Here is a 56,631-nt window from a genome sequence, read left to right on the forward strand (position 1 = left end):
AAGCAGGGCGAGCTGCCCGCGCACCGGGTCGATCGGCGTCGCGCCGGTGGCGGCGGCCGGGGTGGTGCCGGTGTCGCGCAGCGCCTGGCCGATGGCGCGGCGCTCGCCGGATTCGAAGGAGCCGAAGGTGCGGCGCAGCAGGGGAAGGGTGGCGACGAACTGGTCCTCGCTGAGTTCGCGGAGCCACTCGTCGATGCGGCGCAACAACTCCCGGTCGTGGACCAGGAGCAGGCCGCGCCCGCCGAGGAAGCCGTCGATCCAGGCGGCCTTGGCGGCGGGGGTGTTGCCGACCGACAGCGCGGCGGCCAGGCGACGGGCCGAGTCGGCGTCGTCGATGCGTTCGGCGTCGCACAGCAGGCGCACCGCGCGGCCGCTGATCGCGCCGTGCACATCGTCGCGATCGGCGATGCGCTGCAGCGTGGCCAGCCATTCGCTGGTGGTGTGGTCGTCGTCGCGGGTGCTGATCGCGGTGTGCGCGGCATCGATCTGGGCGCGCAGCGCCTCGGCCGCGTCGGTGTCGAGACCGGTGACGGCGCCGGGCAGGCCGGCGCAGATCCGCACCAGCAGCCCGTCGGCCACGTGGGCCAGCGCCTTGGTGTCGGTGCCCCGGACATCGCCGTAGCGCAGCGTCCTGGTCAGCCCGGGGAGCGCGCCCAGCAGATGGGTGACGTCGTGGTCGAGCGCCGCGGCCGCTTCCAGCCGGGTGATCAGGCCGTCGGTGGCCCCGCCCAGATCGGCCAGCAGCGCCATCTCCAGCGCGTCGGCGAGATCGGCGACGGAGACGCCGTCCCGGCTCGCGGTGTCGAGGATCTTGGCTTCGGCGGCGGTGCGCAGCGTGGTGCCCCAGACCGCGGCCTCGACGATGCGGACCTCGAATTCCGGTTCCCAGCGCAGGGTCCAGGTCTCCCGGAAGGTGCCGGTGTTGCGGACCTCGCCGACCGTCGGGGTGCCCCAGTCGACGCCGAGCAGCCGCAGCCGGTGCAGCAGCTGCGAGCGCTCGACATCACGCTCCTTGCGCAGGTCCAGATCGACCGTGCGGGCCAGGGCTTCCTGCTTGAGCCGCAGGGTCTTGCTGCGTGCCCGCAGATCCGCCGCCAGCGGCACGGTCGGGGTGTCCGCGGGGACGCCGCCGAGCGTCTCACCGACCACGAGTTCGTCGATCACCAGCCGCAGCATGGTCTCGTCGCCGCCGCACATCACCGCGCGCACGGCCTCGGTGACCTCGGACAATCCGGCCAGCGGCCGCCCGCGCAGCGCGGCCAGGGTGTCGGCCAGCCGCACCGCTTCGATGATGTGCGCGCTCGACACCGGCAGATCGTGTGCCCGCAAGACCCCGGCGACCTTGGTCAGCCAGCGCGCCACCGGGCGCTCGGTCTCGGTGAACAGGTGGTGATACCAGCCCGGCGAGGTGACCCCGGCCCCGTACCCCGAGCCCGCCGCCAGCCGCGAATGCGTCCACGGCACCCAGGTCAGCGCGGTCTTGATCTGCGGCAATCCCTTGAGCAGCCGCGCGTCCGGCGCGGCCGGTCCGAGCGTCCCGGTCAGTGCGGGCGCGTGCCAGGCGCCGCACACCACGGCCAGCCGCTTCGCCCCGTCCTTGAGCGTCTGCCGCATCACCTGCCGCATGTACGCCTCGCGTCGCAGGGTGTGCTGGTCCACGACCAGCGGTGCGAGCGCGGGGTTCTCGGGATCGGCGGTCAGCGGAGAGCCCGATTCGGGTACGGCGAAGAGGTTCGGAGACGGCGAATCATCGCTGGGGAGCTCATCGCGGTGGGGAAGTGCCGTCTCGGTGGGGAGCGCGGCGAAGTCTGGTTCCGGTGTCGCCCGGTCGGGGTGCCCGGTCGGCGCGTGATGGATCGCGTCCTCGCGCAGGGCGGCCATCGCCTCGGCGATGGCGTCGAAAGCGGCACTGTCGGGGACGGATTCGACGACGGCGTCCCACCAGCGCTCGGCGTCGTCATAGCCCGCGGCCGAGGCGAGGGCGGCCAGCGGATCGGTGCGGTCGCCGCGTGACTCGTCGTCGGCGGCCAGGGTGTTCGCGGCGGGCAGATCGCAGAAGCGCACCGGCACGGCGTGGTCGACGCCGTAGCGCATGGCCTGCCACTCCGGGGAGAACACCGCGAACGGCCAGAAGGCGGCTCGGGCAGGGGTATCCGGGACGTACGCCAGCAGGGCGACCGGCGGATTCATGGTGTCGGCGGCGACGAAGCCGACCAGGGGGTCGGCGTCGGCGGGACCCTCGATGAGGATGGCGTCGGGGCGGAACTCCTCGAGCGCCTGCCGCAGCGATCGGGCCGAACCCGGCCCGTGGTGGCGGATGCCGAATACGTGCGTCACCGCGGCGTCACCCGGCTCGGCCCGGCGGCCCGCCTGGGTGTCGTGCGTGGTCGGCTCCGCGGTGACCTCGTTCGCGGTCTGATTCATCGAAAACCCCATGTGTGCGGTCTGTTCGTCCTCCCCGTCGGCCCCGGCGTCAGTGCGAGATCTCGCGGCAGGCGCGGTAGAAGTCGGCCCAGTCCGGGCGCTCGCGCACCACGGCCTCGAGGTATTCGGTCCAGATCACCGAGTCGGCGACCGGGTCCTTGATCACCGAACCGAGCACGGCGCCAGCGATATCGGATGCGCGCAGCACGCCGTCACCGAAGTGCGCCGACAGAGCCAGGCCGTTGGTGATCACCGAGATGGCCTCGGCCGTGGACAGCGTGCCCGAGGGCGACTTGAGCTTGGTGCGGCCGTCGGCGGTGATCCCGGAGCGCAGTTCGCGGAACACCCGCACCACCCGGCGGACCTCCTCGGCCGCGGCGGGCACGGTCGGCAATTCCAGTGCGGCGCCGAGCTGTTCGACGCGCCTGCTGACGATGGCGACCTCGGAATCCTCGTCGGCGGGCAGCGGCAGCACCACGGTGTTGAAGCGGCGGCGCAGCGCCGAGGACAGATCGTTCACGCCGCGATCGCGATCGTTGGCGGTGGCGATCACGTTGAAACCCTTGGCCGCCTGCACTTCCGCGCCCAGCTCGGGCACCGGCAGGGTCTTCTCGGACAGGATGGTGATCAGCGCGTCCTGCACATCCGACGGGATGCGGGTCAGCTCCTCGATGCGAGCGATGGCTCCGGTCCGCATGGCCGTCATCACCGGCGAGGCCACCAGTGCGGCATCGCTCGGGCCCTCGGCCAGCAGCCGGGCGTAGTTCCAGCCGTAGCGGATCGCCTCCTCGGCGGTGCCCGAGGTGCCCTGCACCAGCAGCGTCGACTCCCCGCTGATGGCGGCCGAGAGATGTTCCGACACCCAGGTCTTCGCGGTGCCGGGCACGCCGAGCAGCAGCAGCGCGCGATCGGTGGCCAGGGTCGCGACGGCTACCTCCATCAGCCGCCGCGGCCCGACGTACTTCGGGGTGATGACCGTGCCGTCGGCGAGCGTGCCACCGAGCACATAGGTGACCACCGCCCACGGCGAGAGCCGCCAGGACGGCGGCCGGGGCCGGTCGTCGACGCGGCCCAGCGCGGCCAGCTCGTCGGCGAAGGCCTGTTCGGCGTGCGGACGCAACAGGGTGGTTGCCGGTTCGGTGGTGGTCATCGCAGCTCCTCGAGCATGGTCGCGCGGTCGGTGAGGTCGTGGGCGAGGCGGTGGAAGGCCTGTTGCCAGGCGGGGTCGTCGGTGCTGTCGGCGAGCGCGGTGACGCGCGCGGCCAGGTCGACGGGCAGATGGACGCCCGCCGCGGTGATCAGGGCCCGGTCGGCGTACACGCCGGCGTTCGCGTGGGCCTGCCGGGAGGTCGTGCGGGCGCGTGTACCGAGCAGTCGCACCACGTGCTCGGCGACCGGTCGCGGCCACGGGTGGTCGAGGCCGGGCAGGATCGCGTGCAGTTCGGTGAGCTGGTGTGCGTCGAGGTCGAGCACGTGCTCGATCCGGTCTGCGGCATCGAGCAGAGTGAACAGCTCGCGGCGACGCAGGACGGCCTGCTCGGTCGGGGTCGCGTGCGCGAACAGCGCACGGGCCCAGGAGGTGTCGCGCTGGGTGAGAGCGGCGTCGACCCAGCCGTCGACGATCGCCTTGGCGTAGCGCGGCGGCAGGGTCAGGGTCAGGGCGGCGGTCGCGGTGGCCGATCCGGTGGCGCCGACGAGCTGATCCCACGCGGTCAGCGGGGTCGCCGCGATCGCCTGGTGCAGCGTCTTGAGCGTCGAGTCCGGGGTGTCCCAGCGCAGGGTGGCCTGGTCGGTGCCGTCGGTGATGCCGTCGCGCCTGGCCTGCGCGTCGACCGCGGCGGGCACGGCGACTTCGACCGTGCCGTCGGCGGCGACGCGCAGCCACGACGACACCAGCGCCGCCATCCGCTGCCCCAGCGCCGAACCGGGCAGCCGGGCCAGCAGGCCCGCCGCGGTGCGCCGCACATCGCCGCGGCGATCGTCGAGGGCGCGCTCGAGCAGGGCTTCGTCGTCGAGACTCAGCCCGTCGACGAGCAGCGCGAGCAGCTCGGCCTTGATCGGACCCGATTCCTTGGCCCACGCGGTACCCAGCACCTCGAGCGCGGCGGCGGGATCGGTACGACGCAGCCGCGCCAGCCAGTCCTTGCGCTCACCCGGTGCGCCGAACAACCAGACATCCGCCGCGCCAGGTGATCCGCCGGCATTCTCGGGTACGGAGGGAGCGGCGACCCGGTCCACCGGGAACGAATCGAGCAGACCCGACCACGCCGGGTTCCGCGCCGCCAGCCACCGGCCGCGCCGCCCGGCCAGCCGCAGCAGCGGCCCGCGCAACTGGGCGTCGGCGGCCGCGGTGAGCGCGTGCACGCACAGCACATCCGGCAGCCGGTAGTCGAACGGTGCCGCGGCGGCGAACCATTCGGGCAGGAACGCCGACTTCTCGGTCAGCAGGCGGCGAAGTCGGTCGGCGGCCTGGCGGGGCAGCAGCGGGCGCGGGTCGTCCGGCGCAGGCTCTGGCTTCGGCGCGGTACCCGGCATCCGTCCGCCGCGCAGGTAGAGATCTTGCAGGGCGGCCGCGTCGAGCAGGCGGACCGCCGGTTCGCCCGCGCGCTGCGGTACCGCCGCCGTGACGGCGGCGTCGAGCCGGACCCCGTCGGCGCTGCGCCGCGCGGTGCCGAGCAGCGCGACCGAGACCAGTTCGGCCAGTTCGGGAGTCGGCGCCGAGTGAGTGGGGAACTCGGTCTCCAGATCGGTGACCTCACCCGCGCTCAACACCGAGATCGGATCGAATCCGTCGGCGCGCCACTCGCCGGTGACCGTCACCGGATGACCACCGGCGACCGCGAACAGCCGCCACGGCCGCACCCCGGCGGGCAGCGGCAGGGCCGCGCCGTCGGCATCGACGAGTTGCCACCCGTGCTCGTCGAGCACCGGCACCACATCGGCCAGCAGGGCGGGCCAGGCGCGCAGCCACGGATCGGCGCCCAGCGCCGAGGCGTAGGCGTCGAGCGCGTCGGCGATGCTGACACCGCCGATCGCGGGCACGGTGGTGAACGGCTCGGGGACGCCGTGGCGGGCGCCCCATTGCACACGCAGCGGCGCGGCACCGGGGTAGTAGTGCAGATCGGCATCGACCGCGTGGCCGGGCGCGGGCACCTCGCCGGTGAAATTCGGTGTGCCGAAGGAATGTTCGATCAGGACGGCCCAGCGTCCACTGCTCCGGCCGCGCAACCAGGTGCGCCGGGTGTGCAGCCGCTCCTCCTCGCTGACCCGCATGCCGAGCACCAGCCAGCGATCACGCACCGCGGGCTCGGCGAGCACCGTCTCGGCCTGCGTCGGATAGCCGATGTGGGTGCGGATACCCGCCTGCAACGGCTCGGGAACGGCGTCGATGGTGCGATGGGCCAGCACCAGCAGATGCAGCCGGGCGTATTCACACAGCAGCAGCTCGGGCCAGTGCTCGGTGGTCAGCACGGCGCCGGGCAGCCGGCGCAGGGTCGCCGCGACGCCGGGCGCCTGGGCGTCGACCATGCGGGCCGCGATCGACTCGTAGGCGGCGAACGAGCGGTCGGTCTGGGCCAGGCCGGTCCGGATCTGGTCGGTGAGCCACACCTCCAGCTCGGTCAGTCCCGCCGATACCCTGGCCCGGCGTTGCTCGACAGTAGCCTGCGACGGCGTGGACGTGGCCTTGGTCTTGGGCGGGGCCGCCGCCTTGGCCGCCCGGCCCGCGAGCCACTCCGCCGCGAAATCGGCGGGCGCCTCCTGGGCCGCCACCGCGCCGCCGGACCAGCTCAGCAGCAGCGACAGCGCGTGCTTGCACGGAAACTTGCGGCTCGGGCAGGAGCACTTGTACGCGGGCCCGGCCAGGTCGACGATCGTCTGATACGGCTTGGCGCCGCTGCCCTGGCACAGCCCCCACACCGCGCTCCCCGCGGCTCCGGTCTCGCGCCAGCGACCGGCCAGCTTGCGTGCGGCAGCCAGTGAGCTCGCGTCCGGCGCGAGTGCACGGACCTGGTCCTCGGTCCACGGCGCCTGTCGGTCGGTCATCGCCTTCCCCCGTTCTCTGTCGCCGAAATATGTACCGCAGGGGACCGACAACTGCCGTTCACGTCGGCGAATCTCCTGGAAAACACTGCCGCGGTGGCAGATTCACGCCGTTGGACTTGCCGACTGACGCAAAGTCTGGCATTCTGACCTGTTCGGCTCGCCCGGACCGCCCACGTCGCTCACCGCAGCGTAGCGCGGGTGTGAACACCTCATCGAGCTGCCCGCCGGGGTGGGCGAGGGGTGGACATCGAGGGGCCCGCCGGGGCGCCACGATGGCCATTCCACTCCCGCGGGCAGATTCGCTGGGGCACTGCGCATCCCCTGGGCGAACGCTCCGCGATCAGGTAGCGTTTGCCGAGGAGGATCTCGTGGGCCGGGCAGATCGGCCGCCGCGGTGCGTGCGGCCGCGAAGGGGGAAGTCGCAGAAGTGTGCTCGGATCGCATCGCCGAGGTGGTCGCGCGTGAGCTCGCCGCCGACCCCGCCGTGGAGGGGCGGGTCGCCGAGTGCGTGCTGGCAGCCCTCGTCGAGGCCGACGGTGATCGAGCCGCACCGGATTCCGGGGATACCGGGGTCTTCCTGCGCTCGATCACCGTGCACGGCTTCCGCGGCATCGGGCCGACGGCCACGCTCCGCCTGAACCCCGGGCCCGGGCTGACCCTGGTCGTCGGGCGCAATGGCAGCGGCAAGTCCAGCTTCGCCGAGGCCGCGGAGTTCGCGCTGACCGGCGGCAACCGGCGCTGGGACGGCCGCTCGACCGCGTGGCGCGAAGGCTGGCGCAACCTGCACGAACCCGACCTGGCCCGGATCGAGGTCGACCTGCTCACCGCGGGCGAGAACGCCGAGCTCACGGTCGCCACGCACTGGGCGCCCGGCGGCGAACTCGGCGAGGCGCAGTGGACCGAGCGCCGCGGCACGGAGCGCACCGTCGCGATCGACCCGCGCAGCAGGCGCGGCCGGCTCGACCTGTACCGCCCGTTCCTGTCCTACAGCGAACTCGGCGCCCTGGTCGACGGCAAACCGAGCGACCTGTTCGACGCGCTGCACCGCCTGCTCGGTCTCGACGAACTGGCCGCCGCCGCCGAGCACATCCGCCTGCGCAAGCTGGAACTCGAACGCGCCGTGAAGGATTCGCGGCAGTCCCGCACCGACCTGCTCGCCGAACTCGCCGACGCCGACGACGATCGCGCCCGCCATGTCGCCGACCTGCTGCGCGTGCCCGAGCCCGATCTCGACGCGGTGGCCGCCGCGGTCGCCGGGTCGGTGCTCGGCCCCGACGGTCCCGAGGGCCTCCGGGCGATCCTGCGCCTGTCCCTGCCCGATCCGGCGCAGGTGGCCGCGGTCGTGGATCGCCTGGCCGAGGTCTCGGCCGCGCTGTCGCGCCACGCCACCACCGACGCCGAAGCCGATCTGCGCGTCCTCGAATTGCTCACCCGCGCCCGCGAACACCTCACCGCAGGCGGCACCTGCCCCTGCCCGGTCTGCGGCCGCGGCGACCTCGACATCGCCTGGCTCGCCGCCGCCGATGCCGAAATAGGCCAGCGCGAAACCCAGCTCGCCGCCCTGCGCACGGCCCGCGCGGAGTTCGAAACGGCGATGGCCGCCGCCCGCTCGCTCACCTCGCGCCTTCCCACCGAACTCGGCACCGCGCCTCCGGTCGGCGATACACCGAGCAGCAATGCCGCGCCTGGTGACAGCGCCGCGCTGGGCGGCAAGACCGCGCCGGGTGCTGGTGTCACGTTGGGCGGCAAGGCCTCGACGGGCGGCGGAGCGGCGCTGGGTGATGGTGCCGCGCTGGACGGCAAGGCCGCGTCCGGCGACGGGCAGGTGGCCGGTGACGAGGTGCCGCTCAGGCGGCGGGTGTCGGCGGTGCGCGCGCTCTGGTCGGTGTGGGCCGAGCTCGGTGAGGCCGACCACGATGACGGGTTCCCGGAGCGGCTGCGTGACACCTATGCCGCGTTGGCCACCGAACTCACTGCCCTGCAACGCGATACCCGTGCCGAACTCGAGCGCCTCGACGCCGTGTGGTCCCCGCTCGTCCCGCGCATCCTCGCCTGGCTCGACCCCGCCCGCGCGGTCTCCGCCGACGCGGCCGAACTGCGGGTGGTGAAGAAGGCGGCGGATTGGCTCAAATCGGCGACCGCGACCATCCGTGGCGAACGGATGCGCCCGCTGGAGAGCACCGCGCGCTGGGTGTGGAGCACGCTGCGGCAGCAGAGCAATGTGGAGCTCGGCGCGATCCGGTTGCAGGGCAGCGCGGGCACCGCGCGGCGGGTCCTGCTGGATGTGACCGTCGACGAGGTGGACGGTGCCGCGCTCGGCGTGATGAGCCAGGGCGAGCTGCACGCGCTCGGGCTGTCGCTGTTCCTGCCGCGAGCCACCATGTCGCACAGCCCGTTCCGCTTCGTGATGATCGACGACCCGGTGCAAGCGATGGACCCGGCGAAGGTCGACGGCCTGGCCAGGGTGCTGGCCGAGGTGGCCACCACGCGCCAGGTGGTGGTGTTCACCCACGACGAGCGCCTCGCCGAAGCGGTGCGCCGGATGCAGCTCGACGCCACCGTGCTCGAGGTGCAGCGCCGGGAACGTTCCGTGGTCGAGGTGCGGGTGACCGGTGACCCGGTGCGCCGCTATCTCGACGACGCCCGCTCGCTGCTGCGCACCCCGCAGCTGCCGCCCGCCATCGCCGACGAGCTCGTCGCCACCTGCTGCCGCTCCGCGATCGAGGCAGCGGGGCTGGCCAAGGCCCGCCAGGAACTGCTCGCCGCCGGGCTCGAGCACGGCGAAGTGGAACGGCGGGTGCGCAACGCGCACACCACTCGCGCCATGATCACCCTGGCGATCATGGGTCCCGGGGCCCGGGTCGACGATCTCAACAAGCATCTGAGCGCGGTCGGCGGCCGCTGGCTGGTCGGTGTCCTGCGCGACGCCACCGCGGGTGCGCACGTGCCGATCGACCGTCCGATGCGGGAATTGATCAGCGACACCGAACGATTCATCTCCTGGCTGCGCGCGCACGAGCCCGCCGCGGTGCGCACGTGAGCGGGGGCGGGCCGCTCGGCGACCCCGGTGGCGCATCGATGGTGTGCCGGTGAATCGCCGGGGCAGGCCGCGGCGCGCGAAGTACACCCCGCGCCCGTCGGTGGCCGAACGGCTGGAGGCCGCCGAGAACCTGCTGTCCGGCGACGTCTCCGACGCCGGTGGGGTGTGGTCGCGGGCGGTCGCGTGGATTCTGCGCCTCGCCCTCGAGCAGGCCGTCGACGAACTGTGGGCCCAGATCGCCCCCGAGCTCATGCGCTGTCCGATGCGGGCTCAGCTGCTGGCCCTGCGCGTGTACGCGGGCCCGGAGACGGCAGGGCAGGTCGGGGCGCTGTGGGCGGCGCTGTCCCGGGCCGCCCACCACCTCGACTACGAGATGGCTCCCAGTGTGACCGACCTGCGGCGCTGGCGCGATCAGACCGGCGACCTCGCGCGGACCCTGGAACTGGTCCCGCTCGCGCACCAGCCGTTCGGCTGATCCCGCGTGGCCGCCACCGGTCGCGACCCGGCAGGATGACCGGCATGGGTGAAGCGAAACCGTGTCCGTGCCGCCGCGGCGAATCGTTCGACGACTGCTGCGGACCGATCCTGGCGGGCATCCGGCCCGCGCCTACCGCCGAGACCCTGATGCGCTCGCGCTACACCGCCTACGTCGTCGGCGACGTCGACTATCTGCTGCGTTCCTGGCATCCGAACACCCGGCCCGCCGAGCTCGAACTCGACCCCGCCCAGCGGTGGCTGTTCCTGGAAATCGTCGGCACGCAGCGCGGTGGCCCGTTCGACGACAACGGCACCGTCGAGTTCATCGCCCACTACAGGGTGGACGGCGCACGCGACACGATGCACGAGAACAGCACCTTCGTCCGCGTCGACGGCGCGTGGGTCTACCTCGACGGCACGTTCCACGCCTGAAACACCGCTGGGGAATACTGGCCCCGTGCCCAGGATCGCGATCGAGTACTGCACCCAATGCCGCTGGCTGCTGCGCGCGAGCTGGATGGCTCAGGAACTGCTGACCACCTTCGCCACCGAACTCGGCGAGGTCGCGCTGGTCCCCGGGCAGGGCGGCATCTTCCGGATCACCCTCGACGGCGAGCAGCTGTGGGAACGCAAGGCCGACGGCGGCTTTCCCGACATCGCCGTCCTCAAGCAGCGGGTCCGCGACCGCATCGCCCCCGACCGCGACCTGGGCCACTCCGACCGCCGCGACTGAGTCACGCGGCGTACCAGCGATGTTCAGTGCGCCGGTCAGCAGCAGCCGCCGCCGCCACAGCAGCCGCCACCGGCCGGCCTCGGCGCGGGTACCGGGGCGGGGGCGCCTGCACGACCGACGGTTCCGAAGGTGGTCAGCAGTTTGACCGTGTCGTCGTGGCCCGCCGGGCAGGCGGCCGGGTCCGAGGCCTGCGCCATCGGCCGGTTCACCTCGAACGTGTCGCCGCAGGAGCGGCACCGGAAGCTGTAGTTCGGCATCGGCCCAGTCTAGGCGGGCGTGTATGTCGAGGGTCTTCGACGGTGCGGAGGTCGGGTGGGCTTGCTCACCGTCGACAGTTCCGCCGGTGACCGTGGGCACGGCAGACGATTCCAGCGTATTCGCAGCAAATGATGCGAGGCGTCGGTCCACCTCGGCGTAGCTGGGGCGGGAGCGGGCGCCAGACGTGGCCGAATGTGCATCGTGACGGTCGGTTGGCGCGCTGAAAGGCGGTTCGGGCGTGTTCCGGGAAGTAACTGTTACCTGCGGGAATGGTGCGTTGGGAGGCTGACCCGGCCGCGCGGACGTACTCTCGTAAGGAGTCACCAGGTGCTGCGGCCCGCGGGAGCAAATACACAGGCACCCGTGGGTCGCGCCGGCTAGGAGGTGTGCGATGAGCATTCAGTCCGATCTCGACGCCGACGTGCGGACGCACGAAGCCGAACCACTGGCCCGCACGGAGTACGGCGTCGTCAGCGGGACCTGGGACGGGCCGATCGCGGTATGGCGCAGCGTCCCGTATGCCGCCGCGCCCGCCGGACCGGACCGGTTCTCGCTGCCGCGGCCTCCGCAGCCCTGGGACGGAGTGCGCGACTGCGTCGTGTTCGGCGACATCGCCCCGCAGGCCATGGGCGCGATGGTCCCGGTCGACTCCGATCTGGCGATGGGCGAGGACTGTCTGTGGGTCAACGTCTGGTCCCCGCGCCCCGAACCCAGCGACGACGAGCCGCGCCCGGTGCTGGTCTGGCTGCACGGCGGCGCCTACTGCCTCGGCACCGCGGCGCAGACCATCTACGACGGGCGCAAGCTGGCCGAGGCGGGCGACGTGGTCGTCGTCTCGGTGAACTACCGGCTCGGCGTGCTCGGCTTCCTCGATCTGTCCGCGTTCGGCGAGCCGTTCACCCCGAATCTCGGCCTGCACGATCAGCTGGCGGCGCTGGCCTGGGTGCGCGACAACATCGCGGCGTTCGGCGGCGACCCGGGCAATGTCACGGTCTTCGGTGAGTCCTCGGGCGCGGGCTGTGTGACGGCGCTGCTCACCTCGCCGTCGGCGGCGGGGTTGTTCCACAAGGCGATCGCCCAGAGTCCGCCCGCCACCACGGTATTCGGCCAGGAGCGCGCGGCCGTCGTCGCGCAGCGCTACCTGGAACTGCTCGAACTCGGTCCGGGCGAGGCGGATCGGCTGCTGGAGCTGCCGATCGAGCAGCTCGTCGAGGTGGGCGCGGTGCTGCTCGACGAGGTGCCGATCAAGGAGCCGGGCAGGCTGGCCGCGGCGCCGGTGGTCGACGGTGAGCTGTTGCCGGGCTACCCGATCGACCGCTTCCAGCAGGGGCGTTCGCATCGGGTGCCGCTGCTGATCGGGACCAACCGGGACGAGGCCTCGCTGTTCCGGGTACTGCGCTCGCCGATCATGCCGGTGACGCCCGACGCGGTGAACGCGATGCTGCGCGATGTCGCGGCCTCGCATCCGGAGATGTCACCCGAGCGGATCGCCGAGATCACCTCCGCCTACCCCGATCTGGCGAAAACCCGAGGGGCGCTGGCCATGTCGACCGACGCGGCCTTCCGAATGCCCGCGGCGTGGGTCGCCGAGGCGCACGCCCAGCATTCGCCGACCTGGATGTACCGCTTCGACTACGCGACCCCGATGTTGAAGGCCGCGCGCGTCGGCGCCGGACACGCCACCGAATTGCCGTACGTGTTCGGCAATTTCGGCACACTCAACCACGACCCGACCTTCTGGCTCGGCGGCCGCAAGGCCTCGGTCGCGGTCTCGGGCCGCATGCAGCGCCGCTGGCTGGCCTTCGCCGAACACGGCGTGCCCGCGGCCCTGGACGGCTCCAAGCACTGGCCCCACTACCGGCCCTCGGACCGCACCACCCTGCTCATCGACACCATCGATCGCGTCGTCGACAACCCCGACGCCGACCTGCACACCGCCTGGGGCGACCAGGCGGTCGGCTTCAGCTAGGCGAGCGGGCGTTCCGGGTCGGCCGCGCGGTGGATGGATCAGACGTCGGTGGAGAAGCGGATGCCGCCGTCGGGGATCTCCACGCCGGGCCACACCCGCGCACCGCGCAGGAGTTCGCAGCGCGCGCCGACATTGGCGCCGTCGCCGATGACGCCGTCGCGGACCAGTGCGCGCGGACCGATCCGGGCGCCGAAGCCGACGATGGAACGTTCGACGGTGGCGCCCGCTTCCACGATCGCGCCGTCGAAGATGACCGCGCCGTCCAGGCGGGCACCGGCGCCGATCTCGGCGCCGCGGCCGACCACGGTGCCGCCGATGAGCAGCGCGCCCGGGGCGACACCCGCACCGGGATGCACCAGCGACTCACCCCGCTGACCCGGCAGCGCGGGCGAGGGGGCGATGCCGCGGACCAGGTCGGCCGAGCCGCGCACGAAGTCCTCCGGGGTGCCCATATCGCGCCAGTAGGAGGCGTCGACGTGGCCCTGCACCCGCGCGCCCTCGGCCAGCAGCGCGGGGAAGACCTCGCGCTCGACCGAGACCGGACGCCCGGTCGGGATCTTCTCGATGTACTCGCGGCGGAACACGTAGCAACCCGCGTTGATCTGGTCGGTCGGCGGGTCCTGGGTCTTCTCCAGGAACGCGGTGACCCGGCCGTCGGCGTCGGTCGGCACGCAGCCGAAGGCGCGGGGGTCGCTGACCCGGACCAGGTGCAGGGTGACGTCGGCGTTGGTCGACTCGTGGGTGTCGAGGATCGCGCCCAGGTCGGTGCCGCCCAGGACGTCGCCGTTGAACACCATCACGTTGTCCGCGCGCAGCTTGGGCAGCACGTTGCGGATACCGCCACCGGTGCCCAGCGGCTCGGTCTCGGTGACGTACTCGAGCTCGAGCCCCAGGTCGGAGCCGTCACCGAAGTGCTCTTCGAACACCTCGGCCTTGAACGAGGTGCCCAGCACCACGTGGGTGATCCCGGCCTCGGCGATGCGGGCCAGCAGGTGGGTCAGGAACGGCAGCCCGGCCGTCGGCAGCATCGGCTTGGGCGCCGAGAGGGTGAGCGGACGCAGCCGCGTGCCCTGTCCGCCGACGAGGATGACCGCGTCGGTGCCTGAGTTGCCTGCCATCGAGTTTCCCCTGTTCACAGTGGACCGGCGCCTGCTCAGGCGCCGGTGTCCGATTTTGCCTGCCCCGGCGCCCTACGTGGTTACGCGGGCTGCCGCCTCCTGGCGCTGACGGTTCAGGCGGAACGCGCTTTCTCGCGCAGCGCCGATCGAACCGCAATCCGGGAGCGAACCGCAAGTCCGGCGCGCAGCGCGCCCCGCAACGGCGCCTGCCACCAGTGTGGATGCCGGTCGGCCTGGAAGCGGTAGGCGCTGGCGTGGTGGGCGGGCAGCATCAGCTCGGGATGCTTGCCCGCGGCGTGGCCCTTGGCATGGGTCACCTCGGCGTCGGGGACGAACACATTGTGCCAGCCCGCCTTGCCCATGCGGTCACCGAAGTCCACGTCCTCCATGTACATGAAGTAGCGCGAGTCGAAGCCGTCGATGGTGTCGAACGCGGCCCGGCGCACCAGCAGGCAGGACCCCGACAGCCAGCCGACCACCCGCTCGGAGATCTCCTCGTTCTCCTGTCGATAGCGCACCGACCAGGGGTTCTTCGGCCAGATGGTGCCCAGGATGGCGTGGCCCGCGCCGTCGGCCAGGCCGGGGACCCGGCGCGCGGACGGGTAGACGCTGCCGTCGGGCTCCCGGACCATCGGCCCGAACGCGCCCGCGCGCGGCCAGCGCTGGGCGGCCTCGAGCATCTTGTCGATGGAATCGACGCCCCACCGGATGTCCGGGTTGGCCAGGATCACGAACTCGATCGACGGGTCGATCTCGGCAACGGCCCGGTTGATGGCACCGCCGTAGCCGATGTTGCCGCCGGTCCGCAGCAGTCGCACGTGCGAGTTGGCCTCGGCGACGAGCTCGGGCACGCCGTCGGTCGAGCCGTTGTCGGCCAGGATCACCTGCGGCTTCTCGCTGGTGGCGTCGGCCAGGGTGGTGATGAAGTGCTCGAGATGCTCGCCCGGTGAATAAGTCACCGTGACGACGGCAAGGCCCGCAGGGGCCGCGGAATCGGCTGCGTTCACGACTGGGCAGCCTAGTCGGACACGCGCCGGAGTGCGTCGGCTAGTGCGGAACGCCAAGGCCGCAGCGGGGTGAGACCGGCCGCGTCCCACGCCGCCGAGGACAGCACCGAATAGGGCGGTCGCGGTGCGGGTCTGGGGAAGGCGCTCGAATCGCACGCCAGCACCCGCGCCGGATCCGCCCCGACCTCGGTGAAGACGGCGACGGCGAGATCGAACCAGGTGGCGGTGCCGGAATTGGTGGCGTGCAGCACTCGCGGGGCGTCGGGCCGGGTACTCAGTTCGAGCAGTGCGGCCGCGAGATCGGCGGCGCTGGTGGGGGAGCCGAGCTGGTCGTCGACCACGGTGACGGTGTCGCGTTCGCGTTCCAGCCTGCGCATGGTGGCGACGAAATCCCCCTCGACACCGGAGTACACCCAGGCGGTGCGCACGACCTGCGCGTCCGGGCTCAGTTCCAGGACCGCCCGCTCGCCCGCCAGCTTCGACTGGCCGTAGACCGTCGCCGGTCCGGTGGGGTCGCCGGGTTCGTAGGGCGTACTCGCGGTGCCGGGGAAGACGTAGTCGGTGGACACGTGGATCAGCCGGGCCCCGGCCGCGGCGCAGGCGGCGGCCAGTACGGCGGGACCGGTGGCGTTGGCCGCGAAGGCGGCGTCGCGGTCGGTCTCGGCGGCGTCGACCGCGGTGTAGGCGGCGCAGTTGAGCACCACCGCGCCCGGGCGCAACACGGCGTCGACGGCGGCGCGGTCGGTGATGTCGAGTTCGGCTCTGCCGTAGCCCGCGGAATCGGGCGCGAGCCGCAGGATCTCTCGCCCCAGCAGGCCGCGCGCTCCGGTTACGATCAGCCGGGAGGGGACGGGGAAATCGGGGTTCACGCGGCCAGTCTGGCACGCCGGAACACCTGCGGTTCGGCGCGACTGTGGTAACTGTTGGTTAGCCTGTGATGGCCGGTGTCGGTGGACGAGCCCAGGCACACGAGATGGCGGGGTTTGCCGGGGGAGATACGGAGCCGGGCGCGGAGTTCGTCGAGAGGATCACGAGTGCGAGAGTCGACACGACCACCCACGGTCGCCACGCAGCCCGGTGCCATCGGCCCGGTGAAGGTGATGGTGGCGATCTCGGCGGTGCTGGTGCTCGCCCTCACCGGATTCGCGTGGCGCAGTGTCGACAATCTGATCGCCAATATCGATCGCATCGGCGGCCTCGGTCTCGGCGGCGGCCGCGACGGCGCGGTCGACATCCTGCTCGTCGGTGTCGACAGCCGCACCGACGCGCACGGCAACCCGCTGACCTCCGCCGAGCGCGCGATGCTGCACGCGGGCGACGAGGTGGGCACCAATACCGACACCATCGTGCTGGTCCGGGTGCCCAACGACGGCCGCTCGGCCACCGCGATCTCGATCCCGCGCGACTCCTACGTCGACGTTCCCGGCCAGGGCAAGGCCAAGATCAACTCCGCCTACGGCTCCACCAAGGAGACCGAACGCGCCGAGCTGCTGGCCGAAGGCAGCTCCGAGGCCGACGCCGAACGCGAGTCGACCAAGTCGGGCAGGCAGGCGCTGATCAAGTCGGTGGCCTCGCTCACCGGCATCACGGTCGACCACTACGCCGAGGTCAGCCTGCTGGGCTTCGTGCTGCTCACCGATGCCGTGGGCGGGGTCGAGGTGTGCCTGAACAACGCGGTGGACGAATGGATGTCGGGCGCGGACTTCCCGGCCGGGCAGCAGCGCCTCGACGGGCAGCAGGCGCTGAGCTTCGTGCGTCAGCGGCACGGGCTGCCGCGCGGTGACATCGATCGCATCGTGCGTCAGCAGGTATTCATGGCCCAGCTGGTCGGCCAGCTGCTCAACGCCAAGATCCTGGCGAATCCGAACAAGCTCAGCGAGATCAGCGAGGCGGTCGGGCGCACGGTGGTGCTCGACGAGGACTGGGACGTGCTGGCCTTCCTGCAGCAGCTCAAGGATCTCTCCGGCGGCAAGGTGGAATTCGAGACCATCCCGGTCGCCGACCTCAACAGCATGACCTCGGCGGGTGAATCGGTGGTCCGGGTCGAGCCCAAGGCGGTGCAGGCCTATGTCGCCGGGCTCGTCGGCGAGGAGAAGAAGGGTGAGGACAAGCCGAAGCTCGACCCGTCGACGGTGACGGTGAGCGTGTTCAACGCCGGCGGCAAGGCGGGGCTGGCGGCCAAGGTGTCGACGGCATTGACCGGCAAGGGTTTCCGCGAGGGCCTGGTGGGCAATTACTCCGGAGGCAGCGTGAGTTCGAGCCGGGTGCTCGCCGTGGACGCCGAGGATCCGAAGGCCGCGGCGGTGGCCGAGGCGCTCGGTGGTCTCACCGTGGTCGCGGATCCGTCACTGTCGGCGGATACCGTGAGCGTGGTGCTGGCGAGCGACTATTCTGGTCCGGGCTCGGCCGCGGCAGGCATGTTCGATTTCGATGGAACATCCTCGGCGACCGCGACGCCAGTACCGCCAGCCCCGCCGATCGACGCAGGCCAGAACGGACCGAAATGCGTGAACTGACCCATGCGTGAGCCGAACTCGACGCTCACCGACGTCCTCCTCGACCCGATTCTCGAACGCGACCCGGCCGGTCCGCGCGTCACCTGGTACGACGACGCCACCGGCGCCCGCATCGAGCTGTCGGGCCTGACGCTGGCCAACTGGGCCGCCAAGACCGCCAATCTGCTGCGCGACGAGTTCGCGCTCAGTCCCGGCGCCCGGGTCGCGGTGCTGCTGCCCGCGCACTGGCAGACCGCGGCGGTGCTGCTCGGCTGCTGGTGGGCGGGCACGGAGGTGGTGCTCACCCCCGATCCCGACGCCGACCTCGCGCTGGTCACCCCCGACCGGCTCGACGACGCCGACGGCGTCGACGAAGTGGCGGTGCTGTCGCTGGACGCGATGGGCACTCCGGTGCGCGACCTGCCGGTCGGCGTCACCGATTTCGCCACGGCGGTGCGTGTGCACGGCGACCAGTTCCTGCCCGGCGGCTTCCGGGCCGCGCTCGACGGCCTCTCGGTCGGCGAGGTGCTCGCCGAGGCCAGGAAGTCGGCGGCGCTGCAAGGGATCTCCGCCGGCGACCGGGTGCTGTCGAGCGCGCCGTGGGAGACCGTGGCCGAGCTGATCGACGGCTACATCGCGGTGCTGTACGCCGGCGCCTCGCTGGTCCAGGTGGTCAATCCCGATCCGGCGGCCGTGGAGCATCGGGCCGCCACCGAGCGGGTGACGGTCCGGCGCTGACCGCCGTCGCGTCTCCTACCCAGGTATAGGTCGATCTCCGACTGGAACACGTTCCGCGTCGTGCCCGAAGTCCGTACGGTGGAGTCATCCATTCGGCAGAGCGGCAGGGGTGGCGATGAACGCGCGGTACTGGTTGCGATGGTCGGCCGAGCACGGAGCGCCACGGGCGGTCCTGCGCTGGCAGGTGCGCAAGGGCGACCCGTTCGCCGTCCTGCTCAGCGGACAGCGCGGCCTGCACGATCCCTACCCGCTGATCGACGAACTGCGCGCGCCCGGCGGACTGCTGCGGACCCCGCTGTCCTACGCGGCCTTCGACCACGCCCAGGTCCGGGCCATTCTGCGGGATACCCGATTCGGTGTGCGGCAGGCGCTCGGCGGTGACCTGCCGGGTCCGTGGCGCAAGCTGGCCGAGCGGGTCACGGTCCCGCCCAACCCGGTCGAGCCGCCGTCGATGCTGGTCCTGGACCCGCCCGAGCACACCAGGATGCGCAAGCCGGTGGCCTCGGCGTTCACCCCGCGCGCCATCGCCCGGCTGCGGGACCGGGTGGAGGTGGTCACCGCCGAGCTGCTCGACGCGATGCCCGCGCACGGCTCGGTCGACCTGATCACCGATTTCGCCGCCAGGGTGCCGATCGCGATCATCGCCGACATGCTCGGCTTCCCCGCCGCCGACCGCGACCTGTTCCTGCGCTGGGGCGACCGGGTCACGCCGCTGCTCGACATCGGCACCTCGTGGCGCACCTACCGGGGCGCGATGGCGGCGATCGAATCCATGGACGACTACCTGGCCGCGCACATCGCCCAGCTGCGCCGCGACCCCGGCGAGGACATCCTCTCGACGCTGGTCAGTTCCGGCGACCTGGACCTGCGCGAACTCCAGGCGGGCGCCAGTCTGCTGATGGGCGCCGGTTTCGAGACCACCGTGAATCTGATCGGCAACGCGATCGCGGCGCTGTCGGCCAACCCCGACCAGCTCGCGCTGGCCCAGGACGACCCCGACCGCTGGCCCGCCGTGGTGGAGGAGACACTGCGCTTCGATCCGCCGGTGCAGACCACCGCGCGGCAGGCGCTCGAGGACGTCGAGATCGACGGCGTCACCGTGCGGGAGGGCAGCACCGTCATCCTGTCGCTGGCGGGCGCCAACCGTGACCCCGCCGTCTTCGCCGACCCGCACCGCTTCGACATCGACCGCCCCAACCTGCGCGAACACGTCGCCTTCAGCAGCGGTATCCACGCCTGCCTCGGCGCGAGCCTGGCCCGGATGGAGGCCGTGCACGCCCTGCGCGCGCTCTACACCCGCTATCCGAACCTGCGGCTACGCGGGGAACCGGTGCGGCGGAACCTGTTCACCCTGCACGGTTTCGAGCACATGCCGGTCGAGCTGGGTCCGGTGGCGCGCACCCCGTCGCCCGACGGCTTGGCCGGCGCCGCGAGCCTGTCCTGACTCCCGGCGCGGGCCCGCCCTAGGCGCCCGCGCGCCACCGATACCGAGTCTTGGGCCGACCCGCACGGCCGTAATCGGCGCGGCGCTCGGCCAGTCCGTCGTCGGCCAGCTTTTCCAGGTAGCGCCACGCGGTGATGCGCGAAACCCCCACGGCCGCAGCGGCATCGGTCGCGGTGATCCCCGACTCGGCCGAGCGCACCGCGCGCGAGACCTCCTCGAGAGTGTGCTGCACAACGCCTTTGGGCGCACCGGCACGCTGGTCGGCGGTGCGCAAGGCGCCCAGGGCGCGATCGATGTCGTACTGCGACAGCGCCGCCTCGCCCGCGGGGAGCGCGGTGTCGAAATCGCGGTAGCGCTCGAGCTTCTCGCGGAACGCGGCGAAGGTGAACGGCTTGAGCAGGTACAGCACCACGCCGTGGGCGACGGCATTGCGCACCATGGTCAGCTCGCGGGCGGAGGTGATCGCGATGACGTCCGGGCGCGGTTCCAGGCCGTTGAGGGCGGCGGCCACCTCGAGTCCGCTGATATCGGGCAGGCCGATGTCCATCAGCACCAGGTGGAACGGATTGCCCTCGGCGATCGCCTCGGCGGCCAGCGTGAGCGCGTCGCGACCGGTGTGCGCGACGCCGCCGGTGACGAACCCGTCCAGCCGCTCGAGATAGGCCCGGTGGGCCTGGGCGATCAACGGCTCGTCCTCGACGATCAGGACCCGGATCATTTCTTCTCCCTCAGCGGAATGCGAACGATGACCGCGCTGTGTGGTGCGGCCGTGGTGGTGATGGCGCCGCCGTGCCGATCGACGAGGCGGTGCACGAGTGCCAAGCCGAGTCCGGCGTGGTCGGTCTTGGTGGTGTAGCCGCGTTCGGCGGCGCGCGAGAACATCTGCGCCGACATGCCGGGCCCGCTGTCGGCGACCCGGACCACCAGCTCGCCGTCACGGTGATACACCGATACCTCGACTCGCTTGTCGACGGTGCCCGCCGCCGCGTCGATCGCGTTGTCGACCAGGTTGCCGACCAGCGTGACCGCCTCGTGCGCCGAGAGCGGATCGGCGGAGTCCAGGGCGGTGTCCTCGCTGATGGCCAGGCTCACCCCGCGCTCGGCGGCCTGGTCGACCTTGCCCAGCAGCAGCGCGGCCAGTGCCGCGTCGCCGACAGCGGACAGCAGCCGGTCGATCAGGACCTGCGAGAGCCGCAGTTCCGCGGTGGCGAAGGCGACCGCCTCCTCCGGGCGGCCCAGCTCGACCATGGTGACGACGGTGTGCAGCCGATTGGCGGCCTCGTGCGCCTGCGCGCGCAGCGACTCGGCGAACCCGCGGACGGAGTCGAGCTCGCCGAGCACCGCGCGCAGCTCGGTCTGGTCGCGGATGGTCAGCACGGTGCCGATCGGGCGGCCCTCCCAGCTGACGACGTCCTGGTTGACCAGCAGCACCCGGTCGGTGGTCACGTGCGTCTCGTCGCGCACCACGCCCCACCGCATCTGCTGCAGCGAGGTCGGCAGGTCGGTGCGATGCACCGGGCCGTCGGGCAGGTCGAGCAGCGTGCGCGCCTGATCGTTGACCACCTCGGCGGGCCCCGGCGCGGTCCCGAACACCACCAGGCCCTCGTGCACGGAATGCAGGACCGCGTCGTGGTGCTCGTAGAGCGCGCGCAACTCGTCGGGTGCCAGGCCGTGGGTCTGGCGCCGCAGCCTGCGGCTGATCAGGAACGACGAGCAGGCCGCCAGCGCGAGCCCGGCCGCGGAGACACCGAGGATCACCGGCACCTGGGAGGCGACCTGGGTGCCGATCCTGGCCCTGGTCACCCCGGCCGAGACCAGGGCGACCACCCGGCCGCCGTCGTAGACCGGGGTGACCGCGCGGATCGAGGGGCCGAGCGAGCCGGTGAAGGTCTCGGTCAGCGTCTGCCCGGCCAGCGCGGCGTCGATGCTGCCGGTGAACGGCTTGCCGATCAGCTCGGGATTGGTGTGGGTGTAGCGGGTGCGGTCCGGCGCCATCACCACGATGAAGTCCATGCCGGTGTCGGCGCGGATGCGTTCGGTGGTGGGCTGCAGCAGTCCGCTGGGGTAGGGCGAGTTCACCGCGGCCAGCGTCGACGGCGCGCGCGCCACGGTCACCGCCACGTCGCGGACCTGCAGTTCGGTGGCCACATCGTGGTCGTGGCGGGCGTCGAAGACCGCCAGCACGGTCCCGGTCCCGATCATCAGGGCCAGCACCACCAGCTGCCAGACGAAGGCCTGCCCGGCGAGCGACAACCGCACTCGTCGCATCTTGCCCTCCGACCTCGTCTTGAACGTTATGCACCAAATGTGATGGGAGTCACAGTGGTTCCGGATGATTGTGCGCCATGAGCACAACCGCCGCACCTTCGCGGAAACGCGACCATACCCATTGGCTGTACATCGCGGTGATCTTCGCGGTCCTCGCGGGCATCCTGGTCGGCCGGCTGGCGCCGGAATTCGGTCAGTCGCTGGCGCCGCTGGGCACCCTGTTCGTGAACCTGATCAAGATGATGATCGCACCCGTCATCTTCTGCACGATCGTCCTGGGCATCGGATCGGTGCGCGCGGCCGCCACCGTCGGCAAGGTCGGTGGCCTGGCCATCGCCTACTTCCTGGCGATGTCGACGGTCGCGCTCGGCATCGGTCTGGTCGTCGGGAACCTGATCGAGCCGGGCACCGGGCTGGGTGCGGGCAGCGCGGGCGCGGGCGCGAAATACGCCGAGCAGGCGCACGGTGCCGGCGGCACCTGGGACTTCATCCAGGCCATCGTGCCGACGACGCTGGTGTCCTCGCTGACCGCGGGCAGCGTGCTGCAGGCGCTGTTCGTCGCGCTGCTGGTCGGCTTCGCGGTCCAGGCGATGGGCGAGGCGGGCGCGCCGATCCTGCGCGCGGTCTCGCTCGGTCAGAAGCTGGTGTTCCGGATCCTGTCGATGATCCTGTGGCTGGCTCCGATCGGCGCGTTCGGCGCGATCGCCAATGTGGTGGGCCGCACCGGCTGGTCGGCGGTGGTCGAGCTGGCGACGCTGATGATCGCGTTCTACCTGACCTGCCTGGTGTTCGTCTTCGGCGTGCTCGGGGTGGTGCTGCGGCTGGTCTCGGGGGTGTCGATCCTGAAGCTGTGCCGGTACCTGGCACGCGAGTACCTGCTGATCGTGGCGACCTCGTCCTCGGAGTCGGCGCTGCCGCGTCTGGTGGCGAAGATGGAGCACGCGGGCGTGGAGCGCACGACGGTGGGCGTCGTCGTGCCGACCGGGTATTCGTTCAACCTCGACGGCACCGCGATCTACCTGACCATGGCGTCGATCTTCATCGCCGACGCGATGGGCAAGCCGTTGAGCCTGGGCGAGCAGATCGGCCTGCTGCTGTTCATGATCATCGCGTCCAAGGGCGCGGCGGGCGTGACCGGCGCCGGGCTGGCCACCCTCGCCGGTGGCCTGCAGAGTCACCGTCCCGAACTGCTCGACGGCGTCGGCCTGATCGTCGGCATCGACCGGTTCATGTCCGAAGCCCGTGCGCTGACCAACTTCTCGGGCAATGCCGTGGCCACCCTGCTCATCGGCACCTGGACCAAGACCGTCGACGCCGACCGCACTCGCCGTGTCCTCGATCGCGAACTGCCCTTCGACGAGGAGACGATGGTCGACGACCACCCGGTCGACGACGTCGCGGAACCCGAGCCGAAACCCGTTCCGGTGCGGTGACAGACGGGAAAGGCCCCGCAGGCGCTGCGGGGCCTTCACGGTGCCGAACCTCAGGCGCGCGCCCACTTCTCCGGGTTGAGGTGGTACTGCACCAAGGCGGTGGCGTGCCCGTGCCCGAGGCCGTGCTCGGTCTTGAGCCAGGTGACCAGCGCGGCGTGCTTGGTCTGTTCGGCGGCGCCGAGGATGGTCAGCCACTCGTCGACGGTGCGGCCGTACTTGGCCTCGATGGTGGGGAAGTAGGACGCGGGGCCGTGCGGTGCGTTCGCCATGGTGGTTCCTCCTCGGTCGTGTGCTCGTTGTGGGTGAAGACGGTGGGGGCGCGCGGAATTCATCGCCGCGTGACCGGCGTCACGCGGCGACGGCGACCCGCTGGTCGACGGTGGCCGTGACGGTGCGGTGTTCGCGCATCAGCAGCACGCCGGTCAGGGCGACGAGCGCGGCGGTGAAGCCGTGGATGCCGAAGGCGGCCGCGGCCGAGCCGTCCCAGCTCAGCACCGTGATCATGTCGCCGGTCGGGATCAGGGCCAGCACCAGCATCGTGATGCCGAGCGCGAAGCGCTGGCGGGCGGCCAGCAGCGCGATGATCAGCAGGCCGCACACGGTATCGCGCACGCCCTTGAGATTCAGGAAGGCCACCGCGTCGCCCTCGGGCCGGGTGGGCAGGCCGAAGCCGGTGGCGATGGTCTCCGGCGTGATCAGGTAGCTCAGGCCGATGTAGAGGATGAAGGCCGCGCCGAGGACGGAGAGGGCGGTGGCGATGCGCGAGACGGTCATGGTGTGCTCCTGACTCTGTATTGCAACGCTCTGAAATCTAGCGCTGCTAGGTGATAGGAGAACGATAACGCGAGTCTCGCTATCTTGTCTAGCGTTGCTAGAATTTCGAGCATGAGCACCCAGACCCGCAAGGAACGTGAACGCGCCCAACGCCAGCAGCAGATCGTCGACACCGCTCGCGAGCTGGCCGAAGCCGAGGGCTGGGACGCGGTCACCATCCGCAAACTGGCCGAGCGCATCGAGTACAGCCAGCCGGTGCTCTACAGCCACTTCGCGAACAAGGCCGCCATCGTCGGGGCCGTCGCGCTGCAAGGCTGTGTCGAGCTGGCCGAGGAGATGCGCCTGGCGCGGGAGAGCGCGACGACCCGCACCGAGGTGTTCGACAGGGTCGCCCGCGCCTACCTCGACTTCGCCACCGCCAACCCGGCCCGCTACGACGCGATCTTCGTGCTCACCACCGATCTGAACTTCGGCCTGGACGCGCCACAGCCGCTGCGCGCCGCCTTCGCCGGCCTCGAGGCCATGTTCAGCGCCGGCGCCGAGGGTGACGAACTCGGCGCGCGCACCGAGGTGGCCTGGGCCGGGCTGCACGGCCTCGCGACGCTGGAACGCAGCGACAGGCTGCGCCCGGAACTGCGCGAACGGCGGATCGCCCTGCTGGTCGAGAGCTGGGCCGCGTTCGGGTAACCGCACGGGCCCGGCCGGGTGACCGACGACTCGTCGGCGACGGTCCCCACGCCGCGTAGGTTGGAGACAACGACGCAGGTCGCCCGGGGCGACCGAAGGCGAAGGGACGACGGATGGCTGAGGTCGTAGTAGTCGGGTCGGGCCCGAACGGCTTGGCCGCGGCGGTGATCGCGGCGCGCGCCGGCCTCTCGGTGCGGGTGCTCGAGGCCCAGGATCAGCCGGGCGGCGGGTCACGCACCGCCGAACTCACCCTGCCCGGTTTCCACCACGACCTCTGCGCCGGCGCGCATCCGATGGCGTTGGCCTCGCCCTTCTTTCGCGCGTTCGATCTGCCCGCACACGGTGTCGAGCTGCTGACCCCGACGATCTCCTACGCGCATCCGCTCGACGGCGGCATCGCCGGATCGGCCTGGCGCAACCTCGAATCCACGGTCGCCGACCTCGGCCGCGACGGCCCCGCCTGGCGCGCGCTGTTCGGGCCGCTCGTCGAGCACTGGCCCGACGTGGTCGACCTGGCGATGTCGGATCTGCGGCACCCGCCGCTGCGAATTCCCACCGCCGTCCGCTTCGGCCTGCGGCTGCTCGAACAGGGATCACCCCTGTGGAACAACCGCTTCCACGACGAGGTCGCGCCCGCGCTGCTGACCGGCGTCGCCACCCACGCGATCACCCAGCCGCGCGCCCTGCCCGCGGTCGGCGCCGCCCTGCTGCTCGGCACCCTGGCGCACGCGGGCGGCTGGGTGATTCCGCGCGGCGGCAGCCAGGCCATCCCGAACGCGCTGATCGCCGAGCTGGAACGGCTCGGCGGCGAGGTCGTCACCGGGCACCGGGTCGACGACTTCGCCGAGCTGGCGCGGGCCCGCGCCGTCCTGTTCGACACCTCGCCCGCCGAACTCCTGCGCATCGCCGGTGACCGCCTGCCCGCGCGCTACCGCGAACGCCTGGGCCGATTCCGTTACGGCGGGGCCGCCTGCAAGGTCGACTTCGCGCTGTCGGGCCCGGTGCCGTGGACCGCGCCCGGCTGCGAGCTGGCAGGCACCCTGCATCTGGTGGGCACCCGCGACGAGGCGATGCGCGCCGAACGCCGGATCGCGGCGGGCGAATTCGCGGAGCGGCCCTATGTGCTGGCGATCCAGCCCGGGGTCGTCGACACGACCAGGGCCCCGGCGGGCAAGCACACCTTCTACACCTACGCCCACGTGCCCAACGGTTCCGACCGCGACATCAGCGAGGCGGTGATCGCCCAGGTCGAACGCTTCGCGCCCGGCTTCCGTGACCTGATCCTCGCGAAACACGTGACGCCGGCGGCCTTCATGCCCGCCCACAACGCCAACTACGTCGGCGGGGACATCTCGGCGGGCGCGATGACCGTGCGCCAGACCGCCTTCCGCCCCCTGGCCCGCTGGAACCCCTACGCCACCCCGATCCCCGGCACCTACCTGTGCTCGTCGTCGACCCCGCCCGGTCCCGGCGTACACGGCATGCCCGGCTTGCACGCCGCCGGGCATCTGTTGCGCACCCGCTTCGGCATCGTCACCGAGCCGCTGGAGCTGCTGCGCGGCGCGGCGCCCGCCTACCACTGAATCAGGGTGTGGCGCCCGCCGATTCGGTCTTGACGACGTCGGGTTCCAGGTAGACGGTGCAGGAGTGGGGCGCGGCCACGCGGATGCGGTAGTCGGCGGCGTCGATGGCCTCGCCGACCTGGCTGATGTCGAGCCCGGGTTGCATCGCGATCTTCGCGTTGACCAGCAGATCCTCTGGACCGAGGTACTGGGTCTGGATCCGGATGACCCGCACGATGCGAGGGTCGGCGAGCAGGGCCGCGCGAATCGCGGTGTCCTCCTTGGCCGTGGCGCCCTCCCCGATGAGCAGACTCTTGGTCTCGATGATCAGCACGATCGCGTTCACACCGAGCAGCAGCCCGATCAACAGGGTGCCGATGCCGTCCCACACCCCGTTGCCGGTGAGCACCGTCAGGCCCACCCCGGCCAGCGCGAACACCAGGCCGATCAGCGCGCCCATGTCCTCGAGCAGCACCACCGGCAGCTCGGGATTGCGGGTGGTGCGGATGAAATGCCACCAGCTGCGCTCGCCCTTCAACGGCGCGGACTGCTTGCGCGCGGTGCGGAAACTGAAGCCCTCGAGCACCATCGACACCAGCAGGATCACGATCGCGACCGACGGCGACTCGATCCCGTGCGGGGACGCGATCTTGTGGATCGCCTCGTTCACCGCGAACAGCGAGCCCATGGTGAACAGCACCAGCGCGACGACGAACGAATAGAAGTACCGGTTGCGCGAATACCCGAAGGGGTGCAGCGTGTCGGGAACCCGTCCGGCCCGATGCTGCCCGACCAGCAGCAATGCCTCGTTGGCGGTGTCGGCGACCGAGTGCACGGCCTCGGCGAGCATCGACGACGAGCCGGTGATGAACGCGCCGATGAACTTCGCGGTCATGATGCCCGCGTTCGCCGCCAGCGCGGCGATGATCGCGATCTTGCTCTCTCCACCTTCACCGGCCATGGCACCGAACGGTACCCGCACAGACCGGGACGGCCCGCCCTGTGCGGCCGCCGTGTCGGCCGACGCGAATCGCCGCCGACCCGGACGGGACGACGGCGATTCGGTGAGCCGGACGGATCAGACGGACTGGGTCCGGTACAGATCGGGCTCCAGGTAGATCAGCCGGGCGGTGGGCACCGCGGCCCGCACCCGCACCTCGGCCGCGTCGATGGCCTCGGCGATGTCGGCGATGTCGAGGTCCGGCGCGATCGCGACCTTGGCGGCGACCAGCATCTCCTCCGGGCCCAGGTACTCGCTCTTGAGGTGGATCACCGAGGTGATCTTCGCGCCGTCGACCAGGTTGGCGCGGATGGCGTCGTCCTGCTCCGGGGTCGCGCCCTCACCGATCAGCAGGCTCTTCATCTCCACGATCAGCACGACGGCGATGACGCCGAGCAGCACACCGATGGCCAGGGTGCCGATGCCGTCGAAGATCGGATCGTCGGTGACCATGGTCAGGCCGACCGCGCCGAAGGCGATCACCAGGCCGATGAGCGCGCCGGTGTCCTCGAGCAGCACCACCGGCAGCTCGGGGCTGCGCGAGTTGCGGATGAACCGCCACCAGCTCGCCTCGCCCTTGAGCGGCCGGGACTCGCGGACAGCGGTGATGAAACTGAAGGTCTCCAGACCGATCGCGATGCCGAGGATGACGATCGCGACGATCGGCTGGCTCAGCTCCTCCGGATGCTGGATCTTGTGGATGCCCTCGTAGATCGCGTACACCGAGCCGAGGGTGAACAGCACCAGGGCCACGACGAAGGAGTAGAAGTAGCGGTTGCGTCCGTAGCCGAACTGGTGCAACTCGTCGGCGTCCTTGGCGGCCGCGCGCTGACCGAACAGCAGCAGACCCTGGTTGGCCGTATCGGCGACCGAGTGCACCGCCTCGGCCATCATCGACGCCGATCCGGTGATCACGGCGCCGACGAACTTCGACACCGCGATTCCCGCGTTGGCCGTCAACGCGGCGACGATCGCCTTCTTGCCACCACCAGCCGACATACCCGGCCCGCCCTTCTCTCCGCTGTACACGCTCGTGCCCGCAACAGCCTAGAGGGAGGGGCGTGAAATGTACGCTTCGGCGTCAGTTCTCGGCGCCGACGCAGGCGCTGAACAGCTGCGCCGACCCACCGATCGCCCTGGCCTTGATCTCGGTGTCGGCCGCGGAGATCCACGCCGCGCTGCCGCAGGCGACGGTGAGCGTGCGCCCGTTCTGGGAGAGCTCGACGGTGCCCTCGGTGCACAGCACGATGCCTGGACCGGCGTCGGCGAGCGCGACCGGTTCGGCGTCGGCGGACAGATCGAACCGGCACAGCGCGAACTCCGGGGCGGGCGTGCGGTACCGCACGCCGCCGTCGGCAGCGGGCTCCGGTTCGATCACCGGCAGGTCGATCGGCTCGAAGTCGAGCACCCGCAACAGCTCCGGCACATCGACGTGCTTGGGGGTGAGGCCACCGCGCAACACGTTGTCGGAGTTGGCCATGATCTCCACGCCGACGCCACGCAGGTAGGCGTGCAGGTTGCCGGCGTCGAGGTAGAGGGCCTGGCCGGGCTCCAGCGTCAACCGGTTCAGCAGCAGCGCCGCCAGCACGCCCGCGTCACCGGGGTAGACCTCGGCCAGCTCCAGGGCGGTGCGCACCTCGGCGGTGAAGGCGCGATCGCCCTTGCCGGACAGGTAGCGCACGCAGCCCTCGAGCACCGCGGGCAGCAGCGCCGACAGCGCCGCGGCGGGCAGCGTGATCCAGGTGGTGAACAGCGTGCGCAGCCCGGCCGAATCGGGCTGGGCGGCAAGCAGTTCGGCGTAGACGTTGAGGCCGGGCACGTCGAGCGCGCGCAGCAGGTCGACGGTGCGGCGCGGGTCGCGGAAACCGGCCAGCGCCTCGAACCGGCCCAGCGCCACAACGAGTTCCGGCTTGTGGCTGTCGTCGCGGTAGTTGCGCATGGGCGAATCCAGCGGCACCCCGGTGCGGTTCTCCCGTTCGAAGCCCGCCCTGGCCTGCGCCGAACTGGGGTGCGCCTGCAGCGACAGCGGTTCCTCGGCGGCCAGGATCTTCAGCAGGAACGGCAGCCGGGTGCCGAAGGTGTCGGCGACGGCGCCGAGTTCGCGCGCCGGATCGGCGGCGACGACCTCGAGCAACGAGCGGGTGCCACCGGCGGCTTTCACATGGGCCGGGTCGGCGGGATGGGCGCCGAACCACAGTTCGGCCTCCGGATGCGCCGACGGCACCGGCCGACCGCACAGCTGAGCGAGCGCGGTGCGCGATCCCCAGGCGTAGGAACGCAGCGCACCAACGAGTTCCTGCACTAGTAGCGTCCCCCGTCGTGGTATGGGTCCGGGTCGGGCGCGGCCGGGCCGCGCGCACCCGTCAACCGGAGATAGGCAGCGGCCATGTCCAGGCGCAAGGCCAGCACCGCCAGCTGCTCGATCTCGCTGCCGTGTCCGCCCCCTGCGGCGGAGGTGGCGGCGCCGCTGTCCGTGGTCGGGGCGGAGCCCGGCTCGGCCAGCTGGGTCTGCAGCACGTCGACGTCGGCGTGCACCAGGTCGGCGTCGACGAGCCCGCCGCCCACGCCGTCGAACACCGCGAGCTTGCGCCGCGCGGCGGCCTGATCGGGATGCACGCTCAGCGCGAGCACCCGCACCCGGTCGACCGGGGCCGGACCGTCGAGCTCCTCGTCGTGGAACAGCGGATCGAAGCCCGGTGCGGCACCGCCCGCCGCCTCGGCCAGTCGTCCGACGGCGGCGACCGCGTCGGCCAGGTCGGCGGCCGCGGCGAGCTTGCCCGCCGACTGCAGCAGCACCTCGGCGCCGTGCCCGGCCAGTTCGACCGCCGCGGGGGAGTCGCCGGCGAGAACCACGCCGACGCCGTGCATCCGCGCGGCCAGCGTCTTGGCCGGATTGTGGAAGACCTCGTTGTGCGGGCCGTCGCGCAGCGCCTCGGCGTCGAGCATGTCGGCCAGCTCGGTCAGGTCGGGCGTGGCGGGCACGCTGCGCTGGGCGTCGACCCCGCGCAGCACCGCGATGCCGACGGCGAGGAACCGCAGCAGCCGGTTGTGGTCGAGCACGGGCACGCGCGGTTCGAGCACGATCGCGCGACCGGCGGCGACCGCGCGCAGCGGACCCTCGTTGGGCGCGGCCACGATGACCTCGGCACTGCGCCGCAGCGCGCGGTCCACGGCATCGATCAGGCGCGGATCGCCCGCGTCGTCGCCTGCCACCAGCACCACGTCGAGCGGACCGACCCACGGCGGCAGCGCGGTGACGGGCACGATCGGCAGCCCGGCCCGGTCACCGAGGCCGGCGACCAGCAGGCCGGCGGCGCGGGTGGCCCGGCCCGAGCCGGACACGAGGACCAGGCTGCGCGGACGCAGTTCGGCGAGGCGTTCGGTGAGCGAGGCCTCGGCGACCGCCGCGGCCGTGGCGCGCACCTGCGCGCCGCCCGAAGCCGCCGAACGCAAGGCGCCACCGGTGTCGGCCGCCTCCAGCGACGCGGCATCGTCGAGGTCGAATACGGGTGTGCCAGCGATCATCGCCGATCCCACCTCCCCTCATCGCGCTGTGTCGTCTGCCGGCGAGCCGTCGGCGAATACCAGGTCTGTGATTCCACTATTCCAGTCAGCACCGGTACTGGTTTCATTTTCCCAGTCAGGCGCGAACGATGCTCGGGATCTCGGTGTCGAACGGAGCCGTTTGCCTCGTCCGACGCCGTGCTCCCGACGTCTGATTCCACCGGTACTGGTTTCATTTTCCCAGTCAGGCGCGAACGATGCTCAGGATCTCGGTCACGAGTGCGTTTACTTCGGCCTGCGATCCGGCTTCGACGTTGAGTCGAAGCAGCGGTTCGGTATTGGAGGCGCGCAGATTGAACCAGGCGTGCTCGCCCAGGTCGACGGTGACGCCGTCGAGGCGGTCCACCGAGACGGTCCGATCGGCGAACGCGGCGAGCACCGCGGCGGTGCGCTCGGCGGCGTCGGCCACGGTCGAGTTGATCTCGCCGGAGGCCGCGTAGACGTCGTAGGCGGCCATCAGCTCCGAGACCGGACGCTGACCCTCGCCCAGCGCGGCCAGCACGTGCAGCGCGGCCAGCATGCCCGAATCGGCGCCCCAGAAATCGCGGAAGTAGTAGTGCGCGGAGTGCTCGCCGCCGAAGACCGCGCCCTCCGAGGCCATCTCCTGCTTGATGAACGAGTGCCCCACGCGGGTGCGCACCGGCTTGCCACCCAGCTCCTCGACCAGCTCGGGCACCGCCCGCGAGGTGATCAGGTTGTGGATGATCGTCGCGCCCGGCTCCTTGGCGAGCTCGCGCTGGGCGACCAGCGCGGTGATCGCGGACGGGGAGACCGGCTCGCCGCGCTCGTCGACGACGAAGCAGCGGTCGGCGTCGCCGTCGAAGGCCAGGCCGATGTCGGCGCCGCTGCGGCGCACCAGCTCCTGCAGGTCGACCAGGTTCTTCGGGTCCAGCGGGTTGGCCTCGTGGTTGGGGAACGAGCCGTCGAGTTCGAAGTACAGCGGCACGATGGTGACCGGGCCGAGTGTGCCGAGCACGGCGGGCACGGTGTGGCCGCCCATGCCGTTGCCCGCGTCGACCGCGATGGTCAGCGGGCGGATGTCGTCGAGGTTCACCAGCTCGCGCAGGAAGCTCGCGTAGTCGGCGAGCAGATCGGTGGTGGTGGCGGTGCCGGGCGCGCCGTCGAAGGCGGGGACCCCGGTGATGATCTCGGCCGAGATGGTGGCCAGCCCGGTGTCCTGGCCGACCGGCAGCGCGTTCGCGCGGCACAGCTTGATGCCGTTGTAGCGGGCCGGATTGTGGCTGGCGGTGAACATGGCGCCGGGGCAGCTCAGCTTGCCCGAGGCGAAGTAGAGCTGGTCGGTCGAGGCCAGGCCGATGTGCACCACATCGAGGCCCTGGGCCCGCACGCCCTCGGCGAAGGCCGCCGACAGCTCGGGGGAGGACTCGCGCATGTCGTGGCCGATCACGACCCGGGTCGCGCCCTCGGCGCGCATCAGCCGGGCGAAGGACGCGCCCACATCCCTGACGAATCCCGCATCGATCTGTTCGCCCACCACCCCGCGGACGTCATAAGCCTTGATCACGGCGTTCACGAGTTCGCCAGAGCGCGCGACAGTCGTCATGAGTCTCACCCTATCCGCCTCTCCGCGACTGAGGCCGTACAGGTCCGGTAGCGCGACGGTTCGCGACAGGTCCTGCGTGATGACGGACGGACTGGGACGTGGTCGGTGAGTTGTCCGGATCCTCGAGCGATGAGTGGGTTGCCGAGGCCTACGGATCGGGCAGGACGCGCAGGTGGCCGCGGCGGCCGGTGCGGGTGGTCCGCGACGGCGGGGGCGCGCTGTCCCGGTAGCCGGGCTGGTCGGCGTCGGCGGGGCGACGGCGCAGGCCCGCTTCGCGCACGGCCTCGGCCAGCGCGGTCAGATCGTCGTCGTCGGGTGTGCTCGAGGAGAATCCGCCTTCGTGGCGGACCAGCTCCCAGCCCTTGGGCGCGGTGATGCGGCAGGCGTGGGTTTCGCACAGATCCCAGGAATGCGGTTCGGCGACGGTGGCCAGCGGTCCGACGACGGCGGTCGAGTCGGAGTACACATACGTCAGCGTCGCTACAGCCGGGTTCTTGCAGCCGGGTCGGCAGCAACGACGCATGGGGATCACGACGTCGAGATTAGCCCTCCGGCCCGCAAAAGTGGATACGGACACGCGGTGATACGTCCCGTTGTCGGCGGGTCGTTATTCGGGCTCGGGATCGATCAGGTCCGGGTCGACACCGAGATAGGTCGCGATCTGCTGGACGAGGACCTCGCGCAGCAGTTCCACGAGATCGTCGGGATCGGCGGCGCGCAGTTCCAGCGGCTTGCGGAACAGCACCACCCTGGCGCGGGTGGCCGCGCCGTGCCGGTCGACGCCCGCGGGGATCAGCCGCGACAGCGGGACCGGTCCGTCGGCCACCACCTCGTCCGGCCAGGTGACCGAATCAGGGTGCAGCGGACGGATTTTCGGTACGTCGTCGACGGCGATGTCGAGTTTGGTGAGGCGATCGTGCCAGCGGGTGTCCAGCGGGGCGAAGGCCTCGAGCACCAGCCGGTCGAATTTCTGGCCCCTCGTGCGCCACGCGGGAACGGTGGGCGGGAGCATGGGGCCACGGACACCGCGGCCGCGGCGGGTGACCGAGCGTGCGGTGGGCGCCGGGGTATGACGGCGGGAACGTGCCATGGGAGTCGTCCACCTTTCTCGCGTGCACCGGGTCGTGCCCGTCGAGCCTGGGGACGGCGCGACTACTGGGCGTGCGCCCGAAGCACCGACGTACTGCGCCTGCGTGCTCCGGGCTGGAGCCTCAGAGTCTACTTTCGAACATTCTCTTAACCGATTCCGCGCTTCAGCCTGCGACGCTCTCGTTCCGAGAGACCGCCCCAGATACCGAAACGCTCGTCGTGCGCCAGTGCGTATTCCAGGCACTGATCGCGTACTTCACAGCCCAGGCAGATGCGCTTGGCCTCACGGGTCGAGCCGCCCTTCTCGGGGAAGAACGCCTCGGGGTCGGTCTGAGCGCACAGCGCGCGCTCCTGCCACTGCTCTTCGATGGACTCGAACATTTCGTCGAAGCCCGTGACGACCAGACTCAGCCGGGGAGCCGCGACTTCGCTTACCACGTCCGGTTCCGGCCAGCTCGTGTCGGCGCAGACAGCGTGAGCTGCGCCTGCTGTGGAATCGGTCGGCGAGACCATGTTTTCGGTCATCGTTCCGCCTCCTCACTATGTGTTAGCGCAGAATGATTCTTTCCGCCGGGCCAACACGAACCCCGGCGGCCGAACACCGCGACGTAGTCTCGCGGGCTTCCCCGAACCTGTCTTCCGGCGAGCCAACACCCTCTCGCAAACGCCCCCGCGCTATGCCTTCTCGCGGTGACCGGAATGACATGTCTGTGATTAGACACGCCGCACTCGCCGGTGGTCAACCCGCCGTCACCCTTCCGTTACACTCCGCACCCGCCTTTCGTTTTGATCTTGTTATGTGCTGTGGCAAATGACCAGCAACTTTGCTGGAATTCGCCGCGAAATCAATCGGCAACCGCCACCGCATAGGCTGTGACCCTGTGACTGCACAACACGCGGTGCGCGAGCCCAAGATCGCCGTTCTGGTCGGCGGCGTCGGCGGTGCACGGTTCCTGCAAGGCGTCAGGCAGCTGCTGCCCGTCGCCGACATCTCCGCCATCGTCAACGTCGGCGACGACGTCTGGATGCACGGGCTTCGCATCTGTCCCGACCTCGACACCTGCATGTACACCCTCGGTGGCGGCATCGACACCGAGCGCGGGTGGGGCCACGCGAACGAGACCTGGCACGCGAAAGAGGAGCTGGCCGCCTACAACGCCCAGCCCGATTGGTTCGGCCTGGGCGATCGTGACATCGCCACCCACCTCATCCGCACCGAGATGCTGCGCGCCGGATATCCGCTGTCCGCGGTCACCGAAGCGCTGTGCAATCGGTGGCAGCCGGGCGTGCGCCTGATCCCGGCAACCGACGATCGCTGTGAAACCCACGTCGTCGTCAGCGATCCCGACAACGCCGGCGAACGTCGCGCGATCCACTTCCAGGAATGGTGGGTGCGGTACCGCGCGGCGCTCCCGACTCATTCCTTTGCCTCGATCGGCGCCGAACAAGCCTCCCCGGCCCCCGATGTGACCGAAATCATAGCCTCCGCCGACGCCGTGTTGCTGGCCCCGTCGAACCCCGTCGTGAGCATCGGCGCGATCCTCGCCGTGCCCGGTATCCGGGGCGCGTTGCGCACCACCGCGGCCAAGGTCATCGGCCTCTCGCCGGTGATCGACGGAAAGCCGTTGCGCGGCATGGCCGATGAGTGCCTGACGGTGATCGGCGTGGAATCCACCGCCGAGGCGATCGGGCGGCACTACGGCGCCCGCTCGGCCACCGGCATCCTCGACGGCTGGCTGGTGCACTCCACCGACACCGCCGAGGTCCCCGGCGTCGAGGTCCGCAGCGTGCCGCTGCTGATGACCGACCCCGAGGCCACGGCCGAAATGGCCCGCGCCGCACTGGAACTGGCAGGAGTCCCGGCATGATCGGTCAGCGCCCGGAGGAGGCAGCCCGCGTAACCACGGAGGGCGCCCGAGCGGGCCGAGAGGACGCAGCCGTGAGCGTGCTGCCCGACCACGCGGCCGACGAGCTGCGGATCCTGCCGGTGACCGGCCTGCCGGAGTTCCGGCCCGGCGACGACCTCGCCGAACACCTTGCCGCACAGGCGCCGTGGCTGGCCGATGGCGACATCGTCGTGGTCACCAGCAAGATCGTCTCCAAGGCCGAGGGCCGTATCGTCGCCGCGCCGACCGATCCCGAGGAGCGCGACACCGCGCGCCGCAAGCTGGTCGACGAGGAGGCGGTGCGGGTGCTCGCCCGCAAGGGCCGCACCCTGATCACCGAGAACCGGCTCGGCATCGTGCAGGCCGCCTCCGGCGTCGACGGCTCGAACGTGGCCGAGGGCGAACTGGTGCTGCTGCCCACCGATCCCGATGGCAGTGCCAAGGCGCTGCGCGCCGCGCTGGCGCAGCGGCTCGGGGTGAACGTGGCCGTGGTCATCACCGACACCATGGGCCGGGCCTGGCGCAACGGCCAGATCGACGCCGCGATCGGCGCGGCCGGGCTGCGCGTGCTGCACGACTACGCGGGCGCCGTCGACGGGCAGGGCAACGAACTGCACGTCACCCAGGTGGCCGTGGCCGACGAACTCGCGGCCGCCGCCGATCTGGTCAAGGGCAAGCTCGGCGGCGTCCCGGTCGCGGTGGTGCGCGGTCTGGCGACCGACGACGACGGGTCGAGCGCGGCGGCACTGCTGCGCGGCGGCGTCGACGACCTGTTCTGGCTCGGCACCGCCGAGGCGATCGAGAAGGGCCGCAAAGAGGCGGTGCCGCTGCGGCGTTCGGTCCGGGCCTTCGCCGACGAGCCGGTCGACCCGGAACGGATCAGGGCCGCCGTCGCGGTCGGGCTCACCGCGCCCGCGCCGCACCACACCCGGCCGGTGCGCTTCGTCTGGCTGCGCAAGCCCAAGCTGCGCGCGCAGCTGCTCGAGGCCATGGCCGAGCGGTGGCGGGCCGACCTCACCGCCGACGGACTCGATTCCGAGCGCGTCGAGCGCCGGGTCGCGCGGGGGCGCATCCTGTTCGACGCCCCCGAGGTGATCATCCCGTTCTGCGTGCCCGACGGCGCGCACGACTATCCCGACGCCCGCCGCCAGGCCGCCGAGCAGACGATGTTCACCGTCGCGGTCGGCGCCGCGGTGCAGGGGCTGCTGGTGGCGCTGGCCGCCGACGGCCTTGGCAGCTGCTGGATCGGGTCGACGATCTTCGCGCCCGAACTCGTCCGCGAGGTGCTCGGCTTGGACGAGGACTGGATGCCGTTGGGCGCCATCGCGATCGGGGTACCGCTCGACGAACCCGCGCCGCGTACGGTCGGCTCGCCGGGCGCGGGCCTGGTCGAACTGTGAGCGCGGAGTCCCTGCACGCCTCGGCCACCGAGTTGCTGACCGACTGGCGGCCCGAGTCCGGCCAGGACCGATCGCTGCGCGAGGCGATGCTGGCGTTCCTGGGTTCGGCGCCGCGTGGGTGCCTGCGCGAGCACGCGCCCGGCCACATCACGGCCTCGGCGATCGTGCTCTCGCACGACCGCAGCGAGATCCTGCTGACGCTGCATCCCCGGGTGGGTCGCTGGATCCAGCTCGGCGGGCACTGCGAGCCCGGTGACGAGACCGTCGCCGACGCCGCGCTGCGCGAGGCGGTGGAGGAGTCGGGCATCGCGGACCTGCGGCTGACGCCGGGACTGTACGGCGCGCAGGCGCACCCGATCACCTGTTCGCTCGGGGTGCCGACGCGGCATCTGGACCTGCTGTTCGAGATCGTCGCCCCGCCGGGCGCGGTGCCGGTCCGCAGTGCCGAATCGACGGATCTGCGGTGGTGGCCGGTGTCCGGGCTACCGGCCGGCGCCGATGTTCTGCTGGTGGGCGTCTAGGGCTCTGAATCAGTCTTTGACCTGCGATGACAGCGATCGTGCCCCAGGTGGGCGCGGTCGCTGTTCCGTTATCCGACTGTTGCAGCTTTACAAATCTGCAAATTTGTCTAGACGCCGGACACATCGGGACCTATCGTCTGTGACAGAGAGTTACGCACATCACAGATGTGAGCTGTGTCGCAGGATGGAGACGACGATGTCGACAGATGCCAACGCGTCCGAACAGCGGGTGGCCCCCCCGCAGTGGCGCGATTCCAAGCGCTATCTCTGGTTGTGGGGCCTGTTCGCCCCGACCGGATTGTTCACGATCGCGATCCCCCTGATCTGGGGCCTCAATCAGCTCGGCTGGCATCGCCTGGCCGAAGTGCCGTTCTGGCTCGGACCGGTGCTGGTGTACATCGTGATCCCGATCGCGGACCTGTTCTTCGGTCCCGACGGCGACAATCCCCCCGACGAGGTGATGGAGTACCTGGAGAACGACAAGTACTACCGGTACCTGACCTACCTGTACCTGCCGTTCCAGTACGCCTCACTGATCTTCGCCTGCTACATCATCACCGCGCCGAACCTGCACTGGCTCGGCTTCCCCGGCGGGGCGAACGTGGTCGACAAGATCGGCATCGCGATCAGCGTCGGCATGATCGGCGGCATCGGCATCAACACCGCGCACGAACTCGGCCACAAGAAGGTCGAGCTGGAGCGCTGGCTCGCGCGCATCGCGCTGGCCCAGTCGTTCTACGGCCACTTCTACATCGAGCACAACCGCGGCCACCACGTCCGCGTCGCGACGCCGGAGGACCCGGCCAGCGCCCGCATCGGCGAGACGTTCTGGGCGTTCTGGCCGCGCACCGTGTGGGGCAGCTTCCGCTCGGCCTGGCACCTGGAGAAGGAACGCCTGCATCGGCTGGGCAAGAGCCCGTGGACGTTGCGCAACGACGTGCTCAACGCCTGGGCGATGTCGGTGGTGCTGTGGCTGGGCCTGATCGCGATCTTCGGCATCGAGGTGCTGCCGTATCTGATCCTGCAAGCCGTCGTCGGCTTCAGCCTGCTCGAGTCGGTGAACTACCTCGAGCACTACGGCCTGGTCCGGCAGAAGACGGCCACCGGGCGCTACGAGCGGCCCGCGCCCGAGCACAGCTGGAACAGCGACCACATCGTCACCAACATCTTCCTGTACCACCTGCAGCGGCACAGCGACCACCACGCCTACCCCACCCGTCGCTATCAGACGCTGCGCAGTTGGGACGGTGCGCCGAACCTGCCCAGCGGCTACGCGAGCATGATCCTGATCGCCTACTTCCCGCCGATCTGGCGCAAGGTCATGGACAAGCGCGTGCTCGCGCACTACTCGGGCGACGTCACCCGCGCCAACATCGAACCCAAGCGTCGCGAGCGGGTGCTCGCCCGGTACGGACAGGAGGGCCAGGCATGAGTGCGTATCGCTGCCCGGTCTGTGATTATGTCTACGACGAAACGAAAGGAGCCCCGCGCGAGGGATTTCCGGCCGGCACGCCCTGGGCGTCGGTTCCCGACGACTGGTGCTGCCCGGACTGCGGGGTGCGGGAGAAGATCGACTTCGAGGCGGTAGGAGTATCGCGGTGACCGAGTACAAGCTCTACCAGTGTGTGCAGTGCGGGTTCGAATACGACGAGGCGCAGGGCTGGCCCGATGACAACATCGCCCCCGGCACCAAGTGGGAGGACATCCCGGACAACTGGACCTGCCCCGACTGCGGCGCGGCCAAGTCCGATTTCTTCATGGTCGAGATCGAACGTTCGTGAGCGTCGCGGGCACGCCGCGCACCGGACCGCGCATCCCGTACCAGGAGGCCGCGCGGGAACTGCTGCGCACCTCCGTTCTGGACGGGATGCGCGAACTGCTCACCGAGCGTGATTGGTCCAAGATCACGCTCGGTGATGTCGCGGCGCGCGCCGGGGTCAGCAGGCAGACGCTCTACAACGAGTTCGGGTCGCGCGCGGGTCTGTCCCAGGCCTACGCGCTCCGGCTGGCCGACGAGCTCGTCGACCACGTGCGCGAGGCGCTCGACGACAATGTCGGCGACGCCCGCGCCGCTATCCGGGTCGGCATGACCGGGTTCTTCCTCGCGGCCGCGGCCGACCCGCTGGTGCGCTCGCTGCTGGCCGGGGAGATGAAGCCGGACCTGCTGCGCCTGATCACCCTCGACGCGGGCCCCTTGCTCGAGCACGCCACCGCGCGGCTGGCCGTGGTCTTCCAGCGCAGCTGGGTCGACGCCACCGACGCGGAGGCCGACGTGCTCGCGCACGCCCTGGTGCGGATCGCGCTGAGTTACATCCCCAATCCGCCGGTGCCGGAGCGGGACGCGCCCGCCGAGATGAGCGCGCTGCTGAGTCCGTACGTCGAAGCGATCGTGCAGGTACGCGGCGTCCGGGCCCCGATCGGTGACGGCGATCACGACCGCGCTTGATCGGCTCTGATTCGCCACCATGTAACCGTCACCACGTTTGGCGCCGTGACTCTGTGTAACGCGCCTACGGTCTGTCAGTATTCACATCGGTCGGCGATTAGTTTTTTTACAGCGGAGCGTGCGTGCAAACGGTTGGCAAACCGGGGGGATTTCGTGATCCCAAACGGTATCTATGGGCCTTGGGCTTGATCGCTCCGGCGTCGGCGCTGCTGCCTTCCCAACTCGTGTACCACACCAAGGCGGAAGTGCTCTGGTGGATCGGACCCGTGATCGTGCTCATCGCCATTCCGGTCCTGGACTGGATCGTCGGCGAGGACGGCAACAATCCGCGCGACGAGGACTACGAGGCGCTCTCCGCCGACCGGTACTACCGGTGGTGCACCTATCTGTTCCTGCCGGTTCAGCTGATCGGCCTGGTGATCGCCTGCGCGATGTGGGCGGGCGACGAACTCGACGTCATCGACAAGCTCGGACTGGCCGCCACCGTCGGCTTCGTCAGCGGGATCGGCATCAACGCCGCCCACGAACTGGGCCACCGGGTCGAGAGTGCTGAAAGATTGCTGTCGAAGATCGCGCTCGCCCAGTCCGGGTACGGGCACTTCTTCGTCGAGCACAATCGCGGCCATCACGCCCGGGTCGCCACCCCCGACGATCCGGCCAGTGCCCGGCTGGGGGAGTCGCTGTGGGAGTTCTTGCCGCGCAGCGTGATCGGGGGCTTCCGGTCGGCCATCCAGCTCGAGCGCGCGCGCCTGGCCAGGCAGGGGCGCGGCTGGTGGAGCACCAAGAACAACATCCTGCAGGCGTGGTCGATGAGCGCGGTGCTGTTCGGTTCGCTGCTGCTGGCCTTCGGGCCCGCGATCGCGCCGTGGCTGGTCCTGCAGGCCGTCATCGGCTTCGGGCTGCTGGAAGCCGTCAACTATGTCGAGCACTACGGACTGCTGCGGGCCCGCAAGCCCAACGGCCGCTGGGAGCGCTGCTCCCCGCGCGACAGCTGGAACAGCGATCGCCTGGTCACCAACATTTTCCTGTTCCATCTGCAGCGTCACAGCGACCACCACGCCAACCCCGGCCGCCGCTACCAGACCCTGCGTTCGACCGAGGAGTCGCCGCAGCTGCCCGCCGGCTACGCCACGATGCTGCTGCTGGCGGCCGTCCCGCCGCTGTGGCGTGCGGTGATGGACCCCAAGGTGGCCGCCCACTACGGCGGCGACCTGTCGCTGGCCAATGTCGCCCCACCCAAGGAGCGGCGTTTGCTGGCCCGATACCGCGCCGCGGCCTGACCGCCGCCCGTCGAGGACCGGGAAACCTGCGAGCCCACACGCGGTAGCCTTGCCTCGGTACTGACTACCAGGAGAGGCTGATGACGACCTCAGAACTTCCCGCGCGCACCGAGCTGACCGCTGACGTTCGCAACGGCATCGATTACAAGGTGGCAGATCTCTCGCTGGCCGAATTCGGCCGCAAGGAGATCCGCCTCGCCGAGCACGAGATGCCCGGCCTGATGGCTCTGCGCCGCGAATACCACGATGTGCAGCCGCTCGCGGGCGCGCGCATCTCCGGATCGCTGCACATGACGGTGCAGACCGCCGTCCTGATCGAAACGCTCGTCGCTCTCGGCGCACAGGTGCGCTGGGCGTCGTGCAACATCTTCTCCACCCAGGACCACGCGGCCGCGGCCATCGTCGTCGGGCCCAACGGCACCGTCGACGAGCCCAAGGGCACCCCGGTCTTCGCCTGGAAGGGCGAGACGCTGGAGGAGTACTGGTGGGCGGCCGAGCAGATGCTCACCTGGCCGGACGAGCCCGCGAACATGATCCTCGACGACGGTGGCGACGCGACCATGCTCGTGCTGCGCGGCGCGCAGTTCGAGAAGTCCGGCGTGGTGCCGCCCGAGGACGCCGACCACTCGGCCGAGTACAAGGTGTTCCTCAACCTGCTGCGCGAGAGCCTCGAGGCCGACAAGACCAAGTGGAGTGTCATCGCCGACTCGGTCAAGGGCGTCACCGAGGAGACCACCACCGGCGTGCTGCGGCTGTACCAGTTCGCCGCCGCGGGTGAGCTGGTGTTCCCGGCGATCAACGTCAACGACTCGGTCACCAAGTCGAAGTTCGACAACAAGTACGGCACCCGCCACTCGCTGATCGACGGCATCAACCGGGGCACCGATGTGCTCATCGGTGGCAAGAAGGTGCTGATCTGCGGTTACGGCGATGTCGGCAAGGGGTGCGCGGAGTCGCTGGCCGGCCAGGGCGCGCGCGTGCAGGTCACCGAGATCGACCCGATCAACGCCCTGCAGGCGCTGATGGACGGCTACGACGTGGTCACCGTGGAGCAGGCGATCGGCAACGCCGACATCGTCATCACCTCGACGGGCAACAAGGACATCATCACCCTCGAGCACATGAAGGCGATGAAGGACCAGGCCATCCTCGGCAACATCGGTCACTTCGACAACGAGATCGATATGGCCGCGCTGGAGCGTTCGGGTGCGACCCGCCTCGAGATCAAGCCGCAGGTCGACCTGTGGACCTTCGACTCGGGCAAGTCGATCATCGTGCTCTCGGAAGGCCGCCTGCTGAACCTGGGCAACGCGACCGGCCACCCGTCGTTCGTGATGTCGAACAGCTTCTCCAACCAGGTCATCGCCCAGATCGAGCTGTGGACCAAGCCGCAGGAATATGACAACGAGGTCTACCGGCTGCCCAAGCACCTCGACGAGAAGGTCGCGCGGATCCACGTCGAGGCCCTCGGCGGCACGCTGACCAAGCTCACCAAGGATCAGGCCGAGTACATCGGCGTGGACGTGGAAGGCCCGTACAAGCCGGACCACTACCGCTACTGATACTCACGACAGTGGCCCGTCGACCGACCGGTCGACGGGCCACTGTCGTGTTCCGGGCGGGTCAGCCGACGGGCCCGGTATTGCAGATCGTGGGGACGGCATCGGAGCCGCTGGCGATGTCGGCGCCGACCGTGGTCGGTGCCGGGGATTCGGCTGTCGCGGCGCCGGCGCCGAGCAGGGCGAGGGCGGCCAGCGCGGCGGTCGAGGTGGTCGGTGTGCGAACGAGCATCGAGTGCCCTCGGGGAGGGTGGTCGGGCCGGGCGCCTGGCTTCGTCAGCCGATGATCACGCCGGTGCAGAAGATGTTGTGTTCGCTGCTGATGCCGAGCAGGGCGCACATCACCGAGTTGAAGGCCGCCGAGGAGCCCGCGTCGGGGGTGGCGACCGGGGTCTGGGCGGAGGCGGTGCCGCAGGCGAGGGCGGCGGTGAGAGCCAGCGTGGCGGCGGTGAGGCGGAAGATCTTGTGCATGGCGGAATCCTCGCCGGGGGAGTCGGCACGGACCAGACCGCAGTTCTGGTGGCAGGCCCGTGCCGTACCCGGTCAGACCAGCAGCAGGCAGATCGGCAGCGGGATGACCGCTTCCAGCAGCGCGCAGGCGGCGAGTTCGGCCGCCGAGCCAGCGGCGGCGGAACCGGCTTCGGCCGAGCCGCTGAGCAGGGCGGCCGAGCCGCTGCGCGCGTGCTCGCCGCGTCCGATGGGATCGGCGGCGGTCGCGACGCCGGAGCCGGCGAGGGCGATGCCGAGCGCGGCGGCGGCCACGGCGGCACGGAGAACGGTTCGGTTGAGCATGATGACTCCTGGGTCGAGCGGCCCGGCGCGGGCGCGGGGTTGACGTGCGCCCCGGTAGCCCGGACGGAGCCGATCCGCCGAGGACTTTGGAATGAGACCACTTCACACTGGTGTCGCGAGGTGAAACGGGCAATCCGGTCCCCGTCGTCCCGGCGCGTCGGAAGACACGGCCGTCCGGCGCCCGGCTCGTCGCCGCGTCCGGCGGCCGCCGGAGATTCCGGGGTGGGGCATGCGGCGCTCGCCGCCTCCGGCCGGGTAATCTCACCGCTCATGGGCGTGCTGATTGCGGTGGAAGGCCTCGACGGCGCCGGTAAACGGACGCTGATCGACGGGTTGATCGACGAATTGTCCGGAAAGGGGCTGCGCGCGGGCAGCCTGGCCTTTCCGCAATACGGCCGGTCCGTCCACGCCGATCTGGCCGCGGAGGCCCTGCGCGGCGGGCACGGCGACCTCGCCGGCTCGATCAACGCGATGGCGATCATGTTCGCCCTGGACCGTGCCGACGCGAGCGCGGAGCTGTCGAACCTGTTGGACGCCAACGACATCGTCATCCTGGACCGCTGGGTGGCGTCCAACGCCGCCTACTCCGCCGCTCGCGCCGAACAGGACGCCGACGGTGAAATCGTCTCCTGGGTGGGCGATCTGGAGTTCGGCAGGCTGGCCCTGCCGACGCCCGACCTCACCGTCCTGATCGACATTCCCACCGAGGTCGCGGCCGAACGCGCCCGGCGCCGTGGTGAACTCGACACCACCAGGGCCCTGGACGCCTACGAGCGGGACGGCGGTCTACAGCACCGTACCGGGGAGGTCTATCGTGAGCTGGCCGACCGCGACTGGTTCGGTCGCTGGTGGACATACCGATCCGATGACGATGGGCCCGCCCTACTCACCCTCTGCTCGGAAATCTTTGCCGGATAAGGTTGGATACGCGACGGGTTCACACCATTAATGGCGTGGCGGCCCGATCCTGGCCTGGGAGATGACAACATAGGACTATGAAGCCCAAGATTCTGGTCGTCGACGACGATATGGCACTCGCTGAGATGCTGACCATCGTCTTGCGCGGGGAAGGGTTCGACCCGCACGTGGTCGGCGACGGCACGCAGGCCCTGTCGGCGGTGCGGGAGATCCGCCCCGACCTGGTGTTGCTGGACCTGATGCTGCCCGGGATGAACGGCATCGACGTATGCCGCGTGCTCCGGGCCGATTCCGGCGTTCCGATCGTGATGCTCACCGCCAAGACCGACACGGTCGACGTGGTGCTCGGTCTGGAGTCCGGTGCCGACGATTACATCGTCAAGCCGTTCAAGCCGAAGGAACTCGTCGCCCGCGTGCGCGCGCGTCTGCGCCGTACCGAGGACGAGCCCGCCGAGCTGCTCTCGATCGCCGACATCGTCATCGATGTGCCCGCGCACAAGGTGACCCGCGGCGGCGCGCAGATCTCGCTCACCCCGCTGGAGTTCGACCTGCTGGTCGCGCTCGCGCGCAAGCCGCGCCAGGTGTTCACCCGTGAGGTGCTGCTCGAACAGGTCTGGGGTTACCGGCACGCCGCCGATACCCGCCTGGTCAACGTGCACGTGCAGCGACTACGCGCCAAGGTCGAGAAGGATCCGGAGAACCCGGAGATCGTCCTGACCGTCCGCGGTGTCGGCTACAAGGCCGGACCGCCGTGATCGGTACCTGTGAGGCGCCGCTGTGACCGACGGTCGACCTGCCGGTACAGCGTCAGCGCCTCCAGCGCACGACGGACGTGCGCAAACCTTCGTCACGCAGTTGCGGCGATGGGCGGCCCCGGTCATGGCCTGGTTCCAGGCTGTCGGGACCGCGCTGGGCCATCTCTGGCGCCGGTCGCTGCAACTGCGTGTCATCGTGTCCACGCTGACCCTCTCGCTCATCGTGATCACGATCCTCGGTGTCGTGCTCACCGGTCAGATCACCGACCGGCTGCTCGAAGCCAAGATCAACGCCGCCGTCGAGGAGATGGATCGCGCCCGCAGCACGATCGAGGGCAAGCTCTCCGGCGTTCATGACGCGAACAGTCAGCAGCAACAGCTCGCCGACGCCCGCGCCGCGCTGTCCAGCCGTGGCGGCACCGGGCAGTCCAGCGGCGCGGCGGGCAGTTTCGACTCCGCGCTGGCGATGGTCGGCGGCACGCCGCCGCAGGAACTCACCACCGGTCCCATCTCGGAGGTGCCGCAGGAGCTGCGCCGCTTCGTCCAGCGCAACCAGGTCTCCTACCAGTTCACCACCGTCGCCGACCCGGACGGCTATCGCGGGCGCGCGCTGATCATCGGCAGCCCGAGCGCCGAGGTCGCGACCCTGGAGATCTATCTGATCTTCCCGCTGGCCAGCGAGGAAGCGAGTCTGTCGCTGATGCGCGGCACGATGCTCATCGGTGGCGTGGTGCTGCTGGTGCTGCTCGCCGCGATCACCGCGCTGGTCACCCGGCAGGTGGTGCTGCCGATCCGGTCGGCGGCGCGGATCGCCGGTCGCTTCGCCGACGGCAGGCTCAAGGAACGCATGCTGGTGCGCGGCGAGGACGACATGGCCCGCCTGGCGCAGGCGTTCAACGAAATGGCCGAGAGCCTGTCGAACCAGATCACCCAGCTGGAGGAATTCGGCAATCTGCAACGCCGGTTCACCTCCGACGTCAGCCACGAGCTGCGCACCCCGCTCACCACGGTGCGCATGGCCGCCGACCTCATCCACGGCTCCAGCGACGATCTCGATCCGGCGCTGGCTCGCAGCTCCGAGCTGCTGGTCAACGAGCTGGACCGGTTCGAGGGCCTGCTCAACGACCTGCTCGAGATCTCCCGGCACGATGCCGGTGTGGCCGAGCTGCAGGTGGAATCGCTCGACGTGCGGATGTGCGCGCGGGCGGCGATCTCCACGGTGCGGCATCTGGCCAAGGAAGCCGGCGTGGAGGTCGTCATCGATCTGCCCGAGGAGCCGGTCGTCGCCGAGGTCGACCCGCGCCGGGTCGAGCGCGTGCTGCGCAACCTGCTCGCCAACGCGATCGACCACAGCGAGGGCAAGCCGGTGCTGATCCGGATGCGCGGCGACGCCGAGGCCAACGCGGTCGCGACCGTCGTGCGCGATCAGGGCGTCGGCCTGCGGCCGGGCGAGGAGAAGCTGGTCTTCAACCGGTTCTGGCGCTCGGACCCGTCGCGGGTGCGGCGCTCCGGCGGCACCGGTCTGGGCCTGTCGATCAGCGTCGAGGACGCCAACCTGCACGAAGGCAGGCTCGAGGCGTGGGGTGATCCCGGCGTCGGCGCCAGCTTCCGGCTGCTGCTGCCGATGGTGCGCGGCCGTAAACTGGGGGCCAGTCCGCTGGCCCTGGAACCGATGCTGCGCAAGGTCCCCGCCCTGCCCGAGGCCGATCCCGAACCGGATTCCGGCGACCGGGCGGAGATCAGGACCGAGCCCGCGGGCGCGATCGAGACCGAGCCGGCAGGCACCGCGGTCCCCGATGTGATGCCGACCGAGCCCACCGGCACCGGGCCGATCCCCTCGGACGCCCGGACGGACCCGCCCGACGCGCACCCGGCGTCGAACGGGCGCGCCGAGACCACCGGCGCCGAGGACCAGCCGATGTCCACCGAGACCGGAGACCGACAGTCATGACGAACGTGCGGGGTGTGCGCTGGGGGCGGCGGGCCGCCGCGCTGGTCGCGGCCGCGCTGGCCGGCGCGCTGGTCCTGAGCGGGTGCGCCAGCCTGCCGGAGTCCTCGGCACCCCAGGCACTCGGCACGATCAATCGCGCGCCCACCTCGGAGGGACCGCCGCCGCCGACCTCGGGCCGCGACCCCGACCTGCTGGTCGGTGACTTCCTCGCGGCCAGCGCCGATCCGGCCAACCGGCACGCCGCGGCCCGCCAGTACATGGCGCCCGAGACCGCCGGTGAATGGAACGACGAGGCGAGCATCACCATCGTCGATCGCCCCGACACCCTGCGGGAATCGCGCTCCGGCGACAAGGCCAGCTACGTGATCCGCGCTCGCAAGGTCGGCGAGCTGGGCGGCGACGGTAGCTACCGGGCCGTCGAGGGCACGCTCGAGAACAAGATCGAGATGAGCAAGATCGACGGCGAGTGGCGGATCACCGAACTGCCACCCGGCGTCGTGATGGATTCCACCGCGTTCGACAAGACCTACCGCCGCTACGTGCTGCAATACGTCGATCCGGGCAGTTCCGTGCTGGTCCCCGATCCGCGCTGGATCTCGGTGCCGCGCGCCCAGCTGACCGAGCGGCTGATCGGCATGCTCGGCGCCGGGCCCCAGTCGGCGATCGCGCCGGTGGTGCGCAATCAGCTCGCGCAACCGGTGGCCGTGCGCGGCCCGATCGTCAAGGCCAAGGACGAGCCCGGCGAAGTGGGCATCGGCATCGGTGGCGTGCGCATCGACTTCACCGGGGTCGCCCAGCTCGGGCAGAAGGAACGCGAACTGCTCGCCGCCCAGGTGGTGATGACGCTGGCCGGCGCCGACATCCTCGGCCCGTACGTGCTGCTCGCCGACGGCAAACCGCTCGACGACCGGTACGCGGCCGGCTGGTCGGTCGCCGACCTCGACCAGTACAGCGCCTCGGCCCCCGGCCAGAACCGGATCGGTCTGCACGCGCTGCGCAACGGCACGCTGGTGCAGGTCACCCCCGACGGCATCGTCACCCCGAGCGGGTCCTTCGGCGAGGCGACCAACCTGCAGTCGGTGGGCATCTCCGCCGACGGCCAGTTCGTCGCCGCCGTCGCCGACACCGGCAGGCCCGCACCCGAACCCGGCCGCACCCTGCTGATCGGCAACTACGGCGCCAAGGCCTTCGCCGTGGCCGAGGGCACCAGCATCGCCCGGCCGTCGTGGACCTCCGACGGCGGCGCCGCCTGGACGGTGCTCGACGGCGATCGTGTCATCCGTGCGGTCACCGACCGCGCCACCGGCAACGTCTCGGTCCAGGACGTCGACACCACCGCCCTGTTCGAGGGGACGGGCGCGCCGCGGCCGCCGATCAGCGAGGTGGTGGTCTCGCGCACCGGCGTGCGGGCCGCGCTGATCGCCGACGGCAAGGTCTACGTGGCGGTGGTCGAACGTCGTCCCGACGGCAAGTACGCGCTCACCTCCCCGCTGCCGCTCGCGCTCGGGTTGAGCACTCGCGCGGTCTCGCTGAGCTGGGTCACCGGCGACACGATCATGGTGGCCCGCGAGGGCAACGTCGACCCGGTTTTCACCGTCTCCATCGACGGTTCCCAGTTCTCCCCGGTGACCTCGCAGAACCTGACCCCGCCGGTGCGGGTGGTGACGGCCGCGCCCGCCACCCAGTACGTGGCCGACTCCCGCGCCGTGCTGCAGCTGCAGACCGCCGATCCGGCTCGCAACGACCGCTTCTGGCGCGAGGTGCCGGGTCTGACCGGCGAGCGCGTCGTCCCGGTGCTGCCCAGCTGACTTGTCGGTGGGCGCTGTGATACTCGCCCGCTATGAGAGCCCTGCTCGATCTGGTGCTGCCCGTCCACTGCGGTGGCTGCGCGACGGCGGGCGTCGCGTGGTGCCCCGGCTGCGCGGCCGAGCTGAGCCGGGTCCCGGTGCGGGTCCGTCCGCGCACCGATCCCGGCGTTCCGTGCTGGGCGCTGGGCCCCTATCGCGGTCCGGGGCGCCGCGCCGTGCTGGCCGCCAAGGAGCACGGCAGGCGCGACCTGGCCGCACCACTCGGGCTGGCGCTGGCGCTGGCCCTGGACCGGCTACGGGCCCCTGATCGCCCGCTGGTGCTCGTGCCCGCGCCGACCCGATCGGCGGCCGCGCGCCGCCGCGGTGGTGACCCGGTGGCGCGCTCGGCGGCGCAGGCCGCGCGATGGCTGATCGATAGCCGGAGTGTGCCGCTGCTGCGGATGCGGCGCGGGGTCCGCGACTCGGTGGGGTTGACGCCACGCGAGCGTGCCCACAATCTGCGCGACAAGATCATGACCGTGACCCAGCTCGCCGACGCGGCGGTCATCGCGGCGAATGCCGAGGTAGTCGTGGTCGACGACGTCCTCACGACAGGGGCGACTGTCACCGAATCGGTACGCGTTCTTAGTCGAATCGGCGTACTTCCGTGCGCCGTTTTGGTGACCTGCGCGGCTTGACTCCGCGAAATTTGCGTGAACAGTGGCGCACTTGCCCGTGGCGGACTAGCGTCGCGGACACACACCGAACGACAAGTTTGGGAGGTGGCGCCGCGGACATCTGGTGCCGAGCGAATCCCGATCGGCACAGCTCAATCCCGCCGCACTCGCTTCATCGTGTGCGGCCATATCCGGGAGGTACGCGTGACGACTTCTTCACGGGCATCAGTGCGAGATGCTGACCCCACGGCACTGGCTGACAGTGCCGCCGACTCGACCGAGAGCCCGCACGCCGAAGTGGTGGTCTCCGGTCGGAATGTCGAAGTCCCCGACCACTATCGAATCTATGTCGCGGAGAAGCTGGCTCGGCTAGAGCGCTTCGATCCGTCGATATTCCTCTTCGATGTGGAACTTTTCCACGAACGCAACCGTCGTCAACGCAAGGCCTGTCAGCGCGTCGAGATCACCGCGCGCGGCCGTGGACCGATCGTGCGCGCGGAAGCCTGCGCAGACAGCTTCTACGCCGCGCTGGAGTCGGCCACCCAGAAGATCGAGAGCAGACTGCGCCGGACCAAGGACAAGCGGCGCGTCGTGCACTACGGCGACAAGACGCCGGTCTCGGTCGCGCAGGCCACCGCGACGCTGGTGGACGAATCCCTGTTCGCCGCGCCGAACGGCGCCGCGGCGCACGCCCATGCCGAGGAACCCGAACACGAGGACGGTCCCGGCCACATCGTGCGCACCAAGGTGCACACCGCGACACCGATGTCGGTGGACGATGCGCTCTACCAGATGGAACTGGTCGGGCACGACTTCTTCCTGTTCCATGATCGCGAGACGGACCGGCCCTCGGTCGTCTATCGCAGACACGCCTTCGACTACGGCCTGATCCGACTGGCCTGACACCAACACACACCCCTCCGGGCATCCGCTGTCGCAGCGGGTGCCCGGATCGCGTTCAGCCGCCGAAGGTTTCGTGGTGCACGGCTTCGGTGAGCGAGCGACCCGATCGCCACCCGAATCGTTCCAGGTCGGGGACCCGCTGGAATTCGCGCACCGGTCCGACGCACAGCCAGGCCACCGGCTTGATCCCGGCGGGCAGGTCGACCAGCGCGCGCAGGAACTCCGGATCGTAGAACGACACCCAGCCGACGCCGACCTGCTCCGCGGTCGCCGCGAGCCACAGGTTCTGGATGGCCAGCACCGTCGAGTACACGCCGGTCTCCGGCACCGTCGCCCGGCCCAGGATCTGTGGCCCGCCGCGCCGGTCGTCGTGGGTGACCACGACGCCGGTGCCGCTCTCGATGATCCCGTCGATCTTGATCGGCTCGAAGGTCTCGGCCCGATCGGCGGGCAGCGCGTCCCGGAACTCGACCCGCTTGCCCGCGACGTGGTCGGCGAAGCGGCGCAGAGTGTCGGGCTTGCGGACCACGACGAAGTCCCACGGTTGGGAGTTGCCGACGCTGGGCGCGCGGTGGGCGGCGTCCAGAATCCGCCACAGGGTGTCGTCGTCGACGAGCTCGCCGGTGAACTCGGCGCGCACATCACGGCGCAGGCGGATCGCGTCGTAGACGCTCAACTGGTCGGCACACACGCCGACCAGTCAACCGCAGCCGGTCAGGCCATCGAGCGGCGGGCCAGCTTGCGCCCGGCGTCCAGCGCGGTGCGCAGGCCACGGCGACGGCCGGTCACCGGGTCGACGGTGCTGACGGCATTGCCGCCGAACAGCTTCTCGGACTTGGTCTCCGGGGCGTCGTCGGTGGTGTGGCGCAGGTACTTGTTGGGCAGCGACAGCTTGAGGATCGTGCGCCACGACTTGAAGTACTGCACCGGCAGCGACCCGGTGGTGTAGGGCAGGTCGTACTTCTCGGCCAGCTCGCGCACCCGCACGGCGATGGCGGCGTAGCGGTTGCTCGGCAGGTCGGGGAACAGGTGGTGCTCGATCTGGTGGCTGAGGTTGCCGGTCATGAAGTGCATGACCTTGCCGCCGGAGATGTTGGCGCTGCCCAGCATCTGGCGCAGGTACCACTCGCCCTGGGTCTCGTTCTCGATGTCGGCCTTGGTGAACTTCTCCGCGCCGTCGGGGAAGTGGCCGCAGAAGATCACCGCGTTGGTCCACACGTTGCGCACCACGTTGGCGGCCATGTTGGCGGTCAGGGTGGTGAAGAACGAGGGACCGGTGAGCAGCGGGAAGATCACGTAGTCCTTGGCCGCCTGCTTGCCGATCTTCTTGAGCACCAGCTTGCGGTCGGCGTCGAACTGCTGCCACTCGGGCGAGTCCTTGGTCCACTTCTTCTTGGCGACCTTGCCCAGCTCCAGATGCTGGATGGCGACGCCGTACTCGAACAGCATCTGCAGCAGCAGGTTGTAGACCGGGTTGCCCAGGTAGAACGGCATCCAGCGCTGATCGCGGGTGACGCGCAGCAGGCCGTAGCCGATGTCGTCGTCCATGCCCAGGACGTTGGTGTACTTGTGGTGCAGGAAGTTGTGGGTGATCTTCCAGTGCGCCGACGGGCCCGCGTTGTCCCATTCCCACGAGGTGGAGTGGACTTCCGGATCGTTCATCCAGTCCCACTGCCCGTGCATGACGTTGTGCCCGATCTCCATGTTCTCGATGATCTTGGCAGTGCCGAGCAGGGCGACGCCGGCCAGCCAGGCCGGCGGCAGGAAGCTGGCGAACAGCACGGTACGTCCGCTGATCTCCAGCGCCCGCTGTAGGCGGATGACATTGCGGATGTAGCGCGCGTCGGCGGCCCCCCGTGAAGATTCGATTTCGCGGCGGATCGCGTCGAACTCAGCACCGAGAGCTTCGACATCCGCGGCGGTGAGGTGCGCGTATTCCTTGACATCCGAGATCGCCATGCCGGTTACACTACCGTAGGTTACGAGAGCGTAGGTTGGCGATTTCGGGCCCGGATTGTGTGAAACGTCCTATTGCGAAATCGAGATGGAGATGTTATCTCATCCCCGGCGCGCCATCCGCTTGGCCGCTCGGTCGCGCAGCGCGCCGCGCTCGTGCTTGGCCCGCTCGCCGAGGGCGCGCTTGGCTTCGCGCAATGCCAGCTTCTCCTGCCGCGCCCGCGCCTTCAGCGTCGCTTTCGCTTCGCGCAGCACTTCCTTCTCGTGCCTGGCCTTGATCTCCAGCGACACCTTCGCGTCGTGCAGCGCCGAGCGCAGGCCGAAGCGCTTGCCCGTCTCCGGATCGACCCGCAGCGCGTCCGGCAGCGAGATGCCGGCGAACTTGTGCTCCGAGGACGTCTCGGGCGCGTCGTCGGCGGTCCGCTTCAGGAAGCGGTCCGGCAGGGCCAGCTTGTGGATGGTCCGGAACGCCAGCAGGTACTGCTTGCCCAGCGAGCCGGTCGTGTAGGGCAGGTCGTACTTGTCGCACAGTTCGCGCACGCGCACCGCGACCTCGGGGTACCGGTTGCTCGGCAGGTCGGGGAACAGATGGTGCTCGATCTGGTAGCAGAGGTTGCCGCTCATGAACGCCATCACCGGACCGGCCTTGAAGTTGGCGCTGCCCAGCATCTGGCGCAGGTACCACTCGCCCTGGGTCTCGCCGTCGAGCTGCTCGATCGTGAACTTCTCGGCGCCGTCGGGGAAGTGGCCGCAGAAGATCACCGCGTAGGCCCACAGGTTGCGGACCAGGTTGGCGGTCGTGTTCGCCTTCAGGGTCGACTTCCAGGCGGGACCGGTCAGCGCGGGGTAGAGCACGAAGTCCTTGACGACCTGGCGGCCCGCCTTGCGGGCGAACTCCTTGTTCGGCTCGGAGAGCAGCTGTTTGGTCGGAACTCCGGCCAGCTCCTTCTCGATGCCGAGGTCGTGCAGCGCGATGCCCCACTCGAAGGTGGCCGCGAGCAACAGATTCGCCGCGGGCTGCACCAGATGCTTGGGGTGCCAGGCCTCGTCGCGGGTCATCCGCAGGATGCCGAAGCCCAGATCCTCGTCCTTGCCCAGCACGTTGGTGTAGGTGTGATGGGAGTAGTTGTGCGCCCGGCGCCACTGCGCCGAGGTCCCGGTCATGTCCCACTCCCAGCTGGTGGAGTGGATCTCCGGATCGTTCATCCAGTCCCACTGCCCGTGGCTGACGTTGTGCCCCAGCTCCATGTTCTCGATGATCTTGGCCACCGACAGCAGCGCCGTGCCGCCGAGCCAGGCCCAGCGGTTGCGGCTGCCGAACAACACCGCGCGTCCCGCCACTTCCAGCGCGCGCTGGGCGGCGATGGTGCGACGGATGTACTTCGCGTCGCGTTCGCCGCGGGAGGTCTCCACCGAACGGCGGATCGAATCGAGTTCTTTCCCCAGGGTCTCGATGTCGGCCGACGTGAGGTGGGCGAAGGCCTGGATATCGGTGATGGCCACCGGGGTCCTCTCTGTTGGTGTGGCGGCTGGTCGGGTCGGAACGGAGACGGGCCGAGAACGGCTGGCTGTGCCGCGTTCTCGGCCCTCGTGCGCCGGTCGGCGCGTGGTAGCCGGGACCAGCCGCTGTCGGCCATTCATATGGCCGACGCATTACTCCGAGGGTACCTGGTGTCCGAAGTGCGTGGGGTGCTCAGATGTCGAGCGTGCAGTCACCCGCGGCGGCGGAGATGCAGGTCTGCACCTTGTCGCCCGGCTGACGTTCGTCACCGTTGCGCAGGTCGCGGGCGTGTCCGGCGGACAGGGTGACCACGCAGGTCTGGCAGATGCCCATCCGGCAGCCGAACGGCAGCTGGACCCCTACCGACTCGCCCGCCTCGAGCAGGCTGGTCGCGCCGTCGGCGGAGACGGTGCGGCCGGTGGTGCCGAAGGTCACGGTGCCGCCCTCGCCGATCGCCGAGCGCTCGACCTCGAAGCGCTCGATGTGCAGCTTCTCGGCGATTCCGGCTGTCTTCCAATGCTGTTCGATCGCGTCGAGCATCGGGGCCGGGCCGCACGCCCAGGTCTCGCGCTCACGCCAATCGGGGTAGAGCTCGTCCAGGCTCGCCAGCGAGAACAGGCCCTGCGCGTCGGTCAGCTGCAGGTGCGAGACGAAGCTCGGGTGCTTGTCGTGCAGCGCCCGCAGCTCGGCGCCGAACATCACATCGGCGTCGGTGGGCGCCGAGTGCACGTGCACCACATCGGAGACGCCGTCGCGCCGATCCATCGTCCGCAGCATCGACATCACCGGGGTGATGCCGCTGCCCGCGGTGAGGAAGAGCACCTTCGCCGGCGGCGGCTCCGGCAGCACGAATCCGCCCTGCGGCGCGGCCAGGCGCACGATCGTGCCCGCGGCCACCCCGTTGACGAGGTGGCTGGACAGCTTGCCCTCCGGCATCGCCTTCACCGCGATGGAGATCAGCCGCTTGCCGCCCTCGCCGGTCCAGTCCGGCGGACAGGTCAGCGAGTAGGACCGCCAGTTCCAGCGGCCGTCGATCAGGATGCCGATGCCGATGTACTGGCCCGGCTGGTATTTGAAGTCGAAACCCCAGCCCGGCTTGATCACCAGGGTCGCCGAATCGGCGGTCTCCTTCTGTACCTCGACGATCCGCCCGCGCAGCTCCCGCGCCGACCACAGCGGGTTGGCCAGATGTAGGTAGTCGTCGGGGAGCAGGGGAGTGGTCACCCGGGCTACCGCGCCACGCAGCACGTTGAGCTTGCCGCCGCGGTCGCCGACCTGCGCGGCCGGTGCTTCGAGCCATTCCCGGAACTTGTTCATGACCATGCTTGCCGTTGTCTCCCTGTCCTGCCGTCGAGCCGCGGTGGGGCAGCTCGCTCGCAGCCAGGTTACGGCATCGTAGGTTTGATGGCAGTGGCAGCGGTGATCACGGCGTTGATCTCGGGAGATGTCACAGCAGGTCGAGCAGGAACGGTAGTTCCTGGGTGGCGTACCAGGCGAGCTGGTGGTCCTCGGCGTCACCGAGGACGAACTCGGCGTCGGTATCGCCCAGATCAGCGGCGTCGATGACGTCGACGGCCTTGGCGACCTGCGGCTCGGCCTCGGCCAGGTCGACGTGCACCGACGCCACCTGGTCGTAGGTGATCGGCCCGGCCAGCTTCACCACCGCGTCGTCCAGATCGGGCCGCAGCTTCGCGCCGGCGACGTCGGCGGCGATCACCGCCCGCCGGTAGATCGGGCTGCCGGGGTCGGCCGCCTCGCCCTCGGCGGTGGCGTCGTCGGCCGCGTCGTCGAGGCCATCGCGTTCGGCCGCGAGCAGCCGCATCGACGCCCTGGCCGCCTCCTGCATCGCGACCTCGGCCAGTTCGTCGTCGTCGCCTGCGGCGTAGGCCTCGCGCAGCGCGGGTGTCACCGCGAACGCGGTCGCGCCGAGCGGGAACACCTCCCGCTCGTCGACGAGCCTGCGCAGCATCGGGATCGTCGCCGGGATGTAGACGCGCAGCTTGCCGTTGTCAGATACAGGCACCGAGCAACTCCTCCATCGATTCGTGCACCGACGCCGCCAGGACGTCGATGTCGGCCATGGCGTCGCGGTCGGCGTTGAGTCCGTAGAAGACCTGACCGTCGTACGAGGTGAGCCCGAAACTCAACGTCTGATTGCGCAGCAGCGGCGATACCGGATACATCTCCAGCATGCGCGCCCCGCCGATGTACATCGCGGTCTGTGGTCCCGGCGCGTTGGTGATCACCAGGTTGAACGTGTTGTCGGCGAAGGTACTCGCCGCGCGCACGCTCATCGCGTGCAGGCTCGCCGGGGCGAACCCGGCCAGGTGCACCAGCGTGCGAGCCCGCACGCCACGACGCTGCCGACCTGCGGCTTCGGTGGCGTGCGAGATGTGGGACAGGCGCATCACCGGATTCGGCTCGCCGACCGGCAGATCGATCAGGAACGAGGAGACCTCGCTGGCCGGGGTCAGCTGGTCGCCGCCGTCGACGTAGACCGACATCGGCACCACGGCCCGCAGGTTGTCCGATTCGACCAGGGCCTCGTTGCGTGAGAGCAGCCAGTTGCGCAGCGCGCCGGTGACCACGGCGAGCACCGTGTCGTTGATCG

54 protein-coding genes (1 of these 54 only partly in view) are annotated in these 56,631 nt (G+C 70.4%); 26 read left to right on the forward strand and 28 right to left on the reverse strand.

The window, feature by feature from the left end; genetic code table 11:
• The 3 genes from ATM97_RS14795 to ATM97_RS14810 all read right to left on the reverse strand — a co-directional run.
• A partial coding sequence (locus ATM97_RS14795) for a DUF5682 family protein (RefSeq protein ID WP_255587781.1) occupies positions 1 to 2,424 on the reverse strand: 2,424 nt, incomplete at its 3' end.
• Between the two features lie 49 nt (positions 2,425 to 2,473).
• On the reverse strand, positions 2,474 to 3,574 hold the full coding sequence (locus ATM97_RS14805) for an AAA family ATPase (protein ID WP_218718597.1): 1,101 nt from the start codon (positions 3,572 to 3,574) through the stop codon (positions 2,474 to 2,476).
• Complete coding sequence (locus tag ATM97_RS14810) at positions 3,571 to 6,468, reverse strand: SWIM zinc finger family protein (protein ID WP_218718598.1); 2,898 nt, start codon at positions 6,466 to 6,468, stop codon at positions 3,571 to 3,573. The genes ATM97_RS14805 and ATM97_RS14810 overlap by 4 nt, the downstream gene beginning before the upstream one ends.
• Positions 6,469 to 6,895: 427 nt before the next feature.
• Here ATM97_RS14810 and ATM97_RS14815 point away from each other — a divergent pair, with 427 nt between their 5' ends.
• The 4 genes from ATM97_RS14815 to ATM97_RS14830 are packed head-to-tail and all read left to right on the forward strand — an operon-like array spanning position 6,896 to position 10,718.
• Entirely contained in the window at positions 6,896 to 9,508 is a 2,613-nt protein-coding gene (locus tag ATM97_RS14815) for an AAA family ATPase (protein ID WP_218718599.1), read from the forward strand.
• Between the two features lie 49 nt (positions 9,509 to 9,557).
• Positions 9,558 to 9,983, forward strand: a complete 426-nt coding sequence (locus ATM97_RS14820) for a hypothetical protein (protein ID WP_218718600.1) — start codon at positions 9,558 to 9,560, stop codon at positions 9,981 to 9,983.
• 35 nt (positions 9,984 to 10,018) lie between these two features.
• A complete protein-coding gene (locus ATM97_RS14825; RefSeq protein WP_218718601.1) occupies positions 10,019 to 10,417 on the forward strand; it encodes a YchJ family protein in 399 nt (132 codons plus the stop codon).
• A 25-nt stretch (positions 10,418 to 10,442) separates the two neighbouring features.
• Positions 10,443 to 10,718, forward strand: coding sequence for a SelT/SelW/SelH family protein (locus tag ATM97_RS14830; protein WP_218718602.1), 276 nt, complete (start codon positions 10,443 to 10,445; stop codon positions 10,716 to 10,718).
• A gap of 35 nt (positions 10,719 to 10,753) precedes the next feature.
• Here ATM97_RS14830 and ATM97_RS14835 read toward each other — a convergent pair whose 3' ends face one another.
• Positions 10,754 to 10,975: a zinc ribbon domain-containing protein gene (locus ATM97_RS14835; protein WP_218718603.1), complete on the reverse strand. Its 222-nt coding sequence runs from the start codon at positions 10,973 to 10,975 to the stop codon at positions 10,754 to 10,756.
• Positions 10,976 to 11,367: 392 nt separating this feature from the next.
• On the opposite strand from ATM97_RS14835, the gene ATM97_RS14840 reads away from it, so the two are divergent.
• Positions 11,368 to 12,945: a carboxylesterase/lipase family protein gene (locus tag ATM97_RS14840; protein WP_218718604.1), complete on the forward strand. Its 1,578-nt coding sequence runs from the start codon at positions 11,368 to 11,370 to the stop codon at positions 12,943 to 12,945.
• Positions 12,946 to 12,983: 38 nt separating this feature from the next.
• Here ATM97_RS14840 and ATM97_RS14845 read toward each other — a convergent pair whose 3' ends face one another.
• The 3 genes from ATM97_RS14845 to rfbD form a co-directional block, all read right to left on the reverse strand.
• Complete coding sequence (locus tag ATM97_RS14845; RefSeq protein ID WP_218718605.1) at positions 12,984 to 14,063, reverse strand: sugar phosphate nucleotidyltransferase; 1,080 nt, start codon at positions 14,061 to 14,063, stop codon at positions 12,984 to 12,986.
• 113 nt (positions 14,064 to 14,176) lie between these two features.
• Positions 14,177 to 15,070 (reverse strand): glycosyltransferase family 2 protein, encoded by an 894-nt coding sequence (locus ATM97_RS14850; RefSeq protein ID WP_218718606.1) that lies wholly within the window; start codon positions 15,068 to 15,070, stop codon positions 14,177 to 14,179.
• An 11-nt stretch (positions 15,071 to 15,081) separates the two neighbouring features.
• Positions 15,082 to 15,939, reverse strand: a complete 858-nt coding sequence (gene rfbD, locus ATM97_RS14855) for a dTDP-4-dehydrorhamnose reductase (RefSeq protein ID WP_218718607.1) — start codon at positions 15,937 to 15,939, stop codon at positions 15,082 to 15,084.
• 231 nt (positions 15,940 to 16,170) lie between these two features.
• Here rfbD and ATM97_RS14860 point away from each other — a divergent pair, with 231 nt between their 5' ends.
• From ATM97_RS14860 to ATM97_RS14870, 3 genes are all read left to right on the forward strand, one after another.
• Positions 16,171 to 17,586: an LCP family protein gene (locus ATM97_RS14860; RefSeq protein WP_218718680.1), complete on the forward strand. Its 1,416-nt coding sequence runs from the start codon at positions 16,171 to 16,173 to the stop codon at positions 17,584 to 17,586.
• Positions 17,587 to 17,589: 3 nt separating this feature from the next.
• Positions 17,590 to 18,303: a TIGR03089 family protein gene (locus ATM97_RS14865; RefSeq protein WP_218718608.1), complete on the forward strand. Its 714-nt coding sequence runs from the start codon at positions 17,590 to 17,592 to the stop codon at positions 18,301 to 18,303.
• Positions 18,304 to 18,418: 115 nt separating this feature from the next.
• On the forward strand, positions 18,419 to 19,747 hold the full coding sequence (locus ATM97_RS14870; RefSeq protein ID WP_218718609.1) for a cytochrome P450: 1,329 nt from the start codon (positions 18,419 to 18,421) through the stop codon (positions 19,745 to 19,747).
• A 19-nt stretch (positions 19,748 to 19,766) separates the two neighbouring features.
• Here the strand turns inward: ATM97_RS14870 and ATM97_RS14875 are convergent, their stop codons facing one another.
• Positions 19,767 to 20,465, reverse strand: a complete 699-nt coding sequence (locus ATM97_RS14875) for a response regulator (RefSeq protein WP_218718610.1) — start codon at positions 20,463 to 20,465, stop codon at positions 19,767 to 19,769.
• Positions 20,462 to 22,015 (reverse strand): sensor histidine kinase, encoded by a 1,554-nt coding sequence (locus tag ATM97_RS14880; protein WP_218718611.1) that lies wholly within the window; start codon positions 22,013 to 22,015, stop codon positions 20,462 to 20,464. The genes ATM97_RS14875 and ATM97_RS14880 overlap by 4 nt, the downstream gene beginning before the upstream one ends.
• 77 nt (positions 22,016 to 22,092) lie before the next feature.
• Between ATM97_RS14880 and ATM97_RS14885 the strand changes: the two genes are divergently transcribed.
• A complete protein-coding gene (locus ATM97_RS14885; protein ID WP_218718612.1) occupies positions 22,093 to 23,448 on the forward strand; it encodes a cation:dicarboxylate symporter family transporter in 1,356 nt (451 codons plus the stop codon).
• Positions 23,449 to 23,498: 50 nt separating this feature from the next.
• On the opposite strand, the gene ATM97_RS14890 is transcribed toward ATM97_RS14885, so the two are convergent.
• The gene (locus tag ATM97_RS14890; RefSeq protein ID WP_218718613.1) at positions 23,499 to 23,717 is read right to left on the reverse strand and encodes a DUF4287 domain-containing protein; all 219 of its coding nucleotides are present in this window, start codon (positions 23,715 to 23,717) and stop codon (positions 23,499 to 23,501) included.
• Between the two features lie 79 nt (positions 23,718 to 23,796).
• A complete protein-coding gene (locus ATM97_RS14895; RefSeq protein ID WP_218718614.1) occupies positions 23,797 to 24,222 on the reverse strand; it encodes a DUF4267 domain-containing protein in 426 nt (141 codons plus the stop codon).
• Positions 24,223 to 24,333: 111 nt separating this feature from the next.
• Between ATM97_RS14895 and ATM97_RS14900 the strand changes: the two genes are divergently transcribed.
• A complete protein-coding gene (locus tag ATM97_RS14900) occupies positions 24,334 to 24,909 on the forward strand; it encodes a TetR/AcrR family transcriptional regulator (RefSeq protein WP_218718615.1) in 576 nt (191 codons plus the stop codon).
• 113 nt (positions 24,910 to 25,022) lie between these two features.
• Entirely contained in the window at positions 25,023 to 26,492 is a 1,470-nt protein-coding gene (locus ATM97_RS14905) for an NAD(P)/FAD-dependent oxidoreductase (RefSeq protein ID WP_218718616.1), read from the forward strand.
• 1 nt (position 26,493) lies between these two features.
• Here the strand turns inward: ATM97_RS14905 and ATM97_RS14910 are convergent, their stop codons facing one another.
• The 8 genes from ATM97_RS14910 to ATM97_RS14945 all read right to left on the reverse strand — a co-directional run bounded on the left by ATM97_RS14910 (position 26,494) and on the right by ATM97_RS14945 (position 34,069).
• On the reverse strand, positions 26,494 to 27,432 hold the full coding sequence (locus ATM97_RS14910; protein ID WP_218718617.1) for a cation diffusion facilitator family transporter: 939 nt from the start codon (positions 27,430 to 27,432) through the stop codon (positions 26,494 to 26,496).
• 117 nt (positions 27,433 to 27,549) lie between these two features.
• Positions 27,550 to 28,470: a cation diffusion facilitator family transporter gene (locus ATM97_RS14915; protein WP_218718618.1), complete on the reverse strand. Its 921-nt coding sequence runs from the start codon at positions 28,468 to 28,470 to the stop codon at positions 27,550 to 27,552.
• A gap of 82 nt (positions 28,471 to 28,552) precedes the next feature.
• Positions 28,553 to 29,773, reverse strand: a complete 1,221-nt coding sequence (gene manA / locus ATM97_RS14920) for a mannose-6-phosphate isomerase, class I (RefSeq protein ID WP_218718619.1) — start codon at positions 29,771 to 29,773, stop codon at positions 28,553 to 28,555.
• A complete protein-coding gene (locus tag ATM97_RS14925; RefSeq protein ID WP_218718620.1) occupies positions 29,773 to 30,996 on the reverse strand; it encodes a tobH protein in 1,224 nt (407 codons plus the stop codon). Before ATM97_RS14925 ends, manA begins: the two co-directional genes overlap by 1 nt.
• 223 nt (positions 30,997 to 31,219) lie before the next feature.
• Positions 31,220 to 32,599 (reverse strand): phosphomannomutase/phosphoglucomutase, encoded by a 1,380-nt coding sequence (locus ATM97_RS14930; protein ID WP_218718621.1) that lies wholly within the window; start codon positions 32,597 to 32,599, stop codon positions 31,220 to 31,222.
• Positions 32,600 to 32,747: 148 nt separating this feature from the next.
• The gene (locus tag ATM97_RS14935) at positions 32,748 to 33,122 is read right to left on the reverse strand and encodes a DUF3499 domain-containing protein (RefSeq protein ID WP_255587790.1); all 375 of its coding nucleotides are present in this window, start codon (positions 33,120 to 33,122) and stop codon (positions 32,748 to 32,750) included.
• 84 nt (positions 33,123 to 33,206) lie between these two features.
• A complete protein-coding gene (locus tag ATM97_RS14940; protein ID WP_218718623.1) occupies positions 33,207 to 33,689 on the reverse strand; it encodes a metallopeptidase family protein in 483 nt (160 codons plus the stop codon).
• Between the two features lie 146 nt (positions 33,690 to 33,835).
• On the reverse strand, positions 33,836 to 34,069 hold the full coding sequence (locus ATM97_RS14945) for a WhiB family transcriptional regulator (RefSeq protein ID WP_133733920.1): 234 nt from the start codon (positions 34,067 to 34,069) through the stop codon (positions 33,836 to 33,838).
• Between the two features lie 500 nt (positions 34,070 to 34,569).
• On the opposite strand from ATM97_RS14945, the gene cofD reads away from it, so the two are divergent.
• From cofD to ahcY, 9 genes are all read left to right on the forward strand, one after another.
• The gene (cofD, locus tag ATM97_RS14950; RefSeq protein ID WP_308248481.1) at positions 34,570 to 35,556 is read left to right on the forward strand and encodes a 2-phospho-L-lactate transferase; all 987 of its coding nucleotides are present in this window, start codon (positions 34,570 to 34,572) and stop codon (positions 35,554 to 35,556) included.
• 71 nt (positions 35,557 to 35,627) lie between these two features.
• The gene (locus ATM97_RS14955) at positions 35,628 to 36,974 is read left to right on the forward strand and encodes a coenzyme F420-0:L-glutamate ligase (RefSeq protein WP_218718624.1); all 1,347 of its coding nucleotides are present in this window, start codon (positions 35,628 to 35,630) and stop codon (positions 36,972 to 36,974) included.
• Positions 36,971 to 37,495, forward strand: a complete 525-nt coding sequence (locus tag ATM97_RS14960) for an NUDIX hydrolase (protein WP_218718625.1) — start codon at positions 36,971 to 36,973, stop codon at positions 37,493 to 37,495. The genes ATM97_RS14955 and ATM97_RS14960 overlap by 4 nt, the downstream gene beginning before the upstream one ends.
• Positions 37,496 to 37,691: 196 nt before the next feature.
• Complete coding sequence (locus ATM97_RS14965; RefSeq protein ID WP_218718626.1) at positions 37,692 to 38,927, forward strand: alkane 1-monooxygenase; 1,236 nt, start codon at positions 37,692 to 37,694, stop codon at positions 38,925 to 38,927.
• Positions 38,924 to 39,097 carry a rubredoxin gene (locus ATM97_RS14970; RefSeq protein WP_218718627.1) on the forward strand — a complete coding sequence of 58 codons (174 nt, stop codon included), beginning with the start codon at positions 38,924 to 38,926 and terminating at the stop codon, positions 39,095 to 39,097. Before ATM97_RS14965 ends, ATM97_RS14970 begins: the two co-directional genes overlap by 4 nt.
• Complete coding sequence (locus ATM97_RS14975; RefSeq protein ID WP_189026616.1) at positions 39,094 to 39,276, forward strand: rubredoxin; 183 nt, start codon at positions 39,094 to 39,096, stop codon at positions 39,274 to 39,276. The genes ATM97_RS14970 and ATM97_RS14975 overlap by 4 nt, the downstream gene beginning before the upstream one ends.
• Entirely contained in the window at positions 39,273 to 39,941 is a 669-nt protein-coding gene (locus tag ATM97_RS14980) for a TetR family transcriptional regulator (RefSeq protein WP_308248482.1), read from the forward strand. The genes ATM97_RS14975 and ATM97_RS14980 overlap by 4 nt, the downstream gene beginning before the upstream one ends.
• A 179-nt stretch (positions 39,942 to 40,120) precedes the next feature.
• On the forward strand, positions 40,121 to 41,221 hold the full coding sequence (locus ATM97_RS14985) for an alkane 1-monooxygenase (RefSeq protein WP_308248483.1): 1,101 nt from the start codon (positions 40,121 to 40,123) through the stop codon (positions 41,219 to 41,221).
• Positions 41,222 to 41,301: 80 nt separating this feature from the next.
• Complete coding sequence (ahcY, locus tag ATM97_RS14990; RefSeq protein WP_218718629.1) at positions 41,302 to 42,783, forward strand: adenosylhomocysteinase; 1,482 nt, start codon at positions 41,302 to 41,304, stop codon at positions 42,781 to 42,783.
• A gap of 61 nt (positions 42,784 to 42,844) precedes the next feature.
• Here the strand turns inward: ahcY and ATM97_RS14995 are convergent, their stop codons facing one another.
• The 3 genes from ATM97_RS14995 to ATM97_RS15005 all read right to left on the reverse strand — a co-directional run bounded on the left by ATM97_RS14995 (position 42,845) and on the right by ATM97_RS15005 (position 43,572).
• On the reverse strand, positions 42,845 to 43,012 hold the full coding sequence (locus ATM97_RS14995; RefSeq protein WP_218718630.1) for a hypothetical protein: 168 nt from the start codon (positions 43,010 to 43,012) through the stop codon (positions 42,845 to 42,847).
• Positions 43,013 to 43,056: 44 nt separating this feature from the next.
• Positions 43,057 to 43,251 (reverse strand): hypothetical protein, encoded by a 195-nt coding sequence (locus ATM97_RS15000; protein ID WP_218718631.1) that lies wholly within the window; start codon positions 43,249 to 43,251, stop codon positions 43,057 to 43,059.
• A gap of 72 nt (positions 43,252 to 43,323) precedes the next feature.
• A complete protein-coding gene (locus tag ATM97_RS15005) occupies positions 43,324 to 43,572 on the reverse strand; it encodes a hypothetical protein (protein ID WP_218718632.1) in 249 nt (82 codons plus the stop codon).
• A 270-nt stretch (positions 43,573 to 43,842) separates the two neighbouring features.
• On the opposite strand from ATM97_RS15005, the gene ATM97_RS15010 reads away from it, so the two are divergent.
• From ATM97_RS15010 to hpf, 6 genes are all read left to right on the forward strand, one after another.
• Entirely contained in the window at positions 43,843 to 44,490 is a 648-nt protein-coding gene (locus tag ATM97_RS15010) for a dTMP kinase (protein WP_218718683.1), read from the forward strand.
• Between the two features lie 77 nt (positions 44,491 to 44,567).
• The gene (mtrA, locus tag ATM97_RS15015) at positions 44,568 to 45,245 is read left to right on the forward strand and encodes an MtrAB system response regulator MtrA (RefSeq protein ID WP_019048752.1); all 678 of its coding nucleotides are present in this window, start codon (positions 44,568 to 44,570) and stop codon (positions 45,243 to 45,245) included.
• A 124-nt stretch (positions 45,246 to 45,369) separates the two neighbouring features.
• Positions 45,370 to 47,196 carry an MtrAB system histidine kinase MtrB gene (gene mtrB / locus ATM97_RS15020; RefSeq protein WP_218718633.1) on the forward strand — a complete coding sequence of 609 codons (1,827 nt, stop codon included), beginning with the start codon at positions 45,370 to 45,372 and terminating at the stop codon, positions 47,194 to 47,196.
• Entirely contained in the window at positions 47,193 to 49,004 is a 1,812-nt protein-coding gene (gene lpqB / locus ATM97_RS15025) for an MtrAB system accessory lipoprotein LpqB (RefSeq protein ID WP_218718634.1), read from the forward strand. Before mtrB ends, lpqB begins: the two co-directional genes overlap by 4 nt.
• A 32-nt stretch (positions 49,005 to 49,036) precedes the next feature.
• A complete protein-coding gene (locus tag ATM97_RS15030; protein WP_218718635.1) occupies positions 49,037 to 49,681 on the forward strand; it encodes a ComF family protein in 645 nt (214 codons plus the stop codon).
• A gap of 183 nt (positions 49,682 to 49,864) precedes the next feature.
• Entirely contained in the window at positions 49,865 to 50,563 is a 699-nt protein-coding gene (gene hpf, locus ATM97_RS15035; RefSeq protein WP_218718636.1) for a ribosome hibernation-promoting factor, HPF/YfiA family, read from the forward strand.
• Positions 50,564 to 50,618: 55 nt separating this feature from the next.
• Here hpf and bluB read toward each other — a convergent pair whose 3' ends face one another.
• From bluB to ATM97_RS15065, 6 genes are all read right to left on the reverse strand, one after another.
• Positions 50,619 to 51,254, reverse strand: a complete 636-nt coding sequence (gene bluB / locus ATM97_RS15040; RefSeq protein WP_218718637.1) for a 5,6-dimethylbenzimidazole synthase — start codon at positions 51,252 to 51,254, stop codon at positions 50,619 to 50,621.
• A 23-nt stretch (positions 51,255 to 51,277) separates the two neighbouring features.
• Entirely contained in the window at positions 51,278 to 52,522 is a 1,245-nt protein-coding gene (locus ATM97_RS15045) for a fatty acid desaturase (RefSeq protein WP_218718638.1), read from the reverse strand.
• A 99-nt stretch (positions 52,523 to 52,621) separates the two neighbouring features.
• Positions 52,622 to 54,022, reverse strand: a complete 1,401-nt coding sequence (locus ATM97_RS15050; RefSeq protein ID WP_218718639.1) for a fatty acid desaturase — start codon at positions 54,020 to 54,022, stop codon at positions 52,622 to 52,624.
• A gap of 190 nt (positions 54,023 to 54,212) precedes the next feature.
• Positions 54,213 to 55,343 carry a ferredoxin reductase gene (locus tag ATM97_RS15055; RefSeq protein WP_218718640.1) on the reverse strand — a complete coding sequence of 377 codons (1,131 nt, stop codon included), beginning with the start codon at positions 55,341 to 55,343 and terminating at the stop codon, positions 54,213 to 54,215.
• A 124-nt stretch (positions 55,344 to 55,467) separates the two neighbouring features.
• On the reverse strand, positions 55,468 to 55,989 hold the full coding sequence (locus ATM97_RS15060) for a hypothetical protein (RefSeq protein ID WP_218718684.1): 522 nt from the start codon (positions 55,987 to 55,989) through the stop codon (positions 55,468 to 55,470).
• 40 nt (positions 55,990 to 56,029) lie between these two features.
• Positions 56,030 to 56,631: the 3' portion of a wax ester/triacylglycerol synthase family O-acyltransferase gene (locus ATM97_RS15065; protein WP_218718641.1), read on the reverse strand. The gene runs 808 nt beyond the window's last position; 602 of the gene's 1,410 nt are visible here — the last part of the coding sequence; its start codon lies beyond the right edge, outside the window; its stop codon occupies positions 56,030 to 56,032.

This window comes from Nocardia sp. MH4, assembly GCF_019266065.1.
GTDB classification, from domain to species: Bacteria; Actinomycetota; Actinomycetes; order Mycobacteriales; family Mycobacteriaceae; genus Nocardia; species Nocardia canadensis.

Bases quoted from the DNA above. Each gene is read 5' to 3' on its own strand.
- ATM97_RS14805 (WP_218718597.1), bottom strand. From the start codon at position 3,574: ATGACCACCACCGAACCGGCAACCACCCTGTTGCGTCCGCACGCCGAA.
- ATM97_RS14810 (WP_218718598.1), bottom strand. From the start codon at position 6,468: ATGACCGACCGACAGGCGCCGTGGACCGAGGACCAGGTCCGTGCACTC.
- ATM97_RS14825 (WP_218718601.1), top strand. From the start codon at position 10,019: ATGACCGGCATGGGTGAAGCGAAACCGTGTCCGTGCCGCCGCGGCGAA.
- ATM97_RS14835 (WP_218718603.1), bottom strand. From the start codon at position 10,975: ATGCCGAACTACAGCTTCCGGTGCCGCTCCTGCGGCGACACGTTCGAG.
- ATM97_RS14840 (WP_218718604.1), top strand. From the start codon at position 11,368: ATGAGCATTCAGTCCGATCTCGACGCCGACGTGCGGACGCACGAAGCC.
- ATM97_RS14845 (WP_218718605.1), bottom strand. From the start codon at position 14,063: ATGGCAGGCAACTCAGGCACCGACGCGGTCATCCTCGTCGGCGGACAG.
- ATM97_RS14860 (WP_218718680.1), top strand. From the start codon at position 16,171: ATGGTGGCGATCTCGGCGGTGCTGGTGCTCGCCCTCACCGGATTCGCG.
- ATM97_RS14865 (WP_218718608.1), top strand. From the start codon at position 17,590: ATGCGTGAGCCGAACTCGACGCTCACCGACGTCCTCCTCGACCCGATT.
- ATM97_RS14870 (WP_218718609.1), top strand. From the start codon at position 18,419: ATGAACGCGCGGTACTGGTTGCGATGGTCGGCCGAGCACGGAGCGCCA.
- ATM97_RS14875 (WP_218718610.1), bottom strand. From the start codon at position 20,465: ATGATCCGGGTCCTGATCGTCGAGGACGAGCCGTTGATCGCCCAGGCC.
- ATM97_RS14880 (WP_218718611.1), bottom strand. From the start codon at position 22,015: ATGCGACGAGTGCGGTTGTCGCTCGCCGGGCAGGCCTTCGTCTGGCAG.
- ATM97_RS14885 (WP_218718612.1), top strand. From the start codon at position 22,093: ATGAGCACAACCGCCGCACCTTCGCGGAAACGCGACCATACCCATTGG.
- ATM97_RS14890 (WP_218718613.1), bottom strand. From the start codon at position 23,717: ATGGCGAACGCACCGCACGGCCCCGCGTCCTACTTCCCCACCATCGAG.
- ATM97_RS14895 (WP_218718614.1), bottom strand. From the start codon at position 24,222: ATGACCGTCTCGCGCATCGCCACCGCCCTCTCCGTCCTCGGCGCGGCC.
- ATM97_RS14900 (WP_218718615.1), top strand. From the start codon at position 24,334: ATGAGCACCCAGACCCGCAAGGAACGTGAACGCGCCCAACGCCAGCAG.
- ATM97_RS14905 (WP_218718616.1), top strand. From the start codon at position 25,023: ATGGCTGAGGTCGTAGTAGTCGGGTCGGGCCCGAACGGCTTGGCCGCG.
- ATM97_RS14910 (WP_218718617.1), bottom strand. From the start codon at position 27,432: ATGGCCGGTGAAGGTGGAGAGAGCAAGATCGCGATCATCGCCGCGCTG.
- ATM97_RS14915 (WP_218718618.1), bottom strand. From the start codon at position 28,470: ATGTCGGCTGGTGGTGGCAAGAAGGCGATCGTCGCCGCGTTGACGGCC.
- ATM97_RS14925 (WP_218718620.1), bottom strand. From the start codon at position 30,996: ATGATCGCTGGCACACCCGTATTCGACCTCGACGATGCCGCGTCGCTG.
- ATM97_RS14930 (WP_218718621.1), bottom strand. From the start codon at position 32,599: ATGACGACTGTCGCGCGCTCTGGCGAACTCGTGAACGCCGTGATCAAG.
- ATM97_RS14935 (WP_255587790.1), bottom strand. From the start codon at position 33,122: ATGCGTCGTTGCTGCCGACCCGGCTGCAAGAACCCGGCTGTAGCGACG.
- ATM97_RS14940 (WP_218718623.1), bottom strand. From the start codon at position 33,689: ATGGCACGTTCCCGCCGTCATACCCCGGCGCCCACCGCACGCTCGGTC.
- ATM97_RS14945 (WP_133733920.1), bottom strand. From the start codon at position 34,069: ATGTTCGAGTCCATCGAAGAGCAGTGGCAGGAGCGCGCGCTGTGCGCT.
- ATM97_RS14965 (WP_218718626.1), top strand. From the start codon at position 37,692: ATGTCGACAGATGCCAACGCGTCCGAACAGCGGGTGGCCCCCCCGCAG.
- ATM97_RS14970 (WP_218718627.1), top strand. From the start codon at position 38,924: ATGAGTGCGTATCGCTGCCCGGTCTGTGATTATGTCTACGACGAAACG.
- ahcY (WP_218718629.1), top strand. From the start codon at position 41,302: ATGACGACCTCAGAACTTCCCGCGCGCACCGAGCTGACCGCTGACGTT.
- ATM97_RS14995 (WP_218718630.1), bottom strand. From the start codon at position 43,012: ATGCTCGTTCGCACACCGACCACCTCGACCGCCGCGCTGGCCGCCCTC.
- ATM97_RS15000 (WP_218718631.1), bottom strand. From the start codon at position 43,251: ATGCACAAGATCTTCCGCCTCACCGCCGCCACGCTGGCTCTCACCGCC.
- ATM97_RS15005 (WP_218718632.1), bottom strand. From the start codon at position 43,572: ATGCTCAACCGAACCGTTCTCCGTGCCGCCGTGGCCGCCGCCGCGCTC.
- ATM97_RS15010 (WP_218718683.1), top strand. From the start codon at position 43,843: ATGGGCGTGCTGATTGCGGTGGAAGGCCTCGACGGCGCCGGTAAACGG.
- mtrA (WP_019048752.1), top strand. From the start codon at position 44,568: ATGAAGCCCAAGATTCTGGTCGTCGACGACGATATGGCACTCGCTGAG.
- mtrB (WP_218718633.1), top strand. From the start codon at position 45,370: ATGGCCTGGTTCCAGGCTGTCGGGACCGCGCTGGGCCATCTCTGGCGC.
- lpqB (WP_218718634.1), top strand. From the start codon at position 47,193: ATGACGAACGTGCGGGGTGTGCGCTGGGGGCGGCGGGCCGCCGCGCTG.
- ATM97_RS15030 (WP_218718635.1), top strand. From the start codon at position 49,037: ATGAGAGCCCTGCTCGATCTGGTGCTGCCCGTCCACTGCGGTGGCTGC.
- ATM97_RS15045 (WP_218718638.1), bottom strand. From the start codon at position 52,522: ATGGCGATCTCGGATGTCAAGGAATACGCGCACCTCACCGCCGCGGAT.
- ATM97_RS15055 (WP_218718640.1), bottom strand. From the start codon at position 55,343: ATGGTCATGAACAAGTTCCGGGAATGGCTCGAAGCACCGGCCGCGCAG.
- ATM97_RS15060 (WP_218718684.1), bottom strand. From the start codon at position 55,989: ATGCTGCGCAGGCTCGTCGACGAGCGGGAGGTGTTCCCGCTCGGCGCG.